Genomic DNA, 50,593 nt, shown 5'->3' with positions numbered 1-50,593 from the left:
GGTGAAAGTGCCGGTATTGTCTCAGGTCGGGCTGCCGATGGAAACGTAAGCGTTTGAATTAATCAGCGCTTCCCTAGACGATACTCCTTCATATAGTCTCCGTATGCCTTTAGAACCATTTTTTTCCCGAGATTTGGGATTCGAAGTGCGCGTTTATCTTGGCTGCCTCCGTAGCAGCGATTGGGTAGGTGAAGCCAATGGTCGTGCGGCCAGTTGCGTTCTCACCGGCGATGTATCTTGTGAACCGCGTCCAGATTCTTAGCCTGCCTTCGCCGGTGGGGCCACTCTCACGGTTGTACCTGCCGAAATCATAGACGCATTCATTGGCCGGAGTGATGACTCGTAAGGCTGCGTGGCCGTAGGAGTGCACTTCTCCGTTCGATTCACAAGGCTGATGAGATCAGTAAGTCGGCGGACCCTCAGGCTCGGGCTCGATTGCGTCCTGGATGCCATTCCAAGAAGGTAGTTGTGCAGGAGGTAGCGGCAGCACTTGGTCAAGCCGGGTCAGTTTCAGGTCGGGGTTGAGGTCCAGCGCTTGATCGATTTGCTTGTACCGGCTCTTGCGTTCCGGATCGGGTAGGATTTCGAGCTCTTTAAGCGCAACCTGATCCTGTTTGTCGCGCAAACTCCAGTCTTTGGTGTCGAACATGAACATCAATGCTGCTGCGGAAGGCTCGCTCCCGAATCTCGTCCCCGCTTGGTAAAATTCCAGCGCTGCAGCGAAATTCTTTAAAATATCTGCTCTAATTCCCAGCTTATGGGCCGCAGGGCCATGGCCCTGCCTATAAGCACACATCACCAGCGCTGTATCGGCATCGCGGCGTTCTGCCTTGAGGTAAGCGCTAGCCAAGGCCATCTGTGCTTCCGGACTGCCGAGTACCGCAGCCTTCAGGTAATAGGCCCACGCGATCTGCTCATCCTGCGCAGCGCCCCCGTAGCCGTGTTCGTGGGCGACACCGAGATCGTAGTAGCCCCATGCCTGGCCGGCCGCGGCGGCCGAGCGGACGATCTCGACCGATTTGTCCAGATCGATATCAAGCACGTGGTTGCTGTCTAGGGGACCGAGGCCGGACCGGTAGAAGTGGGCCATCAATGCGCGCGCTCCCCAGTCGCCCTGATTTGCGGCGGACTGCACGTCGTGAAGAATCCTGATGAATTCCTGACGCGTCAGTTGCCATGCGACCTTGCTGCGCCACAGCTTGCGGGCGTTGATGTAGAGCCGGTAGGCAGCCGTATCGCGGGTCTTCGGCATCGTATCCTTCCAGCGGCCACAAGTCGGGATTGGGCCGTTTACGTCGAACGCCTGCAGGCCGGCGGGGATCGTGTGCATCTTCACGTACTCCAGATGTTGTTGTAGAAAATAGGCGCCTGTTGCGATCGCAACCGAGGCGCAAGCTATCAAGAGCCAGCGGGGTATCGGGCGTCGCATGTCAGATCACCGGCGGGCCGGGTTGCCTGTCAACGTGGAAGGTGGCAATCTGGCCTTTCAGTGGCCAGCTGTTCGCCATCGCTTCCGTGTTTTTTTCCATCAGAGTCAGCCATTTCTTGAATGTTTCTCCCATATCACCGAACTGTGCCGGCCCCGCGTCGTTGGTGCATTGCTTGAATAGCTTCTGGCGCAAGTCAAATGCGACATCCATCGCTTGGCTGAGCAGATTGAGTTCGCTGTCGAGGGCCATGCTTCGCACGTTCAGGTTGGCTGAACCCACCGTGAAAGCCGCGTCGTCGACGATTGCCACCTTTGCGTGGATGTAGGTCTCTTCGTAGTCGGCCGCCGATCTCGGTTGGGCGGCGCCACTCCACATCGACCCGATGAGCGCCTTGATCCCTCTTTCGGCTAACGCCTGGGCTGTAATTGGCATCTTCGTCTTACCCCGCATTGCCTTCGCCACCGTGTCCTCGTGCTCGACCTTCATGGTGTCACTGCGCCCTAGCTGCCTGGCGATGTCATAGGTCGCCAGATCCATACCATCTGACTCGGGTGTCGAGGTCAGGATGAATACGTAGATGGGCTTGGAGTAGCCCGCTTCGCGCAGCTTGGCAGCACAGTTGGTCAAATGGGTCAGCCAGTCGTCATACTGGATGTACTGGTTCTGGATGAAGATGTAATGCTCGGTGAGCCGGGTCAGGTTGGCGTAGCATTCCTTGATCGATTTTTCTTTATGCGCCGGGTAGGTGCGCATGAGCTGGGCACTGTGTTGACCGTCTCTCAGGATGAAATCCGCCGCCTTGATGTGCTTCCTGCTTTGCACGAGAGCAGGTACGCTCTCCGGCTTCTTGTCAATCGCCTTGGCCACGGCAAGTGCGGCTTTGACCATCAAACCTGGGGGCGTCATCCAGAGCGCATTCATCAAAGTTGAGGTGGCCGCCTTAGCGTCCGCCCAGCCGTAGCAGAAATTATGATTCAGGTCGCATAAAACAGGGCCGCGTACCCGCAGCGAGACGTCTTGGTAGGGTTTCGCGGTAAAGGCGTTCTCTTTTGCGAATTCAGCAAGTCGCGTTGTTCTTCGTTGTCCCCGCGGTTGTCCACTCAAATACGGCCTCATTTGTTGATCGTACAGTTCCCCCACCTCGTCCATTACATTGGCTAGCTGACCCACCGCTTCGGTCGGATTTTTCTTGTAGAGGGTTTCGCGGCGCGCGTCCTGGAAGCGATGATGGACCGTGTCCCAGAAGTCAGTCGTCGAGTTGTGCCCCATAACGTAGCCGACGGCGCGGTCAGGCGTTTCGTAGTCGATCAGCACCATTTTTTGGTGGTGGGTGGGGTAGATCGACCCGATAGTGCCCATAAAGCTACTCTTGTAGTTCTCATCTTCGAGCGCAGGCCCCCGAAACTCGAGCGCGACTTCGCGTGCCTGCAACATGATGTTCGGCACCTTACCTGCAATGACTTCCTCAAACCATTCGCGGTTGTACTGATCGTGCGGTTCACTGAAAAACCCGGCGTAGCCCCCGATTGTCGGAACGCGGCCGCCATAGTAGCCCGGGTTATTTTTTACATGGTAGTAAGTGGCGGCGTCGTCGTGCCAAAGGAGCAAGCGCACAACAACGGGATTGTCCTTGCGGGTCGCGAGTTGCTTGAGTAAGTCGCCGTAGCGCATCCCGTCCTCGGCTCCGCCATTTCGGACTAGCACCATTCCCGGGTCGAATCCCCAGGTGATTACGTCCACGCTGCGTTGCGCCTTGATGAGATCGGACTGTATGCTCTTGAATACCTCCTCGCCGCAAATGAGCGGTTCGATACAGCAGGCGTGACGGGGCGGGTAAGCGCCGTGCTTGCTTGTCCTTACCCACCAGGGTTTGGATAGGCACTGGTACGGGCCCACAGTCTTGTTGTAGTTGAGTTTCTGTTTATACAGCCCAGCATTCTCGTCCATTCCCATGTGCTTCCTTTCAGAACAAGCTGGTAGCCGCATACCGGCCGCGGTATCTCAGGCGCGGTCGCTGGACCACGGGTTGGCATCGATCCGGTCCTGGTCCAGGGATACTTCGTCCTCGGATAGGAGCCCGCCAGGGTTCTCGTAGCCGTGATATCCCACCCCGGCGTTGATTTCGTGCTGCTCGATATAGTCGCCCGGCGCAATATCGAAAGACTGTCCGGTTGGTAGCGCGATCTTGTACTCTGCGCCGGCATCAAGCTCGTGCGCGAACTGGATGTTTCCCTTCGCATCGATCTGCCCCTGTTCGACCATCGCCCCGTCCTTGAACAGTTTGAAGGGCAGGCCGGCACTGGTGCGCCCCGCGGTCTCGGCATGACTGCCAATGTGCAGTGCAGCGCGCCCCTTGCGCAGTACATCGGCCACGGGCGGCATGTTGACGGCCATTTCCATGTTCTTCGCGTTGACGAGGCTGTGGCTGGCAGCGTGCGCGACAAAGGTGCCGTTCGTGCCATGTTCGATTCCGCTGGCGGCGAATTTCACGTAGCTGCCGCCGCCGTTGATGACTACTTCCTCCTTGGCACTGATCGTAATCCGGTTGGCCGTGTGCGTAATTTCCAGCTTCGCCAGGAGCTTGATGTTGTCCGACAGCGCCTGTAGGTCGATGTCTCCGGGGGCGGCTACCATCTTCATGCCGGCCTTTTTGACAAACAGCCGGAACGCAATGACGTCCGCGTCGTCATGCTTGGTAGCGTCGATGGGTTCGGCATGCAAACTTTTGTCCGAGAGCATGAGCGTGTGGCCATCGAACCGGTGCTCGTACCAGTAATGCAGGCCGCGCGCCTCCCAACGTCGGTGCAGATAGTTGTAGTCGGTCTCGTTATACTGGTTGGCGACCGTCATGCGTGGGTCGTCATCAAAGATGTGCATGTGCCAGTCGGCCTGGCGATAATGGTTCAGCGCTTCTTCCGTGATTTCACGCACGCTCTTGCCGTGGAACGATACGCTGTCCTTGCGCAGGCGCGCAAACGCCAGCCACGGTTCCAGCACCATGCTGTAGAAAGCGAACCCGCCATCGGTACGCAGGAATCGGAACTCGGTAATGTGGCCATTGAAATAGCGCAGCGAGCCGTCCGAACGCACCAGCGAGATTGTCACCATTTTCCCCATCAGCATTTTGAGGGGGATGTGCGACTCGTCAGAAAGGACCTCGACATCGAAGCGGAAACCTTTCGAGATTTCCTCGTGTGCGAGCATTTTGTTGGGGAGCAGGATGGCCGGTGGCCCGTCCTTAAATGGAAAATCCAGCCGCATGAGCCGTTTGTGTTGCGATTCGCCGCTAAACGCTGATAGCGCCGCTCGGCCCTCGCTTGCTTGGCTCCCATTCATCAATTGCCTCCGACGGCCGCCCCGTATGGCGGTAGCGTCCATGAAAAAATGAACAACGGCTTCTACCGCCTGAGTTGTATCCGCACAATCGGCTGGGCTAGCCGACCGTCGCGGGTAACTCGCCAATTAACTTGCAGCCGCACTCTGTCGAACATCCCTCCAAAGCCACAGCCACCCCGTTCACGGTGAAGGAGTTACAGGCCGTAATAATCTTATTGATCCCGTGCGGTTTACCGCCAGGGTAGAGTTGCGGGCAGTCGACCTGATCTCCTAGCCGCGCAATTGCCCGTCCGCGAGCGTCGTGAGTAGGCGAGCCGCTGATGACGGTACCGCCGTGGTCGGTTTTGTCGCCGACGGTGATTATTTTTAAAGACATTATTTCCTCGCCAAGGCCGATGAGATCAGTAAGTGGGCGGGCTGTCCGGCTCGGGCTCGATTGCATCCTGGATACCATTCCAGGCGGGTAGTTCTGCGGGCGGCAGCGGCAACACCTGGTCCAGCCGGGTCAGTTTCAGGTCAGGGTTGAGTTCCAGCGCATCCGCGATCTGGTCGTACCGACTCTTGCGATCAGCGTCAGGTAGTATCTTTAGTTCCTTGAGCGCAGCCTGCTCCTGTTTGTCGCGCGAAGTCCATTCTTCAATGTCGAACAATTGTCTCAGCACTACTGCCGAGAACTTGCTTCCAAACCTTGCTCCCGCTTCGTAATACTTCAGCGCTTTCCCGAAATCTTTGTTGTATTTTGCTGTGACTCCCAGATCGTAGGCTGCCGGGCCGTGCCCTTGTTTATAGGCACACATCAGCATTGCCTCCTCGGCGTCCCAACGCTTAGCTTTCACATAAGCGCTTGCTAACGCCATCTGCGCTTCCGGACTGCCTAGCTCTGCCGCCTTCAGGTAATAGGCCCACGCAATCTGTTGATCCTGCACAGCGCCCCCATAGCCGTGCTCGTGGGCGACCCCGAGATCGTAGTGGCCCCATGCTTGGCCAGCCTTGACGGCCATGCGGACTATCTCGATTGATTTGTCGGGGTCGATATCAAGCACATGGTTTGACTCGAGGGGACCGAGGCCAGACCGGTAGAAGTGAGCCAACAGCGCGCGTGCTCCCCAGTCGCCCTGAGTAGCGGCGGCTTGCACGTCGTGGAAAATGCTGGTGAATTCCTGGCGGGTCAGCTGCCATGCGATCTTGCTGCGCCACAGTTTGCGGGCATTGATATAGAGCCGATAGGCGGCTGGGTCGCGGGTCTTGGGCATCGTGTCCTTCCATCGGCCGCAGGTCGGGATCGGCCCGTTGACGTCGAAGGCCTGCAAGCCGGGGGGAATCGTGTGCATCTTCACGTACTCCAAATGTCGTTGTAAGAAATAGGCGCCGATCACGAACACAACCGAGGTGCCAGCTATCAAGATCCATCGGAAAAGCGGGCGTCGCATGTCAGATCACCGGGAAACCTGGCTGCCTGTCGACGTGGAAGGTGGCGATCTGTCCCGTCAGCGGCCGGCCTTTTGCCATCGCGTCAGTATTATCTTTCATCAACACCAGCCATTTCTCAAAGGTTTCCTTCATATCGCCGAACTGCGCCGGCCCCTCGTTGTTGCTGCATTGCTTGAACAGCTTCTTGCGCAAGTCGAAAGCCACATCCATGGCCTGGCTGAGCAAATTGAGTTCGCTGTCCAGCGCCATGCTGCGCACGTTCAGGTTGGCTGAACCCACCGTGAAAGCCGCGTCGTCGACGATCGCCACCTTGGCGTGGATGTAGGTCTCTTCGTAGTCAGCCGCCGATTTCGGTTGCATGGCGCCACTCCACATCGACGCCATAAGTGCCCTGATCCCTTTATCCGCCATCGCTTCCGCAGTAATCGGCCCCTTCTTCTTGCTGCGTTTCGCGCACTCCAAAGCTCTTGCATGCTCGGCCGTCATTGTGTCGCTCTGCCCGAGTTGCCTGGCAATATCGTAAGTCGCAAGATCCATTCCATTAGACTCGGGTGTCGAGGTCAGGATGAACACGTAGATGGGCTTGGTGTAGCCCGCTTCGCGCAGCTTCGCAGCACAGTTGGTCAAATGGGTAACCCAGTCCTCGTACTGGATGTACTGGTTCTGGAAGAAGATGTAATGCTCGGTGAGCCGGGTCAGATTGGCGTAGCATTCCTTGATCGATTTTTCCTTATGCGCCGGGTAGGTGCGCATGAGCTGGGCGCTGTGCTGACCGCCGGGCAGGGTGAAATCGGCTGCCTTGATGTGCTTTCTGCTTTGCGCGAGAGCAGGCACGCTCTGCGGCTTCGTGTCAATCGCCTTGGCCACGGCGAGTGCGGCTTTGACCATCAAACCCGGGGGCGTCATCCAGAGCGCATTCATCAAAGTTGAGGTGGCCGCTTTGGCTTCCGCCCAGCCGTAGCAGAAATTATGATTCAGGTCGCATAAAACGGGGCCGCGCACCCGCAGCGAGACGTCCTGGTAGGGTTTCGCGGTAAAGGCGTGTTGTTTTGCGAATTCAGCGAGTCGCGCTGCCCTTCGTTGACCCTGCGGTTGTCCACTCAAATACGGCCTCACTTGTTGATCGTACAGTTCGCCCACCTCGTCCATTACATTGGCCAGCTGACCCACCGCTTCGGTCGGATTTTTCTTGTAGAGGGTTTCGCGGCGCGTATCCTGGAAGCGATGATCGACCGTGTCCCAGAAGTCAGTCGTCGAGTTATGCCCCATGACGTATCCGACCGCGCGGTCAGGCGTTTCGTAGTCGATCAGCACCATTTTCTGGTGGTGGGTGGGGTAGATCGACCCGATAGTGCCCATGAAGCTGCTCTTGTAGTTCTCATCTTCGAGCGCAGGCCCCCGAAACTCGAGCGCTACTTCACGGACCTGCAGCTTGATGTTCGGCATCTTACCGGCGATGACTTCCTCAAACCATTCACGGTTGTACTGGTCGTGCGTTTCACTGAAAAACCCGGCGTAGCCTCCGATCGTTGGAACGCGTCCGCCATAGTAGCCGGGGTTATTTTTTACGTGGAAATAAGTGGCAGCATCGTCGTGCCAGAGGAGCAGGCGCACAATGACGGGATTGTCCTTGCGGGTCGCAAGTTGCTTGAGCAATTCCCCGTAGCGCATCCCGTCCTCGGCTCCGCCATTCCGGACTAGCACCATGCCCGGGTCGAATCCCCACGTGATGATGTCCACGCTGCGTTGCGCCTTGATGAGATCGGACTGTATGCTCTTGAATACCTCCTCGCCGCAAATGAGCGGTTCGATGCAGCAGGCGTGGCGGGGCGGGTAAGCGCCGTGCTTGCTGGTCCTTACCCACCAGGGTTTGGACAGACACTGGTACGGGCCGATCGTCTTGTTGTAGCTGAGTTTTTGTTTGTACAGCTCAGCATTCTCGTCCATTCCCATGTGCTTCCTTTCAAAACTAGCCGGTAGCCACCTACCGGCTGCGGTAAGTCAGGCGCGGTCGCTGGACCACGGGTTGGCATCGATCCGGTCCTGATCCAGCGATACTTCGTCCTCGGACAGGAGCCCGCCGGGGTTCTCGTAGCCGTGATATCCCACGCCGGCGTTGATTTCGTGCTGCTCGACATAGTCGCCCGGCGCAATATCGAAAGACTGTCCGGTTGGTAGCGCGATCTTGTACTCTGCGCCGGCATCAAGCTCGTGCGCGAACTGGATGTTTCCCTTCGCATCGATCTGCCCCTGTTCGACCATCGCCCCGTCCTTGAACAGTTTGAAGGGCAGGCCGGCACTGGTGCGCCCCGCGGTCTCGGCATGACTGCCAATGTGCAGTGCAGCGCGCCCCTTGCGCAGTACATCGGCCACGGGCGGCATGTTGACGGCCATTTCCATGTTCTTCGCGTTGACGAGGCTGTGGCTGGCAGCGTGCGCGACAAAGGTGCCGTTCGTGCCATGTTCGATTCCGCTGGCGGCAAATTTCACGTAGCTGCCGCCGCCGTTGATGACTACTTCCTCCTTGGCACTGATCGTAATCCGGTTGGCCGTGTGCGTAATTTCCAGCTTCGCCAGGAGCTTGATGTTGTCCGACAGCGCCTGTAGGTCGATGTCTCCGGCGGCGGCTACCATCTTCATGCCGGCCTTTTTGACAAAAAGCCGGAACGTCTGGCCGATGCTGGCAAAGAAGTGCGTGCCGGCAGCCAGGGACAGACTCTTTCCGGTCGTGAAGGCGGTGTGGCGGTCACTGGCGATATGGGTGTCGCCGGCAGTTGTTGTCGCGATGCCTGCGGCACTTGCCAGAACTAGGTGCGGCTTGGCCAGCTCGGGGAAGCTTCCAGCTTGTGAATCCGGACCCTTTACCGAATCGCTCTGCGCTTGTATGAGTAAAGCGACGTCGTCCTGATTACCGACAGGCTCCTGCGCGCCATTTTTTTGCGCGATCTCCGCCAGCAGTTGATGCTGTTCGGCCGCCAGAATGAGGCGGCGTGAGGTCTCGCCCAAGTCCTTGATCGGACCGCGTGCGGTCTGGCGCCCCTCCGTTGTGATCAACAACCCCTTGGCTGCGCGCGCTACGCCATGCCCGTCGGTGCGCAACTCCCAGCCTTCGCCGCGCGCGTCTTTGCGCCCCGCGTTGTCGTCAATGCGCGTAATGTGCCCAAGCGACAGTTGGCTGCACTGGTGGTCACTCTTCAACTGGGCCTGTATCTTCTCCTTGGTATCGTCGAGGACCAGGTGATTGCCGCGCGCACCACCGCCAAGCTCACGACTGCGCAGGCCAGCCAGCGCCGACTGCTCCGGCAGCTTCCAGGGCGGCATATGCCTGCCATTGTTTAGCGCGCCAAGAATGAGCGGATGATCGATGTTCCCATCCGGGTAGACGACAGCTACTTCCTCGCCGATGCGCGGCAAGCGAATTTGTCCAAAATCGTGACCCGCGGCGGGCGTCATCACCCGGATCCACGGCGAGCTGTTCTCGTCGTGTTTGCCCAGCCTATCCCAGTGAAACTGTACCTTCACTCGCCCATAACCATCCGTATGGATATCCTCGCCCGGCGGGCCGACGACGGTAGCGGTATGCAGTCCCATATAGGTGCCTGGCTCGCTGTTGAAGCCTCGACCTGGACGCCAGCGGATGTCCTTGCGAACGCAGGTGAACTCGTTCTCGTAGTGTGAGGGAGCCGCAGCGCCGGCCTGGTAATTGTTAGCCGCAGTGTGGTCCACTGTCAGGATGAGGTAGTCGCGGTCGCCGATGCCGCGGCGCGCTTCGGGATCGTATTCCCGCGAACGCGGCTCGGCGCTGAAATGTCCGCCAAGCTTGAATGTGCGCCCTGGCAGCACACTGCGGTCATTTCCCTCGGCCTTGAAATACTGCGTATCCTTGTCCTTCGCCGACATGCGCTGGTCCGCGAGCTGCTCGCCATCGCTACGCATGCGAAATCCGTATGAACCTGTGTCCTCGTAGACTTCGTAAGGGAAAACGTCACCTTGCTGGTTCGGTGACTCAAAACTGGCGAACTGGGCGCCAGGACTTTTGTAGTCGAAGCTCGCCAATGTGGTCTTGCCCGAGCCCAGTTGGCGGATCGCAGTCCACGAGCGTATTCCGTCTTCCTCAAACGAGCCGCTTTCGTCGCGAAACGCGATGACGTCCACATCGTCATGCTTGGTAGCGTCGATCGGTTCGGCGTGCAAGCTTTTGTCCGAGAGCATGAGTGAGTGCCCATCGAACCGATGTTCGTACCAGTAATGCAGGCCGCGCGCCTCCCAACGTCGGTGCAGATGGTTGTAGTCGGTCTCGTTATATTGGTTGGCGACCGTCATGCGCGGATCGTCGTCAAAGATATGCATGTGCCAATCGGCCTGGCGATAATGCTTCAGCGTTTCTTCTGTGATTTCACGCACGCTCTTGCCGTGGAACGACACGCTGTCCTTGCGCAGCCGCGCAAACGCCAGCCAGGGTTCCAGCACCATGCTGTAGAAGGCGAAGCCGCCATCGGTACGCAGGAATCGGAACTCGGTGATGTGCCCATTGAAATAGCGAAGCGAGCCGTCCGAACGCACTAACGAGATTGTCACCATTTTCCCCATTAGCATTTTGAGGGGGATGCGCGACTCGTCAGAAAGGACCTCGACATCGAAGCGGAAGCCTTTTGAGACTTCCTCGTGTGCGACCAGTTTGTTGGGGAGCAGGATGGCCGGTGGCCCGTCCTTGAAAGGAAAATTCAGCTGCATGAGCCGGTTGTGTTGCGATTCGCCGCTAAACGCTGATAGCGCCGCGCCAGCTGCGATTAGATCGCTTCCATTCATTCATTCCCCCGGCGCATTTACGTAGCGAAAAAATGTCCAGCGGTCACGTTACCCCGTTGTCGCCAAGGGGAAATTGATGAAAATCAATGCGATTCAGCCCACGCCTTCTAAAGTTCCTGACTGCAGTCTTCTAGGTCTATCGATGGGAGGGGAACGGGATGGCGACAAACCTGCACAGAAGTCGGAGGAGTCCTAGGGGACGGACCGACGTAACCCCGCAGCACAGGGCCACGGCGCTTGATCAAAACGTCATCGACGTCGGCCCGGCTCTGGACTGCAGCAGCGTCTCGACTCTTTTCGGGAGGCCGTTTCCCGTGCAGTTCCGTAACCAGGGCGCCATCGATGAGTGGAGCCGGGCGCTCGGGCGTATGGAGGAGTGGCGTCGCTGGCAAGATCCGGGCACGCTGTGCTGGAGCATCAGACAAGAGCTTTCGTGGCAAATGGATCAGATGCATCCGATGGAATTGGTACCAGCGATACAGGTCGAAAAGGTGGCGGCAAGTCGCCGGATGCTGATGGTCGAGATCAGTGCCAACCTGAAGTACCACTTGAACAAAGGGACAGTAATTGAAGCCACCCCAGCGCTGGAAACGCTGCTGACAAATTCGGATGTCGACCTCAGCTTGCCGATGAGCTTTGTGGCGCCACCGTATCGCGCCCAATACCTGCGTTTTGGCGAAGCAGCGATGAAGTACCTGAAAGTCCCGGAGTCGCGAGGCCCGGATCACGTCTTCGACGGTGTTTTTTGCTTCTTCACACCGGATACTGCGCGTTGCGCCAAAGGAGAAACACTTTGGACGCTGGAACTCATCTTTATCAGCAAGCGCCAGGATCGCAACTACGGACACATCGCCTTGCTTGGCGAGACTGATCGGGGAAGCACTACGGTAGGTGAATGGTTGACCGGTGTTCTTGCCTCTGTCGATGCCAAGCCATTGGACGAGTTTCATCGACCGATGCACGCCGCTGTGAGCTACGTGGTGAGAGTGTTTCTGTACATGGCCCTGAAGCAGGCGAGGGTGATGCAGCACGCGGAGTACGACGAAGCCCTGCGCCGCGCTGCTGGCTTGGGTGAGCGCAAACGCGCCAAGCTGTTGCAGAGAATGTCTTCGATGTACAACGGGATACTCGTCGGGCCGGAGTCTTTGCCATCGACTGCGAGCGAGAGTGAGGCGGGGACCGGTGTGGCGCCGCATTGGAGGCGTGGACATTTTCGGATGCAGGCCCACGGTACCGGACACCAGCAGCGCAAACTCATCTTCATCGCACCTGTGCTGATCCATGCTGACCAGCTCCAGGGCGACATTCCCGCACCTAAAACTTACCGGGCCGGATCGGTGGTCGCCGCCTTACCTTGACCGCGGTGGCTGTCCTTTGCCTGCAAGGCGAAGCGAAGATCTGACTTCGGGGCGGCTGGCGAGGCCCGGAGTACTGGTCAGGAACGTGCTCCAGCCGAGCCGGCGTGGCGTCGTCCTTGTACTCAGGGTCAGCGGCTTGATGCACGGCGGCGCCAGCAGCAGTCGCACTTCATACCGCAACGCCGGCACAGCAAACATGCGCACCATTTCTTCCAGTGCCACAAGCGATTTCCCACCAGGTAGGAAACCTTCGGCCTGCGCTTCATCGAGCGGGCCGATTTGCAGGCGCGCGGTCAGGTCGTGGCGCCATGCGCGCGTACCGAGAGCAGCACTGAGGCCGAGGACGGGCATCGTCTTGCCAAGCGTGCTGCGCCGGTTCTCGGGGATTGGGTCCCAGCAGCCGACGAACTGCTCCAGCCGAATTGGTAGCCCGAAGTAGGCGGCTAACACCTGTTCGACCGTGCTTGCCGATATGGGGCGGGTCCTGAGCAGGCCCGCGAAATAGGCTTTGGGTTCCTGCTGCACGGTGCTGGTGGCTCGCGAATTCGCACGTGTCCCTGCGATGGCCGACAGCATCGGGAGCAAGGTGTCGCGGTCACCGACGTCCAGGCGGTGCTCAACCCGGTATTTACCCCATGCTTCGTAAAACAGCCCGATCAAGCGGTTTGAGAAAACATCGAGTAGTTCGCGCTGGCTTTCGTCGCCGTCGTGCGTTTTGCGCGCCGCAATCCGCTCGGTGTCGTGCAATGGCAGGGTCCCGCTCGCTCCCAGCAGCCCGATGAAGGCGGGCGTTATGCGGACGCGCTTCGGTAAACCGTCCAGAGTATTCGGCTCTACCTTGAGCGCCTGAACCTCGCTAGCCGGAAATGAAAGCGACAGGCTGTTGCGAAACGAGATCACGTCGCGGAACGCACGCTCGTAGCTGATCCCCTGGCGGCGCAGGTCGCGCAGCAGGAGGTTGATAGCCTGCGTGAATTCAAACCGGTAGGGCTGCTCCAGAAGGAGTCCGATCACACTAGATTCAAGCTTCCGCTTCGTGGCTTGCATCGAAACAGTTCCTTTCCGCTTTGGTGAGAGAGGATGACGAGTTCGACAAAGCTGTTCAGGTGGACGTAGAGCGCGAAGAACTGGTCAAGGACCTGGATGAACAAATGCATGCCCGCGCCAGCGTAGGCTTCTTCGTCAAGGGTGAGACGAATCTCGATTCCGTGCACCAGCGACGATCCGCGCTGATGCCTGATCCAGGCGGTGGCGTCGCTTTGCTCGAGAGCGACAATGCCGCTGATCTGCCGGCGTGAGACAGGCGACGGGGCGAGATCGTATAGGGTCAGCATCTCGCGCAGGCCTTCCGCACCTTCATTCGCCAGCGAATGGTGGTTGAGCGCCAGGTGTGAGATCAACCGCCAATGCAGGCCTGGCCCGTTCTCCAGCCGTGCCGGCCGTGTCGGTCTGCGCAGCAGTCTAATTACGTCGGTGTTTGCTGCCCCGGAAACGAACAAGTCGCCCTCAGGTGCGCCAATCTTGAGGGAGCAGGGCAGGTCGCGATTCGTGCAGGTCAGTTCAATCGAAAGAATATTGCGCTCGATGTCGAGAGGCTCGCAATCGGCGTTGACGAGTGTGATCGATTTTTCGTGACCAGGACTGCAGATTGCCAGTGCCTCATCGTGCCGCATCAACCAGTAGCGACCGCGGTCCGCACCACTTTCCTCCCCGTGGCGCAGGGAGTAAAAGGGACGGAACTCAGTCGCTGTCGAATCGCGGCCGCGTTGGCGCACCATGTGTACCTTATCCACCGAGTACACCTCGAAGGCTTGCGGGATGCTGCCGTGTGCAAGCAAGGTGTAGTCGGCGGAAAGCTGGTCGTAGGTGATTGGTACGCCTGGCTGCCTGAAAAGGTTGACGACGGGTGTGCACCCTTGCAGCAGATGCGCTTTCGACAGGCTTGCCAGCATCCGCGCCTTGTCGCCGTCCGGCCTAATCTCTGTGATTGCAAGGCGAAGCGTGAAGTGTGTGCACCCGGCGGGAACGTGGGCAAGCAGCGCAGGGATGTCGATGTCAATGAAGTTGAATTTCTCAGGGAATGCGAAATACTCGGCCAGGATGCGATAAGCCTTGTGCGATCGTGCTTCAAACGGGATAAGCGCGTCCTCGTCCGCAAAACCGGCAGGCTTGATTGGGAAAGCTGGTAGACGCTCCCATGGACCGTCGGGATCCACCTGAACATAGGCGGCCGGACTTTGCATAAAGAGTGCATCGCGCAAGGACGCGCAAAACGATGCGTCGCCGTCAAGGTATGCCCGGATGCTGCCTGGGGTGTTCGCGGCTAGCGGATCACCGGCGCGAGCGGCGGCGAATTTTAAGGTTAACGACGATGTGGCGCCCTCGGGCAATTGTGTGGCAATTGGCGCGCAGATCAGTGTCTCGAAGCTGGCGTGAGTTATTTCCGCAGCTTCAGGTAAGACGTCATAGACGGTCCGGAAGCTGCATGGCACGCCGTTCAACGGTGCCGTTTCGAGCACCGCGCCGCGGGGTATTGCGCCGAACGGTTTGCGCGCGCCGTCCCCATCAGATTCACCGACTACACGGGCGATTGCGCATGAAGGGAACGCAAGCAGGTAGTGGGGGAAGAGAAGATTGAGCAGCGCCTCGGTGAACTGCGGATAGGAGTCGTCCAGGCGCTTCGCAACCCGCGCGCTAAGCAAGGCGACGCCCTGGATCAGGCGCTCCACATGCGGGTCGTCGCAGGTTTCGCCACCCATCTGCAGCTTGGCCGCGACCTTGGGATAGCGCTCCGCATACTCGCGGCACAGCGACCTGAGGATGACGAGCTCGCGCTCGTATTTCGTGAAAAGTTCGTCCATGGGATCAGCGGGTTCCGCTTTCTAGTTGTTGCGTTCGATTGAATACTGCTGGAGCGAAGGCCTGAACACGGCATTGAACGACATCGGTTCGGATTGCGGAGCACACTTGAGGCGTGCGGTGATGACGAAGTCGACGCGGTTGATGCCCCCTTTGCTCGCTTGCAGCGTCACCGCGACTTTGTGCAGCCTCGGCTCATGGCGCTCGATGGCGAGCCGCACTGCCTTGCAGATTTCGTGCTGATCGGTGTCGCTATTGATACTCATACCTGCGAAGTCGATAAGGCCGTAGTTGACGATGGAGCCAGATACCGCGGGGTAGGGCGTCAGTGACTCCGGCGAGAGGGCTGATCGGGTATTGAGGAGAGCTTGCAAGTCTAGGGTGACACTGCGCATGGCTTCGTCACGCGCGCGTGCGTGCGCGTCCCGTCGGTTGCCTGACACGCGCTCGGCGTCGTTGTCCATGCGGTCGAACAGGCCGGCAGTAAAGCCTTGCATCGTGTTCTCCTCGATCAGGCCGATACCGACCACCACAAGCATTATCAAACCCTTGAGGCGGGGAAATGTTGTGCTTGCGCAATCGGCAGGCGAGGGCACCTCAACAGTGATCGGTACTGAGCAATATCAATAGTCGTCGAGCTCGCCGAAGTCATGCTTCCAAGAATCTGTTTAACGAGCACATCACTGCAGAGGAAGCCATGAGCGAAGCATCGAAAATCATGTGGTCAGAGGGACTCACATTGGGTCCGCAACATTTCCAGCGCCAGGATCTCTACCATGAGACCCGCTTGCAGCGGATCGCCTCTGCCCTCAATCCCTACTTCTGGGGCGTGCGCAATGTGGAATGGAACATCGACGGACTGGGGCATAACCGTCTGGCTGCTGCCGAGATGTCGATCATTTTTCCAGATGGGGAGATCTTTGAGGCCCCGGCGGCCGACATGCTGCCCGCGCCGGTCGACCTATCGCATCTGCCGGCCGACGTGGATACCTTCACGTTCTACGCGACGCTCGCGATCGTCAAACCGCATGGCGGCAATGCCAACGACAATGCCCGTTACGTGCGCTGCGATGTGGGCACTCCCGATCTGTTCAGCGAAGCATTGGAGATCGACGTGCCTTTCCTGAAAAAACAGGTGCGACTGATGACGAGCGCGGAGTCGTTTTCCGCACAGGCTTGCGTCCCTGTAGTCCAGCTTCGGCGGGCAGAGCAAGGTGGTTTTGAAATTGTCCGTGAGTTCATCCCGCCAAGCGTGACGGTTGCCGCGGCGCCCAGGCTGTCGCGCATGCTGGAAGGGCTGATCAGTGTCATGACGACGAAGATTGAATCGCTGCAGCGCATGCACCGCAAGGCGAACAACGACGTCTACGAAGTCGGGTCAGGGGATATCTCTTCGTGGTGGATGCTCAACATTGTGAGCACAGCCAATGCGCAACTGACCCACTGCGCCCGGTCAGCCGGACTGCATCCAGAAGCCATGTTCCAACAAATGCTCGCCGCCGCGGGCGGACTGATGACTTTCTCCGACCGCTACAAGACCGCCGACCTGCCGACGTACCGGCACAATGCGCCTGGCGAGCCCTTTGCCCAGCTGGAGGCATTGTTGCGAGACCTGGTCGACACCGTCATCGGTACGAAGTACCTCCTGATTCCGCTGGTCGCCGACAAGAACCGTCGCAGCTACTCTCAGGCGGTGCTCGACCCGGCAAGGGTCACACAGCAGACTCAGCTATACCTGGCAGTGACGGCCGACATGCCGGCACTGGAACTGGTGGCGGCGGTGCCGATCCGACTCAAGATTGCGGCTCCTGAAAATCTTGAGAGTATTGTCGGTTCCGCCCTGCCGGGCATTCCGGTAGCGCACATGCCGCAGGTTCCCTCGGCAATACCGGTGCGGCCGAATACGTTCTACTTTTCGCTGTCTGCCAAAAACCCGCTTTACCAGAAGGCACTGGAGGAGGGAACGCTGGCGGTGTATGCGCCAGATGGGATGCCGGACCTGAAAATTGAACTGATCGCCGTCGTGTAGAAACGCATGCCGGGAATCTTTCCATGTCTGGCGCACTGCTCAACGCTTGGCGTATTGAACTCAGCGAACGCTGGGGAATAGGACGCGGGTGCAGTGCGGGCGCGTCAGATGTCACTCCAGCTCCGGAAATGGCTAATTAGCCCACTTTCAGTTGGGCTATTTTTTGGGTCCTAACGTTCATATGCTTCCGTTGGTGTTACATTAATTCGAGCCGCCAGCACGGGCATCTGGTATGAAGGTGAGGAAAACGATGTGGACGATTAGTATATTCAAGACGATCGATCGAATATTCGCGGAGGGATCGTAGTGGCAGAACGGATGAACAGCATTTTTTCGCCTGGCATCACATTGGCAGCGTTGATTGCATTAGTGGCTATTTCTCCTTCTTCATCGGCCTCCAGGCTACCGTCCGAGCCCGCTGACCTGATCGTGCTGCGCGTACCTTGTTTTTCGGATCAGCGGCATCAATTCTACGTTCAGCTTTTACGATCTTCTCTCGATGCCGTCCGTCAATCTGCACAGATCAAATGTGTGTACGATTTGCCTGGCCGGCGAATGTGGAAAATGGTTGGCGACGGAAAGCTGGACTTGATATGGGGAGTGCAGACGCCTGATAAAGATAAAGGCATGGTGCCAATTCAAGTTGCCTTGACGGACGGACTAGTCGGCCAGCGCGTGCTGCTCATTCGTCCCGAAGACCAGAAAGTCTTCGATTCAGTCAATTCGATTCAAGCGCTGCGTGAAACCGAGCTGGTCGCAGGATTCGGTGAGGGCTGGTTCGACGCGAAGGTCTGGCGAACAAATGGTCTGCCGGTCTACGAATTTCCCCACCAATTTTCGCTGATCTATTCCATGGTATCAATCGGCAACCGTGGCGTTGACTACCTGCCGCGCGGCGCCAATGAGATTGTCACGGAGGCGCAACAGCATAAAAGGCTGATCATTGAGAAGCATCTGCTGTTCTATTACGATAGAGACATGCGGTTTTATCTATCGCCACACGCTGCCGCCTACAAACCCATCGTCGAGAACGCGCTCAAAGCAGCCGAAGCGAGCGGTCTTAAGCGCCGGCTGATTGATCGAGCTTTTGGATCCGATATTAAAGCCCTTAACCTGACTCAGCGTCGGCGCATTCAACTTCAGGTGCTGGACTAGCAACCCATTGGCGGTTGTCAAGCCCGCTGCCCTCGGATTGCATAGTTGGCCACGCAACGCCGGATGCGGCATTGGCGTTCCAGCATCGTCTGCCCTCAAATGCACGCTGGCTTATTCCCCTGGCCGTGTGCGGCGGTAAATGATGTGGAACACCAGGCCGACAAACACCGATCCCCCGACAAGATTACCAAGCATCACCGGCACCATGTTCGACATGATGCCAAACCAGCTGAGAGAAGGGCCGGCGGCCGCGCCGCCGTCGAAGGCCTGGATCAGCATCGCGAGGAGCAGCAGGTAGATATTGGCGATGCTGTGCTCGAAGCCCGCGGCCACGAAGGCGGAAACCGGGAAGATCAGTGCGACGGCCTTGTCGACGACGCTGCGTCCGGCGAACGCCATCCACAGCGCCACGCACACCAGCGCATTGCACAGCACGCCGCTGAAAAAGGCGCTCGCGAACGGCAAGGTGGTTTTGGCTGAGGCGATCTGCAGGTACTGCGCGGCGACCGCGCCGTCGTTCATTGCCGGGTGACCCGACAGGAACACCAGCACGGCAAGTCCGCCCGCGCCAATCGCGTTTCCCACCAGGACCAGCGCCCAGCTGCGCAGCAGTTCGGCGGTCGATATTTTGCCTGCAGCCCGTGCCATGACCAGCAGGTTATTGCCGGTGAATAGGTCGGCCCCGGCCACGACGACCAGCAGCAGGCCCAGCGAAAAGACCGCACCGCCCAGCACCTGGCGGGTGGCAAAGCCGAGGGACGGGTCGGACCGCACCACCACGTAGTAGAGTGCGCCGAGTCCGACGAACGCGCCGGCCAGCACGGCCAGCATCAGCATCGGCGCCAGCGGCAGGCGCGCTTTGGCGACGCCGACCGTTTCGACCTTCGCGAGAATTTCCGCGGGTGAAAATGCATCGAAGCCATAGAGTCCCATGTCTCCTCCGGTCCTGCTCTTCCCTCAGGATATAGGCGAATGGGGCGGGCGTAAATGGCAACGACGAAACCCAAATAATACTTTTCTATCGGAAACCATTGTGGTATGTTGGCCCATCGGCCCAGACCTCGCTGATCGTAGATCTCGTTCTCGCTTCCCTCGACATGTCGAACCGCGGTAACGAGCAAAACCATCAATCGAATGAGGCTGACATGACATCGGAAGGGATGCAAGAGGCGCTGCGCCTGCAAGCACTCAGTGCGCTGGGGATTCTGGATACCCCGCCGGAAGACCGGTTTGATCGTTTCGCCAGGCTGGCCGCCGCGGCCTTCTCGGTACCCATCGCCCTGGTGTCGCTGGTCGACGAAGGCCGGCAATGGTTCAAGGCGTGTGTCGGCCTGTCGGTCACCGAGACACCGCGCGATGTGGCCTTCTGCAGCCATGCCATCGCCGCGAGCGGTGTGATGGTGGTACCGAATGCACTGCTCGATCCCCGCTTCAGCGCGAATCCCCTGGTCACCGGCTCCCCGCACATCCGCTTCTATGCCGGACAACGGATCCACACGAGCGACGGCATACCGATTGGCACTTTGTGCATCATTGACACTGTTCCACGCGTGTTCGGGCCCGAATCGGCGCGCATGCTGGTCGACCTCGCCCTGCTGGTGGAGGATGAAATCAATCGAGACGCACTGGTCACCGCACGCGAGGCCGCCGAACGCGCCTTGTCGGAAGCGAACTCGGTCCTCGAGCGCAGGATCGCCGAGCGCACCCAGGCGCTGGAAGACAAGAATGAGGCACTGACGCGGGAAATCCGGCAGCGCAACAGCCTCGAGCAAACACTGCGAAAAAGCAACGATCGGATAGGCACCATTATTGCCACCTCGTTCAGCGCCTTTATCAGTACCGATGCGGCAGGCGTGGTGCTGGAGTGGAATGCGTCGGCGGAGCGGATTTTCGGCTGGCCGGCGGGGGAAGTCGTCGGCCTGTCGATCGGTGACCTGATTGTGCCCGAACGCATGCGCGCCGCACACAACGCCGGCATGGCCCGGTTTCGCGAGCAGGGTGGCAGCAGTGTGATGAACCGCGCGCTCCAGATGCCTGCAGTAACGAAGAGCGGCACCGAGATCGTTGTCGAAATGACGATCAGCGCCTTTGAAGTGGACGGCGAACTGTTCTTCGGTTCGTTCTTGCACGACATTTCCGAGCGGTTGCGTGTCGAAAGGGCCTTGCATCAGAAACAGGAAATGCTCGATGCCGTCCTTGAAACCGTCGATGTGGCCGTCATCGCCTGCGATGGCGACGGCGCCTTGACCTTGTTTAACCGTGCCGCCCGGGAGTTCCACGGCCAGTCGATCGACGGCGGCGATCAGCGCGGATGGGCCGAGCGCTATGACCTGTTCCAGGCCGACGGCGAAACGCGCCTGGACGCCCAGGACATCCCGCTGGTGCGCGCACTGAGCGGCGAGCAAGTCAAAGACGCCGCGTTGATCATCGCACCGGCGGGGCTGCGGCGCCGTACCGTCCTGGCCAGCGGACGCTTGCTGGTTGGCGCCGGCGGCGAGCGGATGGGGGCCGTGGTGGCCATGAAGGACATTACCGAGCTCAACGAGTGGCAGCAGCGCTTGCGGCAAAACGAGCAGCGGCTGCGCGCCATCACGGAAAACGTCCCTGCGTTGATTGGGCAAGTTGATGGACAGGAGCGCTTCGTCTTCCTGAACTCGCAGGCGCTTGACTATTATGGCCAGACGGCGCAGCGGCTGATGGGGCAGCCAGTCAAGAAAATCTATAGCGAACAGGAGTATGCGCGCCTGTCACCGCACATTCGGGCGGCCATGAGTGGCGAGCGCGTGACCTTCGAGTCCGAGTTCATTCTTAAAGGCAAACGGCGGTTTTTCCATGCCTGTTATGTGCCCAACAAGGATCACCGCGGCCAACCGGATGGCTTTTACGCGATGGCCTTCGATATCACCGCACGCCGTGAAAGTGAAATTGCCCAGTCGCAGGCAGAGGAATGGTTAAGAACCATCACCGACAATGTCCCTGCCCTGATTTCCTATCTCGACGCGGAGGGCAGGTTCAGATTTGCCAACGCCATGCATCGTGAATGGAAGGGGACCGATAGCGACGCGATGATCGGCTGTACGATGGCTGAAGTGTATGGCGAGGACTATGTGCAAGCGCGCCTGGCGGCGCTTGCGCAATGTCAGGCGGGAACGAGCGCGACGCTCGAACTGCCTCACGTTCACGGCGAACGGGTCCGCATGCTGCGCTCGACCTACATTCCCCATCTGCGCGACGGCAGCGTGGTCGGGACCTACGTGTTGTCGTCGGATACCACGGCGGCCCACGAAGACAGCAGCAGGTTGCGCGACCTGGCCAATTCCGATGCGCTGACCGGGCTGCCGAACCGCCGCTGCTATGAACAGGCCCTCGCAGCGGCCGTCAGCCGCTCGGGGCGCACTCGCGGCCTGGCCCTGATGTACCTCGATATCGACCACTTCAAATCGATCAACGACTCATTTGGACACGCTGCAGGTGATGAAGTGCTCAAGGAGCTGGGGCGACGCATCCAGGGCATCCTGCGCAGCTCGGACGTGCTCTCCAGGCTGGCGGGCGATGAATTTACCGTCTTGCTTGAAAACGTCGACAGTCTCCAGGTGGCCGAGCGGGTGGCCGGCAAAATCATCGCTGCGCTCGAACCTGACTTTACGATCGGCTCGGAAAGCGTGCATGTGTCGGCCAGCATTGGCGTGGCCTTCACGCATGACGAAGTCGGGTTCGACCAGATCGGCAGTGCGGCAGACGAAGCGCTGTACCAGGCCAAGCGCGCAGGCAGGGCGGGCTACCGTGGCATCACCGTCAACGGCGCACGCAGCGTTGTCGACTGGCCCGCGCAGGCGTGATCAGCCTCGGCTGGACCTGGGCCCGGCCGCCTGGAGCGGGCCCAGGCCAGCGTTAGGCCCCGTGCGGCAAGCCGAGGTTCTGGTTGGCCGGCACGGCAATATCGATCAGCTTCGGCTTGGGCAGGTTCAATTCGCTCATGATCGTGACGAACGCTTGTTTCGACTTGTGGGCGAGGCGCGCGTTATGCTCCTTTTCCCAGCCGATCGTCGACACGGCCTGGCCCTTGTAATCATGGCCCGGCCAAACGCGGGTGGTGCCATCAAGGGTAAACAGCTTGCCCATCACGCTGTCGTACAGGGCGTCCGCGCTGCCGCTCTGGAAGTCGGTGCGGCCGCAACCGTCGATCAGCAAGGTGTCGCCGGTGAACACGTTGCCGCGCCATAGGTAGCTCATGCTCCCTGCGGTATGGCCGGGCGTGTGCAGGACGGTGATTTCTTCGCCGGCGCCGAAACGGATCACATCGCCGTCGCTGAGTTGCTGGTCGGCCGGGGGAATGCCGCAACCGCTCGGCACGCAGGCTTTCGCGCCGGTCACCTCGCGCAGCTTGCCGGCCGACGTCACATGGTCGGCGTGGGCGTGCGTTTCAAAGATGTACGCCAGCTTCAGGTTCAGGCGCTCGAGGTGGCGCAGGTCGCGTTCCCAGTGGTGATCGACCGGATCGATCAGCACCGCCTCGTTGTCGCCCGGACCGGACAGAATATAGGTGTAGGTCGACGATTCGGTATCGAACAGCTGGATCGGGTTCAGGTTCATGGTCATCTCCTTGGTTGAATCATTTAAAGTGCCGCCCTGCCCAGCATGGTCAGGGCGACGATGGCGGCGATGGCGGCAAATCCCCGTTGCAGGAGGGGGCCGGCCAGGCGCGCCGAAACGGTTCTGCCGATGAGCATGCCGGCCACCGCGCCGCCGGTGAAGGGCAGGGCGATCGGCCAGTTGAGCGCGCCGCTGGCGGCGCTCGCGGCCACCCCGGTCGCCGACACCAGCGCAATCACCGCCAGCGAGGTGGCGACGACCGACTGCATCGACAGGTCGGTGTAGCGCTTGAGCACAGGCACCATGACGAAGCCGCCGCCCACGCCAAGCAGGCCGGACAGCAGCCCGGCCACCGTGCCCGACAGTCCGAGGGCCAGCGCGCACGGCCGCGTCCAGATAAAGCGATTGGTCACCGGGCTGCGCGTGCACACCGGCGCCGCGGCCGGCGTGCCGTCCGGCGCCGCCGGGCGCGCGCCGCGCCAGGTCTTCCATGCCACATACAGCAGCACCAGCGCAAACACGATACTCAGCCAGCGGTTGTCGATGCGTCCGGCCAGCCACAGGCCGGCCGGCGCGAGCAGCATGCCGGCGCCGGCGATCAGCAGCGCGGCCTTGTAGCGCACGATGCCGGCGCGCAGGCCGAGCAGGGCGCCGATGCCCGCCGCCATCCCGACCGCCATCAGGGCGATCGGGCCGGCCTGGGCGACGCCCAGGTGCGCGCCGAACACCAGCAGCGGAACGGCCAGGATGCCGCCGCCGGCGCCGGTCAGCGCGAGCAGCACGCCGATCAGCAGGCCGAGGACAGCGCTGGTGGCCATCAGGCGGCCCGCTTGGTGCTTGGCGCCGAGGCGCGCTCGAGCAGCTCGTAGATGACCATGCCGGCGATCATCGCGACGGTGAAGATGGCCGGCTTGACGCCGCCGGTGGCCAGCGATGCCAGCGCCGGGCCGGGGCAGAACCCGGCCAGGCCCCAACCCACGCCGAACGCCAGCCCGCCCAGCAGCAGGCGGCGGTCGACCTGGGTCGCGCCGGGCAGGCGCATCGGCTCGCCCAGCAGCGACTTGCTGCGCTTGCGCGCGATGCCGAACGCCAGCACGCCGACCGCGATCGCGCCGGCCATTACCAGTGCGAGCGATGGGTCCCACAGGCCGGCCAGGTCGAGGAAACCGAGCACCTTGGCCGGGTTGGTCATGCCCGAAATAATCAGGCCGATGCCGAACACCAGGCCGGCAAGAAGTGAAGTGAATATTTTCATCGTGTTCCCCTTATCCGAGCACGTGGCGTACCACGAACACGGTGGCAAAGCCGGCAGCCATGAACGCCGCCGTGGCAACGAGCGAGCGCGGCGAGAAGCGCGAGATGCCGCATACGCCATGGCCGCTGGTGCAGCCGGACCCGTAGCGGGTGCCGATCCCGACCAGCAGGCCGGCGGCGACCAGCGTGGCGGTGCCTGCGTCGACCTCGACAGCGGGCAGCGGCGCCACCAGCTGGAATGCCAGCGGCGCCCCGATCAGCCCGGCCAGGAACGCGATGCGCCAGCCGATGTCGCCTTTGGCGGCCGACAGCAGGCCGCCGGCGATGCCGCTGATGCCCGCGATGCGCCCGTTCAGCAGGACGAAGGCGCCAGCGGCCAGGCCGATGATCGCTCCGCCGGCCAACGCGGCCACCGGGGTAAAGTTATTCCAGTCAATCATTTCGATGCTCCTTCGCATGGTGCGCAAAACTGTTCGTACAGGACCTGCATGACGGCGAGCGCCGGGGTGTTGTTAATGCTGTAGTAGATCTGCTTGCCGTCGCGCCGCGTGCTGACCAATTGCTCTTCGCGCAGCACGGCCAGCTGCTGGGACAAGGTCGGCTGGACGATGCCGCTGATTTCGAGCAATTCGCTGACGCAGTATTCGCCCTGGGTCAGGAAGCACAGCAGGATCAGGCGGTCGGGATTGCCCAGCACCTTCAGCAGGCTGGCGCTCCTGGCCGCGGCCGCCTGCATCGCGGCGATGTCGAGCTGAACGTCTTTCTCCATTTGTCCTCCATTACTCTATGTATTCGTATATTATATAGTCTAACAGTTTGTAATTCAATAGAATGTATGTCGAAGAGAGGGAGTGAACATGGATATCAGGAAGCTCGATGAAGACGTGGCCATTTTGGCCCAGCCAACGCCAGCGGCAATCGCAGACCTCCGGCAGGCCGGTTTCGCCGCGATCATCTGCAACCGCCCCGACGATGAAGCGGCAGGGCAGCCGCGGTTTGCCGAGATCGCCGCGGAAGCGGAGCGGCTCGGTATGCAGGCGCGCTACCTGCCGGTGGTCCCCGGCAAGGTCACGCCGGCCGACGGCGCCGCCTTCGCAGCGCTGCTGGCCGAGCTGCCCAAGCCGATCGCGGCGTACTGCCGCACCGGCAACCGCTCCGAAACACTGTGGAAGCTGGCGCGGGGCGGCTGACGGGGCGTCAGAACGTGTGGCGTACGCCGGCTGCGTAGGCGACCGGATCGGCGCCCAGCGCGCTTGCCGGCGGCGTGATGGTGCTGCCGGCGGCCGACAGGCTGAACGCGGCGCGTTCATTGTTGACGGTGGTGCCGTACGAGGCGTACACATTGGTGCGCTTGGACAGGCTGTACGCGTACGACACCGCGTAGCCATTGCCGCGCGCGCCGTTTTGTAGCTTGCTTTGCTGCAGGTTGCCGTACAGCTTGCCGGCGCCGAAGGTCATCGCCGCGCCCAGGTTGGCCTGGGTATAGCGGTTGTTCGGCCCGGTCTGGTCGCCGACCATGTAATTGCCCTTGAATTCAAGCGCGCCGACGGCGTAGGCGGCGCCGAAGATCATTTCGCGGTCATTGCCGCTGGCGAGTCGGTCGTAGGTGGCGTAGCCGATGCCGGCGAACAGCTTGCCTTGCTGGTATTCGACCGACACGGTCTTCAGGTCCTGCGACGGGCCGGCCGGCGTTTCGCCCAGTCCGACCGCCGCGCTGAACTTCAGTCCGGCCATCGGCTTGGACTTGTAGTTGACCGAGTTGCTGATGCGGCGCGTCATGCGGCCGTTGGCGAAGGCGTTCAGGTTGGTGCCGTAGAAACCCTGGCCGAGGATATGCGTGGCGCCGCTGATGTTGTCGATCGGCGTGTATTCGCGGCCAATCGTGACCTGGCCGAAGTTGCCTTCCAGGCCGACCACCGCGCGGCGGCCGAACAGCGCGCTGTCGCCCATGCCGGTGTCGATGCCGTAGCCTGCTTCGACATTGAACAGCGCCTTCATGCCGCCGCCCAGGTCTTCGGTGCCGCGGAAACCGATCCGGCTGCTGGCCTGGCCCGCGTGCAGCGCGGTGCGGCTGGCAACGCCGGGCGCGTCCGCGTCCTCGTGGGCAAGCGCCGCATCGAGCTGGCCGTACACGGTTACCGCGCTTTGCGCCGATGCCATCAGGGGAAGGGCTGCCGCCAACAGTGCCGCCATCATTTTTAAAGTCATTCGTCTCTCCATGGTTATCAATATCGCGCATCCGCTGTGCGCTAACTAGTGCTTCATGCGTATATAATCATGTAATAAAATTGTCTGCAAGTAAAAATGCAGTCGCTGTAAAATCAGGCAACACGGAGACAGTATGGGAACTGCGATGAGACGGTTGTTCTTGATGGCGTCGCTCGCCTGCGGCGCTGCGCACGCGGCGCCGGCGCTGCCAAAGCTCGAGGCGGTCAAGGTGTCGCCGCATGTGTACTACTTCCGCGGCGCCGCCGGCATGGCCTCAAAGGAGAACCGCGGCTTCATGTCCAACGCCGGCTTCGTGGTCACGCCCGCTGGCGTGGTCGTGTTCGACGCGCTGGCCACCCCGGCGCTGGGCAAGGCGATGCGCGCGGCGATCGCCCAGGTGACGCCGCAGCCGGTGAAGACCATCATCGTCAGCCATTACCACGCCGACCATTTCTACGGCCTGCAGACGCTCGCCGCCGATGGCGCGCAGGTCTGGGCGCACCGGAATGCCCAGGCAACGCTGCGCTCGGACTTCACCCGGGCCCGGCTGGCCGAGCGCCGCACGTCGCTGGCGCCGTGGGTCGACCAGCATACCGAGCTGCGTCCCGCCGACCGCTGGCTTGACCTGGGCGCGGCGAAGGTGTTGAAATTCACGCTGGGCGGCATGCGCTTTGCCGTCATCGACGCCGGCGGCGCCCACACCCAGGAAGACCTGATGCTGCTGGTCGAGGATGACGGGGTGCTGTTCGCGGGCGACCTGTTCTTTACCGGCCGCCTGCCGTTCGTCGGCGAGGCCGACAGCAAGGCATGGCTGCTGGCGCTCGACAAGATCAACGCCAGCCGGCCGGCCGTGGTCATTCCCGGCCATGGGGCGGCCTCGGCCAATCCGGTGGCCGACCTGGAACTGACGCGCAGCTATCTGTTGTTCCTGCGCGAGCAGATGGGAAACGCGGTGGCCGACATGGTGCCGTTCGAGGAGGCCTATCGCGCGGTCGACTGGCGCAAGTTCGAACAGGTGCCGGCGTTCAAAGAGGCCAACCGCCTGAATGCCTACGGCACCTACCTGCTGATGGAACGTGAAAGTCTTGCCAAGCCCTGAAACCAACTGGAGGAGATACCATGAAACTGTTTCGCATGTTTGCCGCTGTCCTGCTGGTGCTGTTTGCCGGCGCTGCCATTGCCGCCGCCCCCCAGCAGAAGGTGGTCTACCATATCAACGATAGCGAGAACGCCTCGGCGGCGCTGAACAACATCCGCAACCACTTGGCCGCCGCGCCGCAGGCCAAGATCGTCGTCGTTACCCACGGCAAGGGCATTGACTTCCTGCTGGAAGGGGCCAAGAACCCGACCGGCAACCCGTATGACGTGCCGGTGCAGGAGCTGGCCGACCGCGGGGTCGAGTTCCGCGTCTGCAAAAACACGCTCGACGGGCGCAAGATCGACAAGTCCAAACTGCTGCCCGAAGCGCGCATCGTGCCCTCCGGCGTGGCCGAGGTCGCGCGCCTGCAGGCCGAAGAGGGCTACGTCTACCTGAAGCCTTAGTGCCGCGGTATATAATTCCGGTATGTACCGGCGCGCGCGCCGGCCTGACGCGATTACCTCACCTGAAACCGAACCGTGGACGATAGCCTGAACAAGGAGCAGTTGGCCGAGCTGTTTGACGAAGTATCGAATTTCTTCTTCCTGCTCTCCGAACCGACGCGGCTCAAGATCCTGCACAGCCTGTGCCACGGCGAGCGGCCTGTCGGCGACATCGTCTCGGCCATCGAGGCGACCCAGGCCAATGTGTCGCGCCAGCTCAACATGCTGTTCCGCGCCAAGATCCTGGCCCGCCGCAAGGAGGGCACCCAGGTCTATTACCGCATCGACGATCCGGCGACGCTGGAAATCTGCCAGAGCGTGTGTACCCGCGTGGCCTCCAACATCATGGGCCGCGGCGCCGCGCGCCAGGCGTCGGACACCTTTAACGTCACCGCAGCCACCTCGTAACATCGACGCGCATACACATACGAAAGAAAGTTCTTTTTGAATATGCGTAATTAGCTATATACTTTCCTTGCAATGAGAAATTAGAAATTATAAGCAAGGAGACAGTATGGCTGGTGATGTACCAAGGAAGGGTCGCGTCCTGCGCGCCCCCGAGAATTTCGTCGACAGCGCGCTCGCGCTCGATATCACGACCAACGGCCTGAACGAGCAGCGGCGCGGCTTCCTGCGCCGCAGCTTCATGGCGGCCAGCGCGGCGCTGGCCAGCGGCACGGCCCTGGCCCAGGTTGCCGATGGCGATCCAGCCATCCTCAAGCTCCCCGAGCATTCGACCACGCTGGGACGCCCGGTGGCGGCCAACCCGTATGGCGTGCCGTCGCGCTTTGAAAGCGCGCTGCAGCGGCGCGAGTCGCCCGGCCTGACCCGCGTCAACGCGGCCTCGGTGTCGTTCACCCCGCTGCAAAGCCTGTTCGGCATCATCACCCCAAGCGGCCTGCACTTCGAGCGCCACCACCAGGGCTGGCACGACATCGATCCGTCGCAGCACCGCCTGATGGTCAATGGCCTGGTCAAGCAGCAGAAGGTCTACACGATGGATGACCTGATGCGCCTGCCGTCGGTGTCGCGCATTCATTTCATCGAGTGCGGCGCGAACACCGCGATGGAGTGGGGCAACGTGGCGGTGCCGTCGGTCCAGTACTCGCACGGCATGCTCAGCTGCAGCGAATTCACCGGGGTGCCGCTGTCGGTGCTGCTCGACGACTGCGGCTACGACAAGAAAACGGCGCGCTTCGTGCTGGCCGAGGGGGCCGACGGCTCCGGCATGACGCGCACCATCTCGATCGACCGCGCGCTCGACGACGTGATCGTGGCCTGGGGCATGAACGGCGAAATGCTGCGCCCGGAAAACGGCTACCCGCTGCGCCTGGTGGTGCCGGGCGTGCAGGGCGTGTCCTGGGTCAAGTGGCTGCGCCGCATCGAGGTGGGCGACCAGCCGTACGGCGCCAAGGACGAGGCTATCCACTACATCGATGCCATGCCAGACGGAATGTACCGCCAGTACACCTCGATCCAGGAATGCAAGTCGGTGATCACCACGCCGTCGGCCGGCCAGCGCCTGCTCGACACCGGTTTCCACAACATCACCGGGCTGGCCTGGTCGGGGCGCGGCAAGGTCAAGCGGGTCGACGTGTCGGTCGACGGCGGGCGCAACTGGCGCACGGCGCGGCTGGAAACGCCGGTGCTGTCGAAGTGCCTGACGCGCTTTAACATCGACTGGACCTGGAACGGCTCGCCGGCGCTGCTGCAGTCGCGCGCCATCGACGAGACCGGCTACGTGCAGCCGAAGATCAACGAGCTGCGCGCAGTGCGCGGCACCAAATCGATTTACCACAATAACGCCATCCAGTCGTGGCACGTTGCAGCGTCCGGGGAGGTGTCCAATGTCCAGGTTTATTAAAGCCAGCGCGGCGCTGCTGGGCATGGCCGCGCTGTCGGCCGCCATCGCCGCGCCGCCATACAGCAACGTGGGCCGCGAAGCGACCGGCAAGGAAGTGGCGGCCTGGGACATCGACGTGCGCCCCGACTTCAAGGGGCTGCCGAAAGGTTCGGGCAGCGTTAGAAAAGGCATGGATGTGTGGGAAGGCAAGTGCGCCTCCTGCCACGGCAGCTTCGGCGAATCGAACGAGGTGTTCACGCCGATCGTCGGCGGCACCACTGCCGAGGACGTCAAGACCGGCCGCGTGGCTGCGCTGCGCGGCAATTCGCAGCCGCAGCGCACCACCATGATGAAGGTGCCGACCGTGTCCACGCTGTGGGACTACATCAACCGCGCGATGCCGTGGACGGCGCCGAAAAGCCTGTCCACGGAAGAGGTGTACGCGGTAACGGCCTACATCCTCAACATGGCTGAAGTGCTGCCGGAAGATTTCACGCTGTCGGACCAGAACATCGCCCAGGTGCAGGCGATGATGCCGAACCGTAACGGCATGAGCAATGCCCACGGCATGTGGGACGTCAAGGGCAAGGCCGACGTGCGCAGCGTTGCCTGCATGAGCAACTGCGGCAAGGACATCCAGGTCCGTTCCGAGTTGCCGGCGTCGGCGCGCAATGTGCATGGCGACCTGTCGGCCCAGAACCGCAGCGTTGGCGCGGTCCGCGGCGTCGACACCACCCGTCCGCCCTCGGAGGCGCCGCTGTCGGGCAAGGCGCGCGCAATCGCGGCGCCAGCGCCGGCGCCTGCGCCGGCCGCTCCCGCCAAACCGGGCGCGCTGGCGCTGGCCAAGGCCAATGCCTGCATGGCATGCCACGGCGTGAGCAACAAGATCGTCGGGCCGGCGCTGTCGGACATCGCCGCGAAGTACCAGGGCGATGCGGGCGCGGCCGCGCGGCTGGCCGCCAAGGTCAAGGGCGGCAGCAGCGGCGCCTGGGGACCGGTGCCGATGCCGGCGCAGGGCCACGTCAAGGACGCGGACATCGCCGTGATGGTGGAATGGATACTGGGCGGCGCGAAGTAAGCGCCGACTGGACCGGAGCGGGGCCCGAACCCCGCCGACAAAAGCAGCAAGTCAACTTGGAGAGAAGTGCATGAAGAAAACAGTAGTAGCGGCAATCCTCGGCCTGGCCGCGTTCACGGCCGGCGCCGCCGAGCACCAGGTAAAGATGCTCAACACGGGCAAGGACGGCGCGATGGTATTCGAGCCGTCGTTCCTGAAAGTGGCGAAAGGCGACAGCGTCAAGTTCGTCAAGGTCGATCCGTCGCACAACAGCGCCGCCGTGATCGTGCCGGCCGGCGCGTCCGAGTGGAAGGGCAAGATGGATGAGGAAATCACCGTCAAGCTCGACAAGGAAGGCGTGTACGTGTACGTCTGCGACCCGCACAAGGTCATGGCCATGGCCGGCGTGATCCAGGTCGGCAAGCCAGTCAACCTGGCCGAGGCGAAAAAGCAGTCGGCCGAGCTGGCCAAGGGCTTCGTGATGAACAAGGACCGGCTGGCCAAAGCGCTGGACCAGGTGAAGTAAATCCAATTTCAGTGGAGAAGACTATGAATCAGAATCGACGGGATGCCATGCGCATCGGTTCCATCCTCGGGCTGGCCATCACGGCCGGCCTGCTCAAGCCGAGCGACGTGTTCGCAGCCGATTGGCAGGCCGGCATGTTCGACGCCAAGTCGCTGGCCGACGCGGTCAAGGCGATGGGCGGCGACAACTACACCATCAGCAAGGACGTCTCGGTCTCCGGACCGGAAATCGCCGAGAACGGCGCGGTGGTGCCGGTGGTGGTGGCCAGCGCCATCCCGAACACCGAGATGATCGCGATCTTGGTTGAAAAGAACCCGAACCCGCTGTCGGCCCGCTTCACCATCCCGGCCGGCACCGAAGCGTCGGTCAGCACCCGCGTCAAGATGGGCGGCACCTCGAACGTGCACGCGCTGGTCAAGGCCGATGGCAAGTGGTTCATCGCGAGCAAGGAAATCAAGGTCACCCTTGGCGGCTGCGGCGGCTAAGCGGCCCGACTAACGAATTGAAAGGAAATCATCATGGGTAATCCGATGCGCATTCGCGCCAATGTTTCAGGCGACACCGTTGAAGTCAAGGTCCTGATCCGCCACGACATGGAGACCGGCCAGCGCAAGGACGCCGCCGGCAAGGCCGTGCCGGCGCACTTCATCCAGAACCTGGTCGCCAAGTGGAACGACAAGGTTGTGCTGGACGCCGTCATGGGCACCTCGATCTCGAAGGATCCGTTCCTGTCGTTCAAGTTCAAGGGCGGCGCCAAGGGCGACAAGGTCAGCGTCTCGTGGACCGACAACAAGGGCGACAGCCGTACCGACGAAGCCGTCATCGCCTGATTCAGCAGGGCCAGGCCGGCGCGGGATTTCCCGCGCCGGCTTCCAGGTGGCACAGACCACATCGAATAATTTTTGGAGACGACATGAAACGCACTAGCCAATACCTCGTCGCTGCGCTGGCCGCGTCCGCGCTGGGCAGCGCCGTGGCGCAGACCTCGGCAACCGACGAGATTGCGAAATACCGCCAGCTGCTGGCCGACGGCAATCCCGCCGAACTGTGGGAAATGCGCGGCGAAGAGCTGTGGACCAAGAAGGACGGCCCGCGCGCCGCATCGCTCGAACAGTGCGACCTGGGCAAGGGCCCCGGCGTGCTCAAGGGCGCCTACGTGGAGCTGCCGCGTTACTTCAAGGACGTCAAGAAGGTCATGGACCTGGAGCAGCGGCTGGTGCACTGCCGTGTCAACCTGCAGGGCCTGACGCCGGAGCAGGCCGTCACGCGCCCGTTCGGCTCGGCCGGCAACCCGTCCGACATCGAGGCGCTGGTCTCCTACATCACGGCGCAGTCGAAGGGCATGAAAATGGCTGTCTCGACCCGCCATCCGCAGGAAAAGGCGGCCTACGAAATTGGCAAGAAAGTGTTCTTCTACCGCGGCGGCGCGCATGACTTCGCCTGCGCCACCTGCCACTCGAGCAATGGCCAGCGCATCCGCCTGCAAGAGCTGCCGAATATCCTCAACAAGGAAAACGCCCAGGCTGCCTACACCACCTGGCCGGCCTACCGCGTCTCGCAGGGCGAGGTGCGCACCATGCAGCACCGCCTGAACGACTGCTTCCGCCAGCAGCGCTTCCCCGAGCCGGTGTATGCGTCGGACCTGATCACCGCGGTGACCATGTTCCTGGCCAAGAATGCCGACGGCGGCACCTATAACGCACCCGCGCTGAAGCGCTGAGGAGAACACCATGAAGACTATCGTACGCATGATCGCAGCGGCCGCCATGCTCGGCGGCTTCGCGGCGCCGGCCCTGGCGGCGGACTACGCCAAACAGGCCGAAGCGCTGATGAAGGCCGACTTCCGCTCCAAGGGCATGGCCACGGTCGACGGCGCGCTGACCCAGGACGAGGCGCAGCGCACCTGCAGCGCCTATCCGATGGAGCGCCCGAAAAAGATCGCGGCAAAACTGGAAGCCGACCAGCTCAAGCAGGTCAAGTACCCGGCCGACGGCCAGTACATCGGCAAGTGGGAAGAGGGCGAGAAGATCGCCCAGAACGGCCGCGGCATGCAGTCGTCCGACAAGGCCGGCGTACCCAACGGCGGCAACTGCTACGCCTGCCACCAGATGACCAAGAAGGAAATCTCGTTCGGCAACATCGGGCCGTCGCTGTACCAGTACGGCAAGCTGCGGGGCCAGAGCGAAGAAATCATGAAGTACACCTGGGCCAAGGTGTACAACTCGCAGGCCTTCACCGCCTGCTCGAACATGCCGCGCTTCGGCCACAAGGGCATCCTCGACGAACAGCAGCTCAAGGACGTGGTCGCCTTGCTGCTCGACCCGGCTTCGCCCGTCAATAAAGATTAAGCAGGAAGGATTCACATGAGTATGAACCGTCGCGATTTCATGCAGGTGCTCGGCATCGCCGCAGCCGGGGGCATGGCGATCAATTCGACCGCGGCGTTCGGCGCCGGGGCGGCCGACACGCTGTATTCGCTGCCGCGCTTCGGCAACGTCCACTTCCTGCATTTCACCGACTGCCACGCGCAGCTCAAGCCGATGTACTTCCGCGAGCCGAGCGTCAACCTGGGCCTGGGCGACGCCTACGGCCGCCTGCCGCACCTGGTGGGCGAACACCTGCTGCGCGCGGTCGGCGCGCGCCCGAACACCCGCGAGGCATACGCTTTCACGTCGCTGAACTTCGAGAAGGCCGCGCAAACCTACGGCAAGGTGGGCGGCTTCGCCCACCTGTCGACGCTGGTCAAGCGCATGCGCGCTTCGCGCCCGGATGCCGTGCTGCTCGACGGCGGCGACACCTGGCAGGGCTCGGCCACGGCGCTGTGGACCAACGGCCAGGACATGGTCGACGCCTGCCTGGCGCTGGGCGTGGACGTGATGACGGCGCACTGGGAAATGACCCTGGGCGACAAGCGGGTGCAGGAAATCGTCAACAAGGACTTCAAGGGCAAAGTCGATTTCGTCGCCCAGAACATCAAGACCAACGATTTCGGCGACCAGGTGTTCGCCCCGTTCAGCATGAAGGAAATGAATGGCGTGCAGGTGGCCATCATCGGCCAGGCCTTCCCGTACACGCCGATCGCCAACCCGCGCCACATGGTGCCGGACTGGAGCTTCGGCATCCAGGAAGAGAACATGCAAAAGACCGTCGACGAGGCGCGCGCCAAGGGCGCCAAGGTGGTCGTGGTGCTGTCGCATAACGGCATGGACGTCGACCTGAAGATGGCCTCGCGGGTGCGCGGGATCGACGCCATCATGGGCGGGCATACCCACGACGGCATGCCGGCGCCGGTTGTCGTCAGCAATGCCGGCGGCAAGACGCTGGTCACGAATGCAGGCAGCAACAGCAAGTTCCTTGGCGTGCTCGACTTCGACGTGCGCGGCGGCAAGGTGCAGGGCTACCAGTACCGCCTGCTGCCGGTGTTCGCCAATATCCTGCCGGCCGACAAGGAAATGGATGCCCTGATCACCCGTATCCGCGCGCCATACGAAGCCAGGCTGGGCGAAAAGCTGGCGACGACCGAGGGCACGCTGTACCGCCGCGGCAATTTCAACGGCACTTTCGACCAATTGATTGTCGACGCGCTGATGGACGTCAAGCAGGCCGAAATCGCGTTTTCGCCGGGCTTCCGCTGGGGCACCTCGCTGTTGCCCAACAGCGCCATCACGATGGAACACCTGATGGACCAGACCGCCACCACGTATTCGCACACCACGGTGTCGAACCTGAGCGGCGCGATGATCAAGACCATCATGGAAGACGTGGCCGACAACCTGTTCAATCCGGACCCTTACTACCAGCAGGGCGGCGACATGGTGCGCGTGGGCGGCATGACGTACGCGATCGACCCCAGGGGCAAGATGGGTGCGCGCATCCAGGACATGCGCCTGGACGGCAAGCCGATCGACGCGGACAAGGTCTACAAGGTGGCCGGCTGGGCGCCGGTGGCCGAAGGCGCCCAGGGCGAGCCGGTATGGAACGTGGTGGGCGGCTGGCTGCGCTCGCACAAGACGGTCAAGGCGCGCAAGCTCAATGCACCGCGCCTGATCGGCGTGAAGGGCAATCCCGGGCTGATCGCCTGATATGGGCCGCCTGGCCCGGACCGTGCGCGCCGCACTGGCCGCAGTGCTGTTGCTGCAGGCCGGCGCGGCGCTGGCGACAGCGCTGCTGCCGCCATTTCGCACGCTGGACGGCGTTGCCGTTGCGGCCGCCAGCATGCATGGCAAGGTCACCGTGGTTGCCCTGTTCTCGGTGACATGCCCGTTCTGCATGAACGAGGCGCCCAAGCTGCAAAAGCTGTACCGCGAGAACCGCGCCGTGCTCAACGTGGTGGCGGTGAATGTCGACCGCAACGACGCGCTGGCCGGCGCGCATGCATGGAAGCGCAAGTACGGCCTGACCCACCTGGTCACGGCCGACCGCATGCCGTTCGAAGCGGCGCTGGGCAAGCCGAAGGGCATTCCCTCGCTGTACGTGTTCGACCGCTCCGGCAGCCTGGTCAGGACCGAGGTGGGGGAGATGCTGGACGAAGACTTCGACGACATCGCCCGCTATGCGCAGGCACAGCGGCCGGTGGCGGCGGCGCCGGGGCCGGCCGTGCCGTTTGCCGCCGACCTGCGCCAGGACAGCCTGGCGGCAAGTCGCGCTGGCACGCCGCTGGTGCTGTTTTTCACCCTGCCCGATTGCGCCTATTGCCATGCGGTGCGCCAGAACTACCTGGCGCCGCTGGTGCGCGGCGAAGGCGGCCAGCGCTACACCGTGCGCGAGATCGTCATCGGCGGCAAGCGCAGGGCCGCCGGGCTCGACGGCAAGACGGCAAGCCACCGCGAACTGGCCCTGCGCTTCAAGGCGCGCTTCGGCCCGACCGTGCTGTTCGTCGATGGCGCCGGCAACGCGCTGGCGCCACCGCTGATCGGCGGCGACACGGCCGGCATGTATGGCGCGTATCTCGACAACAGGCTGGCCGCCGCGCGGGCGCGGCTGGCCGCACCAGTCAACTAACACCAGGGACGACAATATGAAACTCCTCCTCAGCGCGCTACTTGGCACCTGTTGCGCACTGCCGCCAGCCTTCGCCGCCGATGCCGGCTATGCGATTCGCCTGATGACGCCGGAGACCGCGCTCAAGGCCGCGCTGGCCGGGCAGGCAGCCTGCCGCAAGGCCGGCTTCCAGGTGGCCATTGCGGTTGTCGACCGCACCGGCCAGGTCCAGGTCGTGCTGCGCGACCGCTTCGCCGGCATGCACACGGCCGAGGCCGCGATCGACAAGGCATGGACCGCGGTCAGCTTCAAGATGGATACAACGGCACTGGCCAAGGCCACCGGCGCGGCGAGCGCCTCGAGCGGCATCCGCCAGATGCCGCGGGTGCTGGCGGTGGGCGGCGGCATGGTGGTCGAGGCCGCCGGCGCGCCATACGGCGCCATCGGCGTCTCCGGCGCGCCGTCGGGCGACAACGACGACCTGTGCGCGCGCGCCGCCATCGACGCCGTTATTGACGATCTGAACCTGTAAGCGGCAGGTCCAGTTTTTCCCACGCGGTCAGGCCGCCGAGCATGTTGTAGACATTGCTGAACCCCTGGCGCCGCAGGATGCTCACGGCCAGGCCGGCGCGGTGCCCGACGCTGCAATGGACAACGATCTTGCGCTCGTGCGGCACCTGCAGCGGATTGGCTTCCAGGTAGCCGACGAACATGTGATGGGCGCCCGGAATATGTTTTTCTTCCCATTCCATGTCGTCGCGCACATCCAGCACATGGACATCGCCGTCCTCCATCCAGCGCGACGTTTCGAGCGCGCTGGTGGTGCCGCTGGCCTCGACGGCGAGGCCAGCCTCGCGCCATCCCGCAACCCCCTTGGCCAGCACCCCGGCGACGCCGTCGATGCCGATGCGGGCCAGCGCCGCGACCGCGGCGGGCGCCTGCGCGCCCTCGTCGACGACCAGGAAAATCGTGCTCGCGTCGTTCGCGATCCAGCCGCCGAACGACGACAGGCCGCCGAGCCAGATATTGTATGAACCTTCGATGTGCGAGGCGGCGAACGCCTCGGGGGAGCGGGTGTCGATCAGCAGCCCCTCGGCCAGGCGGCGATGCAGTTCTTGCGGCTGCAGGATGCGTTGGCCGGTGGGCGGGGGCAACGCGCGCCCGGCATCGAGGTTGACTACTTCCATGTGCGTAAAGTAGGGCGGGCGCGGCAGCTTCTCGCGCACTTTCTGGTCGATGAACTGGGCGCGGCTTTGCTTGAATACGGGATTGGTCGCCTGTTCCACGCCAAGCGTGGAGTCGTCGCGCTGCGAGATGTTGCCGCCGCACGCAGAGCCGGCGCCGTGGGCGGGCAGGATCAAGGCCTGGCCGCCCAGCGGCGCGAGTTTCGCGTGGACCGAGTCGTACAGGATGCCGGCGTTTTCGGCGGTGCGCTCCGGGTCCGACAGGTCGGTTCTCCCGGTATCGCCGACGAACAGCGTGTCGCCGGTGAACACGCCCCAGCATTGGTCGCCGGAATCTGCGGGATACACCGCGTAGCACATGCTCTCAGGGGTGTGGCCCGGCGTTGCCAGCGCCACCAGCCGCGTGGTGCTTACCTTGCATTCTTCCCCGTCCGCCAGGGCCACATCGACGCGGCCGGACAGGCGATGGGTGCCGCCGAGGATTTTCGCCCCCGACAGTTGTGCCAGGCTGGCCGAACCGAACTCGAAATCTTCCTGGCGATGGGTTTCGATTACATACGCAATGCTCAGGTTATTGGCGCGCGCAAGCGCGAGGTAGTCGTCGACATCGCGGCGCGGATCGACGATGACTGCGAGCCCGTCGCCGCAGCCGAGCATGTAAGCGTTATGCCCCAGCCCCTTGGTTTTTATCCGTTGAAAGAACATCGCCGTTCCCGTTGTGGTCATGGCCTCACGATAGCAAACCTGGTTTTTCGTCGGCGCGCCATTTGGGCGTCGATCTTCCGGTGTGGATCAGATGCGACAGGCCGCTGAATTTCCTGTTTCTGCATAGTAATTATATGCGCATGAAGCGATAATTGAATTCCATGCGGAAACTTTCTCTGGAGTACCTAAACCGTGAAACTCAAAACCAAACTTTGCCTGACCGTGGCGCTGTGCTTCGGCCTGTTCCTGCTGGCGCTGTCCGCCGCCCTGGTGGCGACCTTCAGCGCCAAGGACAAGTTCGAACACTTCATCAACCAGGACCAGGCCGAACTGCAGACCGCCACCACGATGTACGCCCAGGGGCTGCAAATGGGCCAGGCGCTGCGCAATGTCGTGATGGATCCGGCCAACCGCACCGCCTACAAGAACCTGGACGATGCAGCGGCCGAATTTGCGCGCCAGCAGGCGCGCGCGCTTGAATTGCTGGCCAACAGCCCGGCCGAACTGGCCGTGTTCAAGGAGATCATCGCGATCCGCGCCCAACAGCAGCCGGTGCAGGCCCAGGTCGTCGCGCTGGCCGCCGCCGACCAGGCCGCGGCGATTGCCATGATCGCCAAGGAAGAAACGCCGCTGTGGCGCCAGATCCGCGACCGCCTGACCAAGTTCTCCAAGGCCAAGAACGAAGCGGTGGCGGTCACCCGCGCCGAGATGGAAGCGTTCACCAAGAAGATGGTGACGATCAGCCTGACGCTGGCGGTGCTGGCGCTGGTGTCCGGTATCGCGCTGATGGGCTGGCTGATCGCCAACGTGATGAAGCAGCTCGGTGGCGAGCCCGACTATGCGGCGCGGATTGCCCAGGGTATTGCCGGGGGCGACTTCTCGGTGCCGGTCGACTTGCACCGCAACGACGACGACAGCCTGCTGTTCTCGATGGATGCGATGCGGGTGCGCCTGAGCCAGACCCTGCACGACGTCCAGCAGGCGGCCCAGAGCGTCAACGTCGGCGCGCGCGAAATCGCGGTGGGCAATGCCGACCTGTCGGCGCGCACCGAAGAGCAAGCGGCCAGCCTCGAAGAGACTGCCAGTTCGATGGAAGAGATGACCAGCACCGTTCACCAGAACGCCGACAACGCCCAGCAGGCCAAGCAGTTCGGCAAGAGCGCCTCGGACATCGCCATCAAGGGCGGCACGGTGGTGGGCCGCGTGGTCGAGACGATGGCTTCGATTAAGGATGGCTCGCGCAAGATCGTCGAGATCATCAGCGTCATCGACGGCATCGCGTTCCAGACCAATATCCTGGCGCTGAATGCCGCGGTCGAGGCTGCCCGTGCGGGCGAGCAGGGCCGTGGGTTCGCGGTGGTCGCGTCTGAAGTGCGCACGCTGGCCCAGCGTTCGGCGGCGGCGGCCAAGGAAATCAAGGAACTGATCGGCGACTCGGTCAACCGCGTCGACGCCGGCAGCGCGCTGGTCGATGAAGCGGGCGCGACGATGACGCAGATCGTCGCTTCGGTGCAAGCCGTCACCAGCATCCTCGACGAAATCGCCGCCGCCAGCCAGGAACAAAGTTCGGGTATCGAACAGATCAACCTGGCGATCACCCAGATGGATGAAGTTACCCAGCAAAACGCGGCGCTGGTCGAGGAAGCCGCCGCCGCCGCCCAGAGCATGCAGGAACAGGCCGAGCGCCTGGCCGCGACAGTGGCCCAGTTCAAGCTGGCTTCGGCCAGCGCCGCGCAGCCGAGCGCCAAGGCACGCCTTGGCACGCCGGTGTCGCGCCTCGCGCTGGCAGGCTGACCGCTTGGCGTGGTTCGGTCCTGCGCGCCGCCCTGGGTAGTGCTGTTTGCGCACGATACATGCTGCTTGCTTTGTGCCCTTGCAGGCTCTATCCTCCCGGTTCGGCCACGCGCCGGTGTTGAATCGATCGGGAGGGTAAACGCATGCAAGGACTGGGACGGGTTGGCGTAATGGCCGTGGCGCTTGCCGCTGTGATGCTTGGCGCTGGCTGTTCGACTGTCAGGACCGTCGTCAATACCCAGCCTGGCGCCGCGGCCGAAGCGGGGCGGATGATGTCGGCATGGGTCGATTCGGACGGCGACATTGCCGTCGCCACGACCTGGTCGCGCAAAGTAAAACCGGGCGTGACGGTTGCCGAAATCGAGGAGGCGTTCACCAGTGTGGCTGCCGAAGATAATATCCGCGCGGTCGGCGACTTGCCGATCTCGAAAGAGCTGGAGCTGCGCTCGGGAAAACCAGAAAAGTTCCTGAAGGTGTATTCGTACTGCGACCCGGCCGCAGCGCGTCAAATGGTCGACTTCAGTCCCAACATGGCGGCGTTCCTGCCATGCCGAATCTCGGTCGTCGAGCGCGACGACGGATTGTGGATCTATACGATGAACATGGACATGCTGATCAAGATGGGCAGGCAACTCCCCCCGGACGTCAGCGTTACCTTGCACCGGGTGCGCGCGACGCTGCTGAAAATGCTCGAACGCGGGGCGGCGGGCGAGTTTTAGGCATGCCTGGTTCACCGGGCCGCGCTCGCTGCGACGAGTCCGTCGGTCTTCCGCAGCCGTTTCAACCCAGGCGCTTCAAGCATGTCACCGCGTTCAGCCCGCTGCGCGGGCGCTCCGACCGCGGCCCGCCCGCGATGCCGCACGTAGCCTGGCGCACCTGCCAGACCTGCTAGCGCTCAGGGGGTTGCTGACACTCCTGCCGCATCATCTGCATGTGCCGCTGGCGCATCTCGGGGGACATGCCTTGCATCTGCTGGTCCATCATGGCCTGGCGCCGTTCTTCGGTCGCGCCCTGCATGTTGCGGTACATGGTGCACATCGCATTCTTGTCCATCTGGCCGGACATCATCGGACCGCCAGATTGCATACCGCCCATCGTTCCGCTCCCCATTGTTGTGCCGCCAGACGGCGTAGCCGTCGACGCGGCGCTATCCGGCGTGCTGCCAGATCGTTGCCCGGGATTGTTTGCGGCGGTGTTTGAGCCGTATTCTTGCGAAGCGCAGGCGCCCAGCGACGCCGCCATGGCCAGCGCGGCCAGCACACGGGCGAGTAAGTTGAAGCCGATCTGCATGATAGATCTCCTTGTGGTGGATTCAGCGCACGCGCGGCGCGCACGGTCATGGTGATCCGAATCGCGGCGCGCGTCCATGCATGTTCGATTCGTCCTCAACGCTTTTAGTTCTCCCGGGGTCGCAGTAGCGCTGTTGTACGCACGCGATTGATGGAAGGTAAGGTGTGGCGTTGCCGTCGTTGCCCGTGCTAGCTTAAAGCGGAAATTTGCCGCGTCCGTCCGGGATGGACCTTGCCGTCGCCCGGGCGCTACGCGATCCTGCATAACGTGGGTACGATACCAGGCCATGATGCCCCCGCAGTTTACCGCTGCCGCCGCCCGAACCATGCGGGCGATGCTGCTCGACCAGCCGGGTTCCCCGCTGCGCGCCGCGCAGGTCGAGGTACCGCAGCCCGGCCCGGGTCAAATCCTGGTGCGCGTGCGCGCATGCGGCGTGTGCCGCACCGACCTGCACATTGCCGATGGCGAGCTGGCGCCGCATCGCCAGCCGCTGATCCCTGGCCATGAGGTTGTCGGTACCGTGGAGCAGTGCGGCGCCGGCGTGCGTGCATGGCGGCCGGGCCAGCGCGTCGGCGTCCCCTGGCTCGGCATCACCTGCGGTGCCTGCCCGTATTGCCAGGCACGGACCGAGAACCTCTGCGATGCGCCTGGTTTTACCGGCTACGACCGCGACGGCGGCTATGCCCAATACGTGCTGGCCGAAGCCGGCTACGCTTTTGGGTTGCCCGAGCGCTATGACGACGTCCACGCGGCGCCGCTCCTGTGCGCGGGACTGATCGGCTACCGGGCGTACGCGATGACGCATGGGGCACGCCGCATCGGGCTGCTGGGTTTCGGCGCGGCGGCGCATATCCTGACGCAGATCGCGCGCCACCAGGGCCGCGAGGTGTACGCTTTCACCCGGCCAGGCGATCTGCGTTCGCAGCGTTTTGCGCGCAAGCTCGGGGCGGTGTGGGCAGGTGACACGCTGCACCGGCCACCCCAAGTGCTCGACGCCGCGATCATCTTTGCGCCTGACGGCGCACTGGTGCCGATGGCGCTGTCGACGGTCCGCAAGGGGGGCAGTGTGGTCTGCGCGGGTATTCACATGAGCGACATCCCGTCGTTTCCGTATTCCGTGCTGTGGGGCGAGCGAATTGTGCGTTCGGTCAGCAACCTGACACGCGCCGACGGCGTCGCGTTCTTCCGGCTCGCCAGCGAGTGTCCGCTGGTCACGGAAGTGACGGTGTTTCCGCTGGACCAGGCCAACCAGGCCCTGGCCGCCCTGCGCGAGGGGGCCTTCGATGGCGCAGCCGTCCTGGTGCCGTAGCGCGTTGACCGCGAACGGTGCTTATTCGATCCAGTTGAAGCCATCGCGCGCCAGCAGCGCGAACGACGCGCTCGGCCCGCGCGAACCGGCCGCATAGGCATCCGGCTTCTCGCCCAGCACGCCCCAACCGTTGATGATCGGATCGGCCCACGACCACGCCGCTTCCAGTTCATCGCGCCGCATGAAGTGGGTCAGGCGGCCGCGCACCACGTCGATCAGCAGGCGTTCATAGGCTTCGGCGCGGCGCTGCTGGAAGGCCGATTGCAGGTCCAGGTTGAGTTCGACCTGCTGCATCTGCATGCCGCTGCCCGGTTGCTTGGCCATGATCTGCAGCTTGATCGCTTCTTCCGGCTGCAGTTCGATGACCAGGCGGTTGGCGACGCCGCCCGGGGTTTCCGGGAACAGCGGAAACGGCGGGTTGGTAAATTCGATCACGATTTTCGACGAGCGGCGCTCCATGCGCTTTCCGGTGCGCAGGTAGAACGGCACTTTCGACCAGCGCCAGGTGTCGACGTGGGCGCGCAGCGCGACGAAGGTTTCGGTCTTCGAGTCGGCCGGAACGTTCGGCTCTTCCATGTACCCCGGCACTTCCTCGTTGCCGCTGACGCCGCGCACATATTGCCCGCGTACCGTGTCGCGTGCGATGTCGGCCAGGCTGAAACGGCGCAGCGAGCGCAGCACCTTGAGCTTTTCGTCGCGCACGGCGTCCGGCGCCAGCGAGGTCGGCGGCTCCATCGCGACGATGCACAGCAGTTGCAGCAGGTGGTTCTGCACCATGTCGCGCATGGCCCCGGTGCTGTCGTAGAACCCGGCGCGGCTGCCCACGCCGACTTCCTCGGCCACGGTGATCTGCACGCTGGAGATGTTCGGCGCGCGCCACAGCGGTTCCAGGATCGAGTTGCCGAAGCGCAGCACCATCAGGTTCTGTACGGTTTCCTTGCCCAGGTAATGATCGATGCGGTAGATCTGCGATTCGGCGAAATGCTTGCCGACCGCCTCGTTGATGTCGACCGCGGAGGCCAGGTCGCGGCCCAGCGGCTTTTCGAGCACGACACGGGCGTTCTTGTCGACCAGTCCGGCATCGGACAGCTTGTCGCAGATGGTGATGAAAAGCGACGGTGCGGTCGACAGGTAAAACACCCGCTGCGCACCTGCGCGCGAGGCCTGCGCCAGCGCGCTGAAGTCGGGTGCGGCCTGTACGTCGAGCCTGACGTATTCAAGCAGCTGCAGGAAGCCGTCCCAGGTGCGCTGGTCGAAGTTGGTGCTGGCGATGAAGGAGCGCGAATGTTCTTCAACATGGGCGAGATAGGCTGCGCGGTCGAACTGCTGGCGTCCGGTGGACAGGATCCTGGTCGTCGGCTCCAGGTTGCCGTGCAGGTAAGCCATGTAGAGCGCTGGAAGCAGCTTGCGCATCGCGAGGTCGCCCATGCCGCCGAAGATGATCATGTCGAGGGGGAGACCGGTATCAGGCACTGTCGTGGATGTCATGCTGGTTCTTTGCTGAAGGACGTTAGGAAAATGTCGGGCATTTACCCGAAGGCACCTAACTATTATGCCAGCCCCGCCGGGACGCCGCTCTGTGCGCTGCAATTCTCGCCGCGAAGCGAATGCGCCAGTGCCGGCAGCCTTGAACCAGGTGCCCGGTCCGGCCAGTGCTTAGTTCAGCCGGCGCGCCGCAGCTGCCTGGACGACGATACTTTCGATCAGGTCGATCGACGCCGGCTTGGCCAGATGGAAGTGAAAACCGCATTGCTGGCATTTGAGCCGCGTTGCCGCATCGGTCCATGCGGTCAGCGCGACAATGCAGGTGCGCTCGAGCACGGCCAGCGCGCGCAAGGCGATGCAGACCTCGAAGCCATTCATGCCGGGCATGCCAATGTCGAGGAAGATGACGTCAGGCTTGAACGCCTCGGCTTGCGCTATCCCTGCAGGGCCATCGAGCGCGTAACGCGTGTCATGCCCCAGGATGGCGACCAGATCGCAAAGCATGTGGGCGGCGTCGCTGTTGTCGTCGATGACAAGCACGCGCTGTGGAGTAGGGGTAGAAATGGACATGGCTGTTCCGCTGTGGCTAAAGACGGCGGAGCTGGGCCGATGAGAGACGTGCCGCGTTGTTCAGGCAGACACGGGCGAATCTTAACATGTGGCCATGTTCGGTGCAATTCAGCGAGGGAAAATGCGATATGGAAACTACATCGGTATCCGCGTTCGCCCTGTAAATACCCGAAAAAAACACCGGGTCGCGACGGTGCGGCCAGTGTTGAACGGATGTAATATACACGGCACTCGCATGATCAACCCACTACAGGAGCACTGCATGGCGAAGCTGAATGTCAACGGCACGGACCGCGAATTCGAGGCGGAAGACGACACGCCGCTGTTGTGGGTGCTGCGTGAGCAGCTTGGACTGACCGGCACCAAATACGGCTGCGGGATCGCCGCCTGCGGCGCCTGCACCGTCCATATCGATGGCGAGCCGACCCGCACCTGCGTGCGCCCGGTGTCGACAGTGACCGACAAGCAGAAGATCATCACCATCGAAGGCCTGTCGAAGGACGGCAGCCACCCGGTACAAAAAGCCTGGGCCGCGCTCGACGTGCCGCAATGCGGGTTCTGCCAGTCGGGCATGATCATGGCCGCCGCCGCGCTGCTCAAGCAAAAAGCCAAGCCGACCGACGCCGACATCGACGCGGCCATGACCAACATCTGCCGCTGCGGCACCTACAACCGCATCCGCGCCGCCATCAAGGTGGTGGCCAAGGGCGGCGACGCCAAGTCGGCCGGCCTGACCATCCAGCACGTGGGAGACAAAGCATGAGCCGCGACGACAACGCAGTGCCAGCATCGCCATCGCGCCGCGGCTTCCTGAAAACCTCCGCGGCCAGCGCCGCCGGCTTGATGGTCGCCTTCCACATTCCGTTTGGCGACGCGCAGGCGCAAGGCGCGGCCGCGCCCGAAGTCAACGCCTGGGTGGTGGTGCGACCCGACGACACCATCGTGGTGCGCATCGCGCGCTCGGAGATGGGCCAGGGCACGCTGACCGGGCTGGCACAGCTGGTCGTCGAAGAACTCGACGGCGACTGGAGCCGCGTCACCACCGAATATCCGACGCCGGGCGAGAACCTGGCGCGCAAGCGGCCATGGGGCAGCTTCTCCACCGGCGGCAGCCAGGGCATCCGCGGTTCGCAAGACTATGTCCGCAAGGGCGGCGCCAGCGCGCGCATGATGCTGGTGCAGGCCGCGGCCGACGAGTGGAAAGTGCCGGCGGCCGAGTGCACGGCGTCGAGCAGCGTAATCACGCACACGCCGACCGGCCGCAAGACCAGCTACGGCAAGGTCGCGGCAGCCGCCGGCAAACTGGCGGTGCCCACCGACGTCAAGCTGAAGGACCCGAAGGACTGGAAGCTGGCGGGCAAGCGCCTGGCGAGGCTGGACACGGTCGACAAGACCACCGGCGCGCAAATCTACGGCATGGACCTGACCATGCCCGGCATGCTCAACGCATCGATCAAGGACTGCCCTGTATTTGGCGGCAAGGTCAAAAGCTTCGACGCCGCCGCAGTACTCAAGCGCCCCGGCGTGAAGAAGGTGGTGCAGGTGGGCGATAGCGCTGTCGCGGTGGTGGCCGATACCTGGTGGCGCGCCAAGACCGCGCTCGATGCGCTGCCGATCGTGTGGGACGAAGGCCCCAACGCCAAGCTCTCGAGCGCCGATGTGGCTGCGACCCTGAAGGCGGGCCTGGAAGCGGCCGATGCGGTGGTCGGCCACCAGCAGGGCGACGCGCGCGCGGCCATCGGCAAGGCGGTGCGCAAGGTGGAGGCGGTGTATTCGTACCCGCACCAGAACCACGCGACGATGGAAACCATGAACGCCACGGTGAAGTTCACGCCGGAGCGATGCGAAGTGTGGACGCCGACGCAAAACGGCGAAGCGGCACTGGCCGCGGCGTCCGAAGCGTCCGGCCTGCCGCCTGAAAAGTGCGAGGTCTATAAAATCCATCTGGGCGGAGGTTTTGGCCGCCGCGGCGCCACCCACGACTGGGTGCGCCAGGCCGTGGCGATCGCCAGGGAGATGCCCGGCACGCCGGTCAAACTGATCTGGACGCGCGAAGAAGACATGCTGCATGGCCGTTACCATCCGGTCACCCAGTGCAAACTGACCGCCGGCCTGGATGCCAAGGGCGAGGTCACCGGCCTGCACATGCGTATCTCGGGACAGTCGATCCTGGCGTCGGTGCTGCCGCAAAATATCAAGGACGGCAAGGACCCGGTCGTGTTCCAGGGCCTGAACGCGCCCGGTCCCGACGCGTCGATCGGCTACACTTTCCCCAACCTGCTGGTGGACCATGCGATGCGCAATCCGCCGGTGCCGGCCGGCTTCTGGCGCGGCGTGAACCTGAACCAGAACGCGATCTACCTCGAGTGCTTCATCGACGAGATCGCGCACGCCACCAAGCAGGATCCGCTGGCGCTGCGACGCAAGCTGATGGCCAACCATCCGAAGCACCTGGCGGTGCTCAATGCCGTCGCCGAGCGCGCGGGCTGGGGCAAGAAGCCGCCGAAGGGCGTGTTCCGCGGCTTGGCGCAGACCATGGGTTTCGGCAGCTATGTCGCGGCCTGCGCCGAGGTCTCGGTCAGCAAGGACGGCAAGCTGAAGATTCACCGCATCGTGGCGGCCACCGATCCGGGCCACGCAGTGAACCCGCAGCAGATCGAGGCGCAGGTGGAGGGCTCGTTCGTGTATGGCTTGTCGGCCGCGCTGTATGGCGAGTGCACGCTCAAGGATGGCCGCATGGAGCAGGACAACTTTAGCACGTATCAGGTATTGAAGATGGACGAGATGCCGAAGGTCGAGACCATCACGATGCCGTCGGGTGGCTTCTGGGGCGGCGTGGGCGAGCCGACGATTGCCGTCGCCGCGCCAGCGGTGCTGAACGCGATCTTCGCCGCCACCGGCAAGCGCGTGCGCGACCTGCCGCTTAAAAACCACAGCCTGAAAAAGGCGTAACGGTGCGGGACCAGGCGTGACGGTCCGTCTCGCCGCCATCCTGCTGTCCTGCGCGTGCACCCTGGCGCAGGCACAGGAGGGCCTTTCCACGCCGCTGACCGCCACGCCGGGCGACGCCGTCCGCGGCCGCGCGATCGTGGCCAACCGCCAGCTCGGATTGTGCCTGCTGTGCCATACCGGCCCGATTCCCGAAGAGCGCTTCCAGGGCAACCTGGCGCCCGACCTGTCTGGCGCGGGTGACCGCTGGACCGAAGCGCAACTGCGCTTGCGGATGGTCGACTCGCGCCGCATTAACCCTGGCACCATCATGCCGGCCTACTACGCGAGCGAAGGGCTGCAACGCGTGCCCACCCAGTTGAAAGACAAAACCATCCTGAGCGCGCAGCAGGTCGAAGACGTGGTAGCGTACCTTCAGACTTTACGACAGCAGCCGAGCCAATGACAGACACAGCCAATCTTCACCGACGCAAACTGCTCGCAGCAGGCATCGCCGTTGCCATCGCCGGTCCGGTGTTTGCCACGCCCGCCGAGATGGCGGCGGCGATCGGCGCCTTTACCGGCGGGGCTGCGCCCACAGCAGGCAGGGTCAAGCTGGATGTGGCCGCGCTGGTCGACAACGGCAATGCGGTGCCCATCACCGTGGCGGTCGACAGCCCGATGACCGCGGCAGACCATGTAACAGCGATTGCGGTTTTCAACGAGCGCAATCCGCAGACCGATGTGGTCAAGTTCACGCTTGGCCCGCGTTCCGGCAAGGCGCAGGTATCGACCCGCATCCGCATGGCCACATCGCAGAAGCTGATTGCGGTGGCGCGCATGAGCGACGGCAGCTTCTGGTCCGGCAGCGCCGACGTGATCGTCACGCTTGCCGCCTGCATTGAAGGAGAGGGCTGAGATGGCACGCGCATTGATCAATATGCCGAAAACAGCCAGGCGCGGTGAGATCATCGAAATACGCGCGCTGATCGGCCACACGATGGAAACCGGCTACCGGCCCGGCGCCGACGGCGTGGTGCAGAAGCGCGACATCATTCGCCGTTTCACGGTTCGCTACAACGGCGAACAGGTGTTTGCGGCCGAACTGCATCCGGCCATCTCGGCCAATCCATACATCGCATTCCATACCGTGGCGACCGACACCGGCACGCTCGAATTCTTGTGGGAAGGCGATAACGGTTTCTCGCAAACGGAGACCGCCGCAATCACGGTGGCCGGATGAAGCGCGCCTTTGGGTTGCTGGCCTGTGCGCTCGCGCTTGGCGCCGCCGCCGACGAACGCAAGTCCGGCGCCCAGTTCATGGGCGCGTCGACCCAGGCCATGCAGCGCGACGACACGCTAAACCCTGCCATGCTGTGGGTGGGAGACGGCGAGGCGCAATGGCAGGCGAAAGCCGGCAGGGACGGCAAGTCGTGCGCCAGCTGCCACGGCGACGCCAGCGCGGGCATGCGCGGCGTGGCTGCGCGCTTTCCGGCCTTCGACACCCACAGCAAGCTGCCGATCAACCTTGCGCAGCGCATCAACCAGTGCCGCGTGGGCAAGCAGAAGCTGCCGCCGTGGCGCCCCGAGAGCCGCGAACTGCTGGCGATGGAAGCCTACGTTGCGCTGCAGTCGCGCGGCATGCCGGTGGCGCCGCCGCGCGACGCGCGCCTGAAGCAGCCGACCGAGCGCGGAAAGCAGCTGTTCAACCAGCGGATCGGCCAATTGAATTTGTCGTGCGCGCAGTGCCATGACGCCAACTGGGGCAAGCGGCTGGCGGGCAGCACGATACCGCAAGGGCACGCGAGCGCGTATCCTATCTACCGGCTGGAATGGCAGGACATGGGATCGCTGCAGCGGCGCCTGCGCAATTGCATGAGCGGCGTGCGCGCCGAGGTGCCGCCGTATGGCGCGCTTGAATTGGTGGAGCTGGAACTGTACCTGGCCGCGCGCGCCAGGGGAATGGCGATGGAGTCGCCGGGTGTGCGGCCTTGAAAGGGTGATCATGCGGATCGGATTGACGCTTGGGATGGTGCTGGCGCTGGCCAGCAGTGCGGCGGCCGCCAACGGCCAGCGCCTGTACGCGAGTTGCGCGGCGTGCCACGGCACCAACGGCGCCGGCGCGGGCAATGCCCTGCCGGTGCTGGCAGGGCAGCCGAAGGACGCGCTGGTGGCGAGCATGCGCGCGTTCAAAACCGGTGCGCGTCCCGCTACCATCATGCATCAGATCTCAAAGGGCTACACCGACAAGCAGATCGAAGAGATCGCGGTGTATTTGTCGAGGCAGAAGCCATGAAGCGCCGTCAGTTCATTCATGCGGCGGGGACTGCGGCGGCCCTGGCATCGACCGGCTGCGCCAGTATTGGCGGGCAAGCCAGGCCCCATGTGCTGGTGATCGGCGGCGGCTACGGCGGCGCGACCGCGGCGAAGTATGTGCGAATGTGGAGCGAGGCGGCGATCGAGGTCACGCTGGTCGAGCCGAACGCCAGCTTTGTCTCCTGCCCGCTGTCCAACCTGGTGCTGGGTGGATCGCGCCAGCTGGGAGAGCTCACGATGAGCTATGCAGCACTGTCGTCAAAACACGGCATCCGCGTGATTCACGATACGGCGCGAGCCATCGACGCGGTTCAACGCACTGTCACGCTGGCAGGCGGGCAGGTGCTGCGCTACGACCGCCTGATCGTTTCGCCTGGCATCGACTTCATGTTTGACGACTTGCCCGGATCAAGCACCGCGATGCATGCGTGGAAAGCGGGACCGGCGACGCTGGCGCTGCGCGCCGCGCTGGAACAGATGCCCGATGGCGGCACTTTCGTCATGACCATTCCAGCGGCGCCGTATCGCTGCCCTCCGGGCCCCTACGAGCGTGCCTGCCAGGT

General features: G+C 62.7%; 50 protein-coding genes (1 of these 50 running past the window's edge). 29 read left to right on the top strand and 21 right to left on the bottom strand.

The window, feature by feature from the left end:
* Positions 1-400: 400 nt before the first annotated feature.
* The 7 genes from I4X03_RS20385 to I4X03_RS20355 form a co-directional block, all read right to left on the bottom strand.
* Positions 401-1,429, bottom strand: coding sequence for an SEL1-like repeat protein (locus I4X03_RS20385; RefSeq protein ID WP_223470069.1), 1,029 nt, complete (start codon positions 1,427-1,429; stop codon positions 401-403).
* Between the two features lies 1 nt (position 1,430).
* Positions 1,431-3,383 carry a phospholipase D-like domain-containing protein gene (locus I4X03_RS20380; protein ID WP_223470068.1) on the bottom strand — a complete coding sequence of 651 codons (1,953 nt, stop codon included), beginning with the start codon at positions 3,381-3,383 and terminating at the stop codon, positions 1,431-1,433.
* Positions 3,384-3,431: 48 nt separating this feature from the next.
* Complete coding sequence (locus I4X03_RS20375; RefSeq protein ID WP_223470067.1) at positions 3,432-4,766, bottom strand: type VI secretion system Vgr family protein; 1,335 nt, start codon at positions 4,764-4,766, stop codon at positions 3,432-3,434.
* 97 nt (positions 4,767-4,863) lie between these two features.
* Positions 4,864-5,142 (bottom strand): PAAR domain-containing protein, encoded by a 279-nt coding sequence (locus I4X03_RS20370; protein WP_223470066.1) that lies wholly within the window; start codon positions 5,140-5,142, stop codon positions 4,864-4,866.
* Between the two features lie 25 nt (positions 5,143-5,167).
* The gene (locus I4X03_RS20365; protein ID WP_223470065.1) at positions 5,168-6,196 is read right to left on the bottom strand and encodes an SEL1-like repeat protein; all 1,029 of its coding nucleotides are present in this window, start codon (positions 6,194-6,196) and stop codon (positions 5,168-5,170) included.
* 1 nt (position 6,197) lies between these two features.
* Positions 6,198-8,150 (bottom strand): phospholipase D-like domain-containing protein, encoded by a 1,953-nt coding sequence (locus I4X03_RS20360; protein WP_223470064.1) that lies wholly within the window; start codon positions 8,148-8,150, stop codon positions 6,198-6,200.
* Positions 8,151-8,198: 48 nt separating this feature from the next.
* Positions 8,199-11,006 carry a type VI secretion system Vgr family protein gene (locus tag I4X03_RS20355; RefSeq protein WP_223470063.1) on the bottom strand — a complete coding sequence of 936 codons (2,808 nt, stop codon included), beginning with the start codon at positions 11,004-11,006 and terminating at the stop codon, positions 8,199-8,201.
* Positions 11,007-11,320: 314 nt separating this feature from the next.
* Between I4X03_RS20355 and I4X03_RS20350 the strand changes: the two genes are divergently transcribed.
* On the top strand, positions 11,321-12,364 hold the full coding sequence (locus I4X03_RS20350) for an AcrVA2 family anti-CRISPR protein (protein WP_223470062.1): 1,044 nt from the start codon (positions 11,321-11,323) through the stop codon (positions 12,362-12,364).
* On the opposite strand, the gene tssG is transcribed toward I4X03_RS20350, so the two are convergent.
* Genes tssG through tssE form a run of 3 tightly spaced genes read right to left on the bottom strand, consistent with a single transcriptional unit; the run spans position 12,356 to position 15,762 of the window.
* Positions 12,356-13,411 carry a type VI secretion system baseplate subunit TssG gene (gene tssG / locus I4X03_RS20345; protein ID WP_223470061.1) on the bottom strand — a complete coding sequence of 352 codons (1,056 nt, stop codon included), beginning with the start codon at positions 13,409-13,411 and terminating at the stop codon, positions 12,356-12,358. The genes I4X03_RS20350 and tssG overlap by 9 nt on opposite strands.
* Positions 13,375-15,225, bottom strand: coding sequence for a type VI secretion system baseplate subunit TssF (tssF, locus tag I4X03_RS20340; RefSeq protein WP_223470060.1), 1,851 nt, complete (start codon positions 15,223-15,225; stop codon positions 13,375-13,377). The genes tssG and tssF overlap by 37 nt, the downstream gene beginning before the upstream one ends.
* A gap of 21 nt (positions 15,226-15,246) precedes the next feature.
* Positions 15,247-15,762, bottom strand: a complete 516-nt coding sequence (gene tssE / locus I4X03_RS20335) for a type VI secretion system baseplate subunit TssE (RefSeq protein WP_223470059.1) — start codon at positions 15,760-15,762, stop codon at positions 15,247-15,249.
* 158 nt (positions 15,763-15,920) lie between these two features.
* On the opposite strand from tssE, the gene tssK reads away from it, so the two are divergent.
* Both tssK and I4X03_RS20325 read left to right on the top strand, forming a co-directional pair.
* Positions 15,921-17,252 carry a type VI secretion system baseplate subunit TssK gene (tssK, locus tag I4X03_RS20330; RefSeq protein ID WP_223470058.1) on the top strand — a complete coding sequence of 444 codons (1,332 nt, stop codon included), beginning with the start codon at positions 15,921-15,923 and terminating at the stop codon, positions 17,250-17,252.
* Between the two features lie 318 nt (positions 17,253-17,570).
* Positions 17,571-18,407 (top strand): transporter substrate-binding domain-containing protein, encoded by an 837-nt coding sequence (locus tag I4X03_RS20325; RefSeq protein WP_223470057.1) that lies wholly within the window; start codon positions 17,571-17,573, stop codon positions 18,405-18,407.
* A gap of 111 nt (positions 18,408-18,518) precedes the next feature.
* Here I4X03_RS20325 and I4X03_RS20320 read toward each other — a convergent pair whose 3' ends face one another.
* Positions 18,519-19,340, bottom strand: coding sequence for a formate/nitrite transporter family protein (locus I4X03_RS20320; protein ID WP_223470056.1), 822 nt, complete (start codon positions 19,338-19,340; stop codon positions 18,519-18,521).
* A 212-nt stretch (positions 19,341-19,552) separates the two neighbouring features.
* Between I4X03_RS20320 and I4X03_RS20315 the strand changes: the two genes are divergently transcribed.
* Positions 19,553-22,246, top strand: coding sequence for a sensor domain-containing diguanylate cyclase (locus I4X03_RS20315; RefSeq protein WP_223470055.1), 2,694 nt, complete (start codon positions 19,553-19,555; stop codon positions 22,244-22,246).
* Between the two features lie 52 nt (positions 22,247-22,298).
* Here I4X03_RS20315 and I4X03_RS20310 read toward each other — a convergent pair whose 3' ends face one another.
* The 5 genes from I4X03_RS20310 to I4X03_RS20290 are packed head-to-tail and all read right to left on the bottom strand — an operon-like array spanning position 22,299 to position 25,023.
* Positions 22,299-23,000 (bottom strand): MBL fold metallo-hydrolase, encoded by a 702-nt coding sequence (locus I4X03_RS20310; protein WP_307735387.1) that lies wholly within the window; start codon positions 22,998-23,000, stop codon positions 22,299-22,301.
* 23 nt (positions 23,001-23,023) lie between these two features.
* Positions 23,024-23,818, bottom strand: a complete 795-nt coding sequence (locus I4X03_RS20305; protein WP_223470054.1) for a sulfite exporter TauE/SafE family protein — start codon at positions 23,816-23,818, stop codon at positions 23,024-23,026.
* Positions 23,818-24,255 (bottom strand): YeeE/YedE family protein, encoded by a 438-nt coding sequence (locus I4X03_RS20300; protein ID WP_223470053.1) that lies wholly within the window; start codon positions 24,253-24,255, stop codon positions 23,818-23,820. Before I4X03_RS20300 ends, I4X03_RS20305 begins: the two co-directional genes overlap by 1 nt.
* 10 nt (positions 24,256-24,265) lie before the next feature.
* Positions 24,266-24,694 carry a YeeE/YedE family protein gene (locus I4X03_RS20295; RefSeq protein WP_223470052.1) on the bottom strand — a complete coding sequence of 143 codons (429 nt, stop codon included), beginning with the start codon at positions 24,692-24,694 and terminating at the stop codon, positions 24,266-24,268.
* Complete coding sequence (locus I4X03_RS20290; RefSeq protein ID WP_223470051.1) at positions 24,691-25,023, bottom strand: ArsR/SmtB family transcription factor; 333 nt, start codon at positions 25,021-25,023, stop codon at positions 24,691-24,693. Before I4X03_RS20290 ends, I4X03_RS20295 begins: the two co-directional genes overlap by 4 nt.
* Positions 25,024-25,111: 88 nt before the next feature.
* Between I4X03_RS20290 and I4X03_RS20285 the strand changes: the two genes are divergently transcribed.
* On the top strand, positions 25,112-25,444 hold the full coding sequence (locus I4X03_RS20285; protein WP_223470050.1) for a protein tyrosine phosphatase family protein: 333 nt from the start codon (positions 25,112-25,114) through the stop codon (positions 25,442-25,444).
* 7 nt (positions 25,445-25,451) lie between these two features.
* Here the strand turns inward: I4X03_RS20285 and I4X03_RS20280 are convergent, their stop codons facing one another.
* Entirely contained in the window at positions 25,452-26,462 is a 1,011-nt protein-coding gene (locus tag I4X03_RS20280; protein ID WP_223470049.1) for a porin, read from the bottom strand.
* A gap of 145 nt (positions 26,463-26,607) precedes the next feature.
* On the opposite strand from I4X03_RS20280, the gene I4X03_RS20275 reads away from it, so the two are divergent.
* The 13 genes from I4X03_RS20275 (at position 26,608) to I4X03_RS20215 (ending at position 36,981) form a co-directional block, all read left to right on the top strand.
* On the top strand, positions 26,608-27,561 hold the full coding sequence (locus I4X03_RS20275; RefSeq protein ID WP_223470048.1) for an MBL fold metallo-hydrolase: 954 nt from the start codon (positions 26,608-26,610) through the stop codon (positions 27,559-27,561).
* A gap of 20 nt (positions 27,562-27,581) precedes the next feature.
* A complete protein-coding gene (locus tag I4X03_RS20270; protein ID WP_223470047.1) occupies positions 27,582-28,004 on the top strand; it encodes a DsrE family protein in 423 nt (140 codons plus the stop codon).
* A gap of 75 nt (positions 28,005-28,079) precedes the next feature.
* Positions 28,080-28,451: an ArsR/SmtB family transcription factor gene (locus I4X03_RS20265; RefSeq protein ID WP_223470046.1), complete on the top strand. Its 372-nt coding sequence runs from the start codon at positions 28,080-28,082 to the stop codon at positions 28,449-28,451.
* A gap of 106 nt (positions 28,452-28,557) precedes the next feature.
* Complete coding sequence (gene soxC / locus I4X03_RS20260; RefSeq protein WP_223470045.1) at positions 28,558-29,907, top strand: sulfite dehydrogenase; 1,350 nt, start codon at positions 28,558-28,560, stop codon at positions 29,905-29,907.
* Complete coding sequence (locus tag I4X03_RS20255; protein WP_223470044.1) at positions 29,891-30,964, top strand: c-type cytochrome; 1,074 nt, start codon at positions 29,891-29,893, stop codon at positions 30,962-30,964. Before soxC ends, I4X03_RS20255 begins: the two co-directional genes overlap by 17 nt.
* A 70-nt stretch (positions 30,965-31,034) precedes the next feature.
* Positions 31,035-31,469 carry a pseudoazurin gene (locus I4X03_RS20250; protein WP_223470043.1) on the top strand — a complete coding sequence of 145 codons (435 nt, stop codon included), beginning with the start codon at positions 31,035-31,037 and terminating at the stop codon, positions 31,467-31,469.
* Positions 31,470-31,492: 23 nt separating this feature from the next.
* Positions 31,493-31,954: a thiosulfate oxidation carrier protein SoxY gene (soxY, locus tag I4X03_RS20245; RefSeq protein ID WP_223470042.1), complete on the top strand. Its 462-nt coding sequence runs from the start codon at positions 31,493-31,495 to the stop codon at positions 31,952-31,954.
* Positions 31,955-31,987: 33 nt separating this feature from the next.
* Positions 31,988-32,299, top strand: coding sequence for a thiosulfate oxidation carrier complex protein SoxZ (gene soxZ, locus I4X03_RS20240; RefSeq protein ID WP_223470041.1), 312 nt, complete (start codon positions 31,988-31,990; stop codon positions 32,297-32,299).
* 83 nt (positions 32,300-32,382) lie between these two features.
* Positions 32,383-33,189, top strand: a complete 807-nt coding sequence (soxA, locus tag I4X03_RS20235) for a sulfur oxidation c-type cytochrome SoxA (protein ID WP_223470040.1) — start codon at positions 32,383-32,385, stop codon at positions 33,187-33,189.
* Between the two features lie 46 nt (positions 33,190-33,235).
* The gene (soxX, locus tag I4X03_RS20230) at positions 33,236-33,817 is read left to right on the top strand and encodes a sulfur oxidation c-type cytochrome SoxX (RefSeq protein ID WP_370660539.1); all 582 of its coding nucleotides are present in this window, start codon (positions 33,236-33,238) and stop codon (positions 33,815-33,817) included.
* Positions 33,818-33,838: 21 nt separating this feature from the next.
* A complete protein-coding gene (soxB, locus tag I4X03_RS20225; RefSeq protein WP_223470089.1) occupies positions 33,839-35,551 on the top strand; it encodes a thiosulfohydrolase SoxB in 1,713 nt (570 codons plus the stop codon).
* Between the two features lies 1 nt (position 35,552).
* On the top strand, positions 35,553-36,470 hold the full coding sequence (locus I4X03_RS20220) for a thioredoxin fold domain-containing protein (RefSeq protein ID WP_223470038.1): 918 nt from the start codon (positions 35,553-35,555) through the stop codon (positions 36,468-36,470).
* A gap of 16 nt (positions 36,471-36,486) precedes the next feature.
* Positions 36,487-36,981, top strand: coding sequence for a GlcG/HbpS family heme-binding protein (locus tag I4X03_RS20215; RefSeq protein WP_223470037.1), 495 nt, complete (start codon positions 36,487-36,489; stop codon positions 36,979-36,981).
* Here the strand turns inward: I4X03_RS20215 and I4X03_RS20210 are convergent.
* Positions 36,959-38,359, bottom strand: a complete 1,401-nt coding sequence (locus I4X03_RS20210; RefSeq protein WP_223470036.1) for an MBL fold metallo-hydrolase — start codon at positions 38,357-38,359, stop codon at positions 36,959-36,961. The genes I4X03_RS20215 and I4X03_RS20210 overlap by 23 nt on opposite strands.
* A 171-nt stretch (positions 38,360-38,530) precedes the next feature.
* Here I4X03_RS20210 and I4X03_RS20205 point away from each other — a divergent pair, with 171 nt between their 5' ends.
* The gene (locus I4X03_RS20205) at positions 38,531-40,132 is read left to right on the top strand and encodes a methyl-accepting chemotaxis protein (protein WP_223470035.1); all 1,602 of its coding nucleotides are present in this window, start codon (positions 38,531-38,533) and stop codon (positions 40,130-40,132) included.
* 143 nt (positions 40,133-40,275) lie between these two features.
* Complete coding sequence (locus I4X03_RS20200; protein WP_223470034.1) at positions 40,276-40,851, top strand: DUF302 domain-containing protein; 576 nt, start codon at positions 40,276-40,278, stop codon at positions 40,849-40,851.
* A gap of 169 nt (positions 40,852-41,020) precedes the next feature.
* Here the strand turns inward: I4X03_RS20200 and I4X03_RS20195 are convergent, their stop codons facing one another.
* The gene (locus tag I4X03_RS20195) at positions 41,021-41,422 is read right to left on the bottom strand and encodes a hypothetical protein (protein WP_223470033.1); all 402 of its coding nucleotides are present in this window, start codon (positions 41,420-41,422) and stop codon (positions 41,021-41,023) included.
* 325 nt (positions 41,423-41,747) lie between these two features.
* Between I4X03_RS20195 and I4X03_RS20190 the strand changes: the two genes are divergently transcribed.
* Positions 41,748-42,731, top strand: a complete 984-nt coding sequence (locus tag I4X03_RS20190; RefSeq protein WP_223470088.1) for a zinc-dependent alcohol dehydrogenase family protein — start codon at positions 41,748-41,750, stop codon at positions 42,729-42,731.
* Between the two features lie 21 nt (positions 42,732-42,752).
* Here I4X03_RS20190 and zwf read toward each other — a convergent pair whose 3' ends face one another.
* Positions 42,753-44,219, bottom strand: coding sequence for a glucose-6-phosphate dehydrogenase (gene zwf / locus I4X03_RS20185; RefSeq protein ID WP_223470032.1), 1,467 nt, complete (start codon positions 44,217-44,219; stop codon positions 42,753-42,755).
* A 168-nt stretch (positions 44,220-44,387) separates the two neighbouring features.
* Complete coding sequence (locus I4X03_RS20180; protein WP_223470031.1) at positions 44,388-44,786, bottom strand: response regulator; 399 nt, start codon at positions 44,784-44,786, stop codon at positions 44,388-44,390.
* Between the two features lie 262 nt (positions 44,787-45,048).
* On the opposite strand from I4X03_RS20180, the gene I4X03_RS20175 reads away from it, so the two are divergent.
* The 8 genes in view from I4X03_RS20175 to I4X03_RS20140 are tightly spaced (at most 16 nt apart) and all read left to right on the top strand, a layout consistent with a single transcriptional unit that may run on beyond the window.
* Positions 45,049-45,549, top strand: coding sequence for a (2Fe-2S)-binding protein (locus I4X03_RS20175; protein ID WP_223470030.1), 501 nt, complete (start codon positions 45,049-45,051; stop codon positions 45,547-45,549).
* On the top strand, positions 45,546-47,738 hold the full coding sequence (locus I4X03_RS20170) for a xanthine dehydrogenase family protein molybdopterin-binding subunit (RefSeq protein ID WP_223470029.1): 2,193 nt from the start codon (positions 45,546-45,548) through the stop codon (positions 47,736-47,738). The genes I4X03_RS20175 and I4X03_RS20170 overlap by 4 nt, the downstream gene beginning before the upstream one ends.
* A gap of 16 nt (positions 47,739-47,754) precedes the next feature.
* Positions 47,755-48,180 (top strand): sulfur oxidation c-type cytochrome SoxX, encoded by a 426-nt coding sequence (gene soxX, locus I4X03_RS20165; RefSeq protein WP_223470028.1) that lies wholly within the window; start codon positions 47,755-47,757, stop codon positions 48,178-48,180.
* On the top strand, positions 48,177-48,632 hold the full coding sequence (locus I4X03_RS20160) for a SoxY-related AACIE arm protein (protein ID WP_223470027.1): 456 nt from the start codon (positions 48,177-48,179) through the stop codon (positions 48,630-48,632). The genes soxX (I4X03_RS20165) and I4X03_RS20160 overlap by 4 nt, the downstream gene beginning before the upstream one ends.
* A 1-nt stretch (position 48,633) precedes the next feature.
* A complete protein-coding gene (gene soxZ / locus I4X03_RS20155; RefSeq protein WP_223470026.1) occupies positions 48,634-48,957 on the top strand; it encodes a thiosulfate oxidation carrier complex protein SoxZ in 324 nt (107 codons plus the stop codon).
* Entirely contained in the window at positions 48,954-49,709 is a 756-nt protein-coding gene (gene soxA, locus I4X03_RS20150; RefSeq protein WP_223470025.1) for a sulfur oxidation c-type cytochrome SoxA, read from the top strand. Before soxZ (I4X03_RS20155) ends, soxA (I4X03_RS20150) begins: the two co-directional genes overlap by 4 nt.
* A 10-nt stretch (positions 49,710-49,719) precedes the next feature.
* Positions 49,720-50,010, top strand: a complete 291-nt coding sequence (locus I4X03_RS20145; RefSeq protein WP_223470024.1) for a c-type cytochrome — start codon at positions 49,720-49,722, stop codon at positions 50,008-50,010.
* Positions 50,007-50,593 carry the 5' end (the start) of an NAD(P)/FAD-dependent oxidoreductase gene (locus I4X03_RS20140; protein WP_223470023.1) on the top strand. It continues 661 nt past the right edge of the window, so the window shows 587 of its 1,248 coding nt (coding positions 1-587); the start codon lies at positions 50,007-50,009; its stop codon lies off the right edge, out of view. Before I4X03_RS20145 ends, I4X03_RS20140 begins: the two co-directional genes overlap by 4 nt.

The organism is Massilia soli (assembly GCF_016809835.1).
Taxonomy (GTDB): domain Bacteria; phylum Pseudomonadota; class Gammaproteobacteria; order Burkholderiales; family Burkholderiaceae_D; genus Telluria_A; species Telluria_A soli.
The sequence above is the reverse complement of the archived record's forward strand: the minus strand, read 5'-3'. Positions and strand labels throughout refer to the sequence as shown.

What these genes read in the sequence shown, in the direction of transcription:
- I4X03_RS20170 (WP_223470029.1), top strand. Translation starts at nt 45,546, where the DNA reads ATGAGCCGCGACGACAACGCAGTGCCAGCATCGCCATCGCGCCGCGGC.
- I4X03_RS20180 (WP_223470031.1), bottom strand. Translation starts at nt 44,786, where the DNA reads ATGTCCATTTCTACCCCTACTCCACAGCGCGTGCTTGTCATCGACGAC.
- I4X03_RS20160 (WP_223470027.1), top strand. Translation starts at nt 48,177, where the DNA reads ATGACAGACACAGCCAATCTTCACCGACGCAAACTGCTCGCAGCAGGC.
- I4X03_RS20370 (WP_223470066.1), bottom strand. Translation starts at nt 5,142, where the DNA reads ATGTCTTTAAAAATAATCACCGTCGGCGACAAAACCGACCACGGCGGT.
- I4X03_RS20255 (WP_223470044.1), top strand. Translation starts at nt 29,891, where the DNA reads ATGTCCAGGTTTATTAAAGCCAGCGCGGCGCTGCTGGGCATGGCCGCG.
- tssE (WP_223470059.1), bottom strand. Translation starts at nt 15,762, where the DNA reads ATGCTTGTGGTGGTCGGTATCGGCCTGATCGAGGAGAACACGATGCAA.
- I4X03_RS20315 (WP_223470055.1), top strand. Translation starts at nt 19,553, where the DNA reads ATGACATCGGAAGGGATGCAAGAGGCGCTGCGCCTGCAAGCACTCAGT.
- I4X03_RS20360 (WP_223470064.1), bottom strand. Translation starts at nt 8,150, where the DNA reads ATGGGAATGGACGAGAATGCTGAGCTGTACAAACAAAAACTCAGCTAC.
- I4X03_RS20310 (WP_307735387.1), bottom strand. Translation starts at nt 23,000, where the DNA reads ATGAACCTGAACCCGATCCAGCTGTTCGATACCGAATCGTCGACCTAC.
- tssF (WP_223470060.1), bottom strand. Translation starts at nt 15,225, where the DNA reads ATGGACGAACTTTTCACGAAATACGAGCGCGAGCTCGTCATCCTCAGG.
- I4X03_RS20190 (WP_223470088.1), top strand. Translation starts at nt 41,748, where the DNA reads ATGCGGGCGATGCTGCTCGACCAGCCGGGTTCCCCGCTGCGCGCCGCG.
- zwf (WP_223470032.1), bottom strand. Translation starts at nt 44,219, where the DNA reads ATGACATCCACGACAGTGCCTGATACCGGTCTCCCCCTCGACATGATC.
- I4X03_RS20290 (WP_223470051.1), bottom strand. Translation starts at nt 25,023, where the DNA reads ATGGAGAAAGACGTTCAGCTCGACATCGCCGCGATGCAGGCGGCCGCG.
- I4X03_RS20320 (WP_223470056.1), bottom strand. Translation starts at nt 19,340, where the DNA reads ATGGGACTCTATGGCTTCGATGCATTTTCACCCGCGGAAATTCTCGCG.
- I4X03_RS20305 (WP_223470054.1), bottom strand. Translation starts at nt 23,818, where the DNA reads ATGGCCACCAGCGCTGTCCTCGGCCTGCTGATCGGCGTGCTGCTCGCG.
- I4X03_RS20220 (WP_223470038.1), top strand. Translation starts at nt 35,553, where the DNA reads ATGGGCCGCCTGGCCCGGACCGTGCGCGCCGCACTGGCCGCAGTGCTG.
- I4X03_RS20295 (WP_223470052.1), bottom strand. Translation starts at nt 24,694, where the DNA reads ATGATTGACTGGAATAACTTTACCCCGGTGGCCGCGTTGGCCGGCGGA.
- tssG (WP_223470061.1), bottom strand. Translation starts at nt 13,411, where the DNA reads ATGCAAGCCACGAAGCGGAAGCTTGAATCTAGTGTGATCGGACTCCTT.
- I4X03_RS20200 (WP_223470034.1), top strand. Translation starts at nt 40,276, where the DNA reads ATGCAAGGACTGGGACGGGTTGGCGTAATGGCCGTGGCGCTTGCCGCT.
- I4X03_RS20375 (WP_223470067.1), bottom strand. Translation starts at nt 4,766, where the DNA reads ATGAATGGGAGCCAAGCAAGCGAGGGCCGAGCGGCGCTATCAGCGTTT.
- soxZ (WP_223470026.1), top strand. Translation starts at nt 48,634, where the DNA reads ATGGCACGCGCATTGATCAATATGCCGAAAACAGCCAGGCGCGGTGAG.
- I4X03_RS20175 (WP_223470030.1), top strand. Translation starts at nt 45,049, where the DNA reads ATGGCGAAGCTGAATGTCAACGGCACGGACCGCGAATTCGAGGCGGAA.
- I4X03_RS20355 (WP_223470063.1), bottom strand. Translation starts at nt 11,006, where the DNA reads ATGAATGGAAGCGATCTAATCGCAGCTGGCGCGGCGCTATCAGCGTTT.
- I4X03_RS20280 (WP_223470049.1), bottom strand. Translation starts at nt 26,462, where the DNA reads ATGACTTTAAAAATGATGGCGGCACTGTTGGCGGCAGCCCTTCCCCTG.
- I4X03_RS20365 (WP_223470065.1), bottom strand. Translation starts at nt 6,196, where the DNA reads ATGCGACGCCCGCTTTTCCGATGGATCTTGATAGCTGGCACCTCGGTT.
- I4X03_RS20325 (WP_223470057.1), top strand. Translation starts at nt 17,571, where the DNA reads ATGAACAGCATTTTTTCGCCTGGCATCACATTGGCAGCGTTGATTGCA.
- soxA (WP_223470040.1), top strand. Translation starts at nt 32,383, where the DNA reads ATGAAACGCACTAGCCAATACCTCGTCGCTGCGCTGGCCGCGTCCGCG.
- I4X03_RS20250 (WP_223470043.1), top strand. Translation starts at nt 31,035, where the DNA reads ATGAAGAAAACAGTAGTAGCGGCAATCCTCGGCCTGGCCGCGTTCACG.
- soxA (WP_223470025.1), top strand. Translation starts at nt 48,954, where the DNA reads ATGAAGCGCGCCTTTGGGTTGCTGGCCTGTGCGCTCGCGCTTGGCGCC.
- soxC (WP_223470045.1), top strand. Translation starts at nt 28,558, where the DNA reads ATGGCTGGTGATGTACCAAGGAAGGGTCGCGTCCTGCGCGCCCCCGAG.
- I4X03_RS20285 (WP_223470050.1), top strand. Translation starts at nt 25,112, where the DNA reads ATGGATATCAGGAAGCTCGATGAAGACGTGGCCATTTTGGCCCAGCCA.
- I4X03_RS20385 (WP_223470069.1), bottom strand. Translation starts at nt 1,429, where the DNA reads ATGCGACGCCCGATACCCCGCTGGCTCTTGATAGCTTGCGCCTCGGTT.
- I4X03_RS20270 (WP_223470047.1), top strand. Translation starts at nt 27,582, where the DNA reads ATGAAACTGTTTCGCATGTTTGCCGCTGTCCTGCTGGTGCTGTTTGCC.
- tssK (WP_223470058.1), top strand. Translation starts at nt 15,921, where the DNA reads ATGAGCGAAGCATCGAAAATCATGTGGTCAGAGGGACTCACATTGGGT.
- soxX (WP_370660539.1), top strand. Translation starts at nt 33,236, where the DNA reads ATGCTCGGCGGCTTCGCGGCGCCGGCCCTGGCGGCGGACTACGCCAAA.
- soxB (WP_223470089.1), top strand. Translation starts at nt 33,839, where the DNA reads ATGAACCGTCGCGATTTCATGCAGGTGCTCGGCATCGCCGCAGCCGGG.
- I4X03_RS20275 (WP_223470048.1), top strand. Translation starts at nt 26,608, where the DNA reads ATGAGACGGTTGTTCTTGATGGCGTCGCTCGCCTGCGGCGCTGCGCAC.
- I4X03_RS20300 (WP_223470053.1), bottom strand. Translation starts at nt 24,255, where the DNA reads ATGAAAATATTCACTTCACTTCTTGCCGGCCTGGTGTTCGGCATCGGC.
- I4X03_RS20145 (WP_223470024.1), top strand. Translation starts at nt 49,720, where the DNA reads ATGCGGATCGGATTGACGCTTGGGATGGTGCTGGCGCTGGCCAGCAGT.
- soxY (WP_223470042.1), top strand. Translation starts at nt 31,493, where the DNA reads ATGAATCAGAATCGACGGGATGCCATGCGCATCGGTTCCATCCTCGGG.
- soxZ (WP_223470041.1), top strand. Translation starts at nt 31,988, where the DNA reads ATGGGTAATCCGATGCGCATTCGCGCCAATGTTTCAGGCGACACCGTT.
- I4X03_RS20195 (WP_223470033.1), bottom strand. Translation starts at nt 41,422, where the DNA reads ATGCAGATCGGCTTCAACTTACTCGCCCGTGTGCTGGCCGCGCTGGCC.
- I4X03_RS20210 (WP_223470036.1), bottom strand. Translation starts at nt 38,359, where the DNA reads ATGACCACAACGGGAACGGCGATGTTCTTTCAACGGATAAAAACCAAG.
- I4X03_RS20215 (WP_223470037.1), top strand. Translation starts at nt 36,487, where the DNA reads ATGAAACTCCTCCTCAGCGCGCTACTTGGCACCTGTTGCGCACTGCCG.
- I4X03_RS20380 (WP_223470068.1), bottom strand. Translation starts at nt 3,383, where the DNA reads ATGGGAATGGACGAGAATGCTGGGCTGTATAAACAGAAACTCAACTAC.